Genomic DNA, 57,671 nt, shown 5'->3' on the forward strand with positions numbered 1-57,671 from the left:
TCCCGAACTCAGAAGTGAAACCTCTTAGCGCTGATGGTAGTGTGGGGTTACCCATGTGAGAGTAAGTCATCGCCAGCTCATTAATTCAAAATCCCCCTAGCTTAAACAGCAGGGGGATTTTTTTATGGGTAAAATTTATCTGGGCTTCCTCATCTTGTTTAAGGTCGCTTTTGATTTTTTGCTGTTCCTTCCTGCTTCTATTTAAATAAATGCCTCATCAGCCAGCGCATAGAACCCAATTTTTATCTAAAAATTAAAGCTAACAATTTAAATCCATATATATCCCCAGATTCAGCTAAAATCTTAAGATCAATATGATCAAATTACGATTCTAAGAGCACTTTATGAAACTGAATTCATTCTCTCCGATCCCTGAAGATGATGATGAGCTACATCTTCCTGAAATTGTATATTGGGCGTCACTGGGTGAGTTGGAGCAGGTACAGCAAGCCTTACAGCAAGGTGCAGATGCCAATGGTAGTGATGAGGAAGGCTATAGTGCCTTGCAGGCGGCGGCAGAAAATGATCATCTGGACGTGGTGAAACTGCTGATGAGCAAAGGGGCGGATATGGAGCATCGTAGTCCACATACAGCGCTGGAACTTGCTGAAATGGCAGGTAATGAGGAAGTGGTGGCCTATTTAAAGCAGCTCAAAGGGCTTGCTTAATTTCCCGATTCTGATAAAAGAAACCTCATCCGAAGATGAGGTTTCTTTTATGGAGGCGATTAAAAATCTTTAGGTTTCAGCTTCCAGTTCTTGCACAATCGCCTGGTTAAATGCAGGAATATCATCTGGATTACGTGAGCTGATCAATACCCATCCACCGGTATTGCAGCGATGGACTTCTTCATCGACCCATTTCGCGCCGGCATTTTCCAGATCCAGCTTGATGGTTTTATAAGACGTCAGGTTTTTATCGCGAATCCGTTCGGCATTAATTAAAACCCACGGACCATGACAGATTGCGGCAATCAGTTTACCTTGATCGGTAAAGTGCTGGATGATTTTATGCGCTTCGGGGTTGATCCGCAGCGTATCGGCATTGACCGTTCCACCGGGAATGACCAGTGCATCGTAATCTTCCGGATTGACCTTATCTAGCGTTGTTTCCGGTTCGGTACTTAGACCGGGTTCTTTATCAGTCTTGACCGTTTGAACTTCTTTTTGTTCTTCTGCTGCATGTATGGCTTCAATGCCTTTAGATTTCAAATATTCAAAGGGTTTGATCAGCTCATCTTGCTCCACACCCTGATTGGACGTAATGAATAATACTTTCTTTGGCATTTTCCCATCCTCGTTTCGTGAATTCTTTTGCTACGTTAACAACTGAGGCTCAAGGCACTGTATTGGTTTTGACGGGAATATGTAATTGCTTGGCAATGATGTAAAAAAGCCCCATCAGGAGCTTTTAAAAAATCGCAGGATAAAAAGGTTTATAGTGCGCCTTTTAAATCATTTTGATGCTGTTTAACCTGTTTGGCATAACGTTTGCCTTGGCGTTTCATCTTCCAGCTGGAATGATAACCGGTAGGACCAACATTATAATAAGCTAGGGCTTTAGGCCAGCTGCCGGCTTTCGTGTTATAGCGATTTAAAATGTAAGAACCACATTGAATATTGGAAGATTCATCAAACAAATTACTGCCACAGCTTTGCTGCCAATAACGCGGAATGACTTGGGTTAAGCCCACCGCACCAGCCGGTGATACCACATGACTGCGGTAGCTGGATTCCTGGCGAATCAGCGCGGCCAGTAACAGTGGATCAATTTCATAACGTTCTGCATGTTGCACAATCATCGGCGCAACACGGTTAGCGGTGTCAGGTGCAACCGAATAGGCTTTTTGGATCCCGACTGAAAGTTTAGCGGAACGTTTGGCAACGGAGCCGCCCCCTAAAGGTGAGCAGGCAATCAGGCTAAGGGCACTGAGGCCAATAAAAGAGGTTTTCAATAATAATGGGATGGTCAGTTTCATTTTAAAATCAGAAAAAAGCAGTGATGCTGCACCAGATTAGCCAGTGCTCGCGAATATGTTTTAAGGATGTTAGTGAGCTGGGCGATATCCGTCAAGCCAACGGCGGCCTGGAACCGCCGCTGTTTTGTTAAGTTTTCGCTCCAATACTACGTGTTTGAAATATCTTTAGAGTGCATTGGAAGATCATGTTTCTATTTATTGTGCTGTTCATGTTGATGTCACTATGCAACTTTTAGGGTATAAAGCGGCTTTCATTGCATAATCTCTTATATACTTAGATGGTTGAAAATAAAAATATTTATTGGGTAGTTGCATGTTAGAAGTGATTGCACAGTTGTGTGGCGGGATCGGTTTGTTCCTGATTGGAATGACCTTAATGACAGACAGTCTGAAAGAGATGGCTGGGGAGTCATTGCGTTTATGGCTGTCTAAATTTACAGGTTCACCGATTAAAGCCATTTTTTCTGGCATCGGCCTGACTTTGGCTGTGCAATCCTCAACGGCAACCACATTGGCCACCATTGGCTTTGTGAGTGCTGGTATTCTGACTTTTAGTCAGGCCATTGGTGTGATTATTGGCGCCAATGTTGGCACCACCAGCACCGGTTGGATGGTGGCTTTTTTGGGGGTTAAATTTTCCATTGCCCATATTGCCTTGCCACTCATTGGGTTGGGGGCGATCTTTAAATTATTCAGCCGTGGGCGACTGTCTTTATTCGGTTTAACTATTGCCGGTTTTGGCCTGATTTTCTTTGGGATTGACTTGCTGCAGGTGGCAATGTCCGGTTTTGCCGAGCGGGTTGATTTATCGGTTTTTTCCAATAACTCTTTCACCACACAGTTGATTTTAGTGCTGGTCGGGCTGGTGATGACCGTGCTGCTGCAATCTTCCAGTGCAGCCATTACTGCGACCTTGGCCGCTTTAGCCAGTGGTGCGATTGATTTGTCCCAAGCCTTAGGTCTGGTGATTGGACAAAATATTGGTACGGTGGCGACCGCGATTCTGGCAGCCATGGGCTCGACTGCCAATGCCAAACGCACCGCAGCCGTGCATGTGGTGTTTAACGTGATTTCGGCCGTGTTGGCTTTTATCTTGTTGAAACCGGCTTTTTTGTGGCTGGCGGAACATTCACAGGTCGGCACTTGGGATGATGTGATTATTGTCGCTGCGTTTCATACCGCCTTTAGTGTGCTGGGAACCTTATTTTTATTGCCCTTTTTAAAACAGTTTGAACAGTTGATTGTCGGTTTAATTCCAGACCGCACCCCTTCAATTTTATGTTATCTGGATCAGGCCAGTTTTTCGGTGCCGGCTTTAGCGATTAATGCCGCTTCTAAAGTGATTTATTGGTCGATTGGGCATATCCTGATTTTGCTGAAACGCGCGATTCAGGAAGGTCGTTTGCCCTCCAATAGCGAATTACAGCAACTGGATGAAATCTTAAAACGGGTGCAGCAGTATCTGGAAGATTTATCGGTTAGTGAAAATGAGCTGGATCAGCAGCGTTTAATGGCGATGCTGCGCCTGATGGTGTATTTACGTGTGCTGCGCAGCGATCTGGAAGCGGTGGAACATGCCGAGCATATCCGCACCCAGCCGACTATTTATCAGATGGGGCTGGATTATATTCATGTGCTGGACAATCACTTTCAGTATGTCGATGAGTTTAACCGTCTGACCGAAGTGGCATCTTTAAATCGTGAGCTGTTAAACCTGAAACAATGGGTGGAAGAGCAGCGTGCCGAAGCGCGTGAAAAAGTGATTGAATATGCCACGGTGCAACATCTGAGTGCTGCGCGCAGTCTGGAATTGCTCGCCGCACAGCGCTGGCTGGACCGTTTGATTGCGCATACCCAGCGTTTGGCCAATGTCTTGCAGGAAACCGAGAGCATGCTGGATGATGTGGAAAAGCGGAAATATCATGCTGCCACTCAATAGCCTAAGCTATATAGTGATTAACTTCTGCAGCAGAAGCTTTTATACTGCGAGGAGGTTTATCACTGGGCAACTAAAATGACACCGGCCTGTAAAATTTTAAAATCCAATAAAATTGACTATAGCATTCATGAATATGAGCATGATCCGAACGCCAAAAGTTTTGGGCTGGAAGCAGCGGAAAAGCTGGGTTTAGCGCTGGCCGAAGTATTTAAAACCTTATTGGTAACTGATGATAAACAGTATTATGTGGCGATTTTACCGGTGCATGTGCAGTTAAATTTAAAGAAAGTTGCTACCGCGGTGGGCTGTAAAAAACTGCATATGGCAGAGCCTAAAGATGCCGAACGTTTAACCGGTTATCTGGTTGGCGGAATTAGCCCGATTGGGCAGAAGAAACGTTTAAAAACTGTGATTGACCAGAGCGCGCAAAGTCTGGCAAAAATCTATGTCAGCGGTGGCAAACGTGGACTGGACATTGGTTTAAAGCCGGATGATCTGGCCCGGGTGTTAAATGCCCAGTTTGCCGATGTGGTGGATGAGTCTTAATCTGCACTGATTTTATTTTAGCAGCGGATTCAGTTATAAAAACCGGACCACGCCATGAATCAGGGCAGGTCCAAAAATCACCATAAATATGCCAGCCAGTACCATACTTAAGCAGGCGGCCACACCTTCTTCACGATGGCGCATAAAGGCTTTAGAAGTACCAAAACCATGCGCGGCATTACCTAAGGCTGCACCTTGAGCAAAATGTGAATTCAGTTTGAGTGCGAGTAAGACGGCATCTGCCATAAAACCGCCGGCAAAGCCGGTCATCATGGTGAACAGGATTACCAGTTCAACCGAGCCGCCCACCTGTGTACTTAACTCCATCGCAAAGGGTGTAGAGATAGAGCGCGCCATCAGGCTATATGTGGTTTCCTGATTTAGCTGAAACAGCTGCGCCAGATAAAAAGCACTGATAATGCCGACACACATACCGATCACAATACCCATGCTGATGGCCAGCAGATGGCGTTGAATCAGCGCACGATATTCATAAATCGGAATGGCAAAAGCCACCGTGGCTGGCCCGAGCATCCAGACAATCCAGTGGCTGTACTGCATATAGCTGTTATAGGAAATCCCGAAATAGAGCAGCACGCAGATTAATCCAGCCGGAACCAGAATAGAGGGTAAAAACAGCAGCACCGGATAACGACGATACAGCTGTTTGGCCACGATATAACCCAGCAGGGTGAAGATAAAGCACAGGCTTGCGATCAGGTTCATCTTAATCTCCTGACACATATGTGGTATTGTTGGTATTTTTCCTGAGCCGCTGTTCCAGTTTAAAACCCCAGCACACGCTATAGGCTGTGGCGACCATTACCGCACAGGTGCCGAGCGTAATCGAGAGCAGCAGTTGCCAGCCTTGGCTCAGCAGTAAATCCAGATCATTGATAATGCCGACCACACAGGGAATAAACAGCAGCATCAGCTCGGCCAGCATAAAATCGGCGCCTTGCTTGATCCATTGCAGTTGAAATATGCCACTTAACAGCGCCAGCAGTAACAGGATCAGGCCAATCACACCCGCTGAAACCGGCAGCTGTAATATCTGTTGGATCAGCGCACCGAGCCACCAGATCAGGATTAGCAGCGCAATTTGTATGCTGAGGACGGCAACACGGGAAAGTGACCACATCGCTGAATTGCCCTAAAGGTTAAACACGACTGTATTTTAGATTTGACCTACCAAGATGATTATGAATAATGAAAAAATAATTATGCCTATTGGGAATGATGGTGGATTTAAAAAGCCTGAAAATACTGGTCAAGCTGGTGCAATTGCAAAGTTTTACCCGGACTGCAGATGCTTTGTGCCTGACCCAGCCCACAATTAGCAAGGCCATTCGGGGGCTGGAAGATGAGTTGGGCACTGCGCTGTTTCATAAAGGTGAAGCTGGGCGTAAACGTGAAGTGCAATTGACTTACCTGGGCGAGCAGATTTATCAGCATGCGCTACAAATGCTGCAACTGGAGCAGGCGATTTATGATTCGGTGGCGGAAGTTCATGCGCTAGAACGTGGTAAATTGACGCTGGGTTTGCCGCCCTTGGGTTCGGTGCTATTAAGCCGGTTAATTGCCAAGTTTCATCAGCAGTATCCGGCTATTGAACTGAGCTTTTTAGAGGTAGGCGCCAGCGGGATTGAAGCTGCTATTCTGGATAAACAGATTGATGTCGGGATTGTACTCGGCCATTTAAAACCGGTATTGGGCGGAATTCCAATTATGGATTCGCCACTGTGTTTGTTATCTGCCCGGAATTCTGCATGGCAGGGACGTGAAACGGTATCGTTGCTGGAACTGAAAGATGAGTCTTTTTTACTGTTTGCCGACAGCTTTACTTTAAACCAGATGATTTTGCAGGCCGCACAACAGCTGGGTTTTGAACCGAAGATTGTCTGTAAAAGCAGCCAGTGGGATTTTATTGCCAAAATGGTGGATTCCGGCGTGGGGATTGCGCTGTTGCCTCAGGTTTATTGTGAGCAGTTGCCTGCCGAGCGTTATCAGATCAGCCGTTTGTGCCAGCCTGAGCTGAACTGGACCTTGCGAATGGCCTGGAATACGACAGTCGCCATGAGTCCGGCCACCCGGGCCTGGTTAAGAATTATTGAAACGCATCCTGATGAGATTCATTTCTAAAGTAAGAATTAAAGGATTATCGTGTGAAATCAGATTCATCTATAGCGCTAAACCTCTGAACAGATGAATCTTCCTCCAATTACAGGCAATTCGCCGGTTTGGGAATACCGGCCAGACGGCTTAAATGCCGCGCCACCAGTCCGGTGTTAAAACGCTCTTGCAAGAGGGCATTATTAATCTCAGGGCTGACCGTTTTCATCAGAAACTTGATTAACGGGCGAGTCGCCGGAGAATGACCAAACTGCTGATAAAACTGGCGCACAGCCTGCAAAATTTCAAAATGCCAATCTTCCAGTTCCAGCTCCAGGCTTTTGGCCAGCTCTTGCGCTACAGTTTCATTCCAGATGGTGTAATCGACCAAATGACCATCTTGGTCCAGTTCAAGATTCATAACACACTCAAAGCTTGTTTATTTTAAAGAGATACAACGGCTATAAGCCAGACACAGCTCGGCAAAGGTAGCATAGTTTAAACTGTGCAGATGGGCAGGCAATGGCTGGACCAGCAGCTCTAGATCATGCTCCAGTGCAAACAGGGTGCCGCATTGCTGACAAAATGGGTGATCAATGGCCAATACTGCATCACCCATCAGCACCACTGCATCGCCTTCACTATACAGACGTGAAACTTTGTCCAGCATGGCCGGGGTAGTATGGAAGCCGGATTGCAGCAGATATAAAGTATTTTGTGACATAACAGATTCCTTCCGGCTTACCAGTACAGCACGTGGTCAAAACGCTGGATAAAGTCCGCATTCAGTTCAATAAACTCGATTTCCTGCTGCGACTGGCTGACATAAGCTGAATGTTGATGCTGGTGTTCTACCAGAATCGGGCTTAAATCATAAAACTCAAAACTTTCGACCATATTCGAGGCCAGCTTGAAGGCGTGTTTGAGCTGGTCAAAAGCCAAATCGCTTTTGAGCAGACTTAGGGCAGCATCCTGTAATAACACTTTGACTTCACAGCCAAAAGTGGCCAGTACCATAGTTGCAGACAGGCTTTCATGTACCTGCTGGCTGCTTAAATTGGCCTGGCTTAAAATGACGAGTACAGTTTTCACACAATTTACCTTTTAAATGCAACAAATTCTCAAATAGAACCACTTAGAATTGAAGAAGGCGATCTGCAGATTGCACTGCATCGGCAAGTTCGCCCAGACCAACCAATTCAAAGCCCGCGGCTAAATTGTGTTGATGAAGTTGATGACGTTTGGCATTGTCCTGATCGGTAATCCCGCGTAACAGTGCCGCACTGACACAAACCGGCAAACGAATCGACAGTTTTTGCCATTCCGATTTTAACTGTCGCTGATCATCGGGTAGCCATTGTAAATCGTTAGCGACCATAACAGCGTCCTGATAGAAGAACACCCGGAAATCTTCATTCTTGCTCTGCAAGGCTTGAGCCAGACCCAACGCATGCCAGGCATGAATTGAGGTTGGCGCGGAGGTAATTAGTAATAAGGTACTCATCAAAATTCACTAATGAAATGTTCCCGCAACACAGGGGGCATTCAGACTTCATAAGAAAAAGGTAGTATACAATGATTTTAGTGACTGGTGGTTTAGGCTTTATAGGCTCGCATATTGCATTAAGTCTGATGGCTCAAGGGCAAGAAGTCATTATTGTCGACAATTTATCCAATGCCAATTTACAAACCTTAGAACGACTTGAATATATTTCGGGCATGTATGTGCCTTTTGCCAAAATTGATATTCGTAACACCCCGGCCTTAAATAAAGTCTTTGAACAGTATTCGGTCGATGCAGTGGTGCATACAGCCAGCTTTAAATCGCTGGAAGAATCGGTCCTGAAACCGCTTGAATATTATAATGATAATGTCAGCTGTATCATGAGTTTGCTGCGTGCCATGCAGCGTACCGGGGTACGTGTGCTGGCGCATTTATCCAGCTTAACCGTGTATGGTCAATCCAGCCTGCAACTGAAAGAAGATCTGCCATTTCAGTATGCCTATCCGAATCCGTATATCAAATCTCAGCAGATGGCTGAGGAAATTATTCAGGATACCTTTAAAACTGACAATGAATGGAAAATTGCCTTATTGCGTTTGGGTAATATTGCCGGTGCCTTTGAACATGGGGTACTGGGTGAAATGGTACCGCCACTGCCAAAAAATATTGTACCCCTGGCGATGCAGGTCGGGGCGCGGCAACGCGAATTTATCGAGCTGCGTAAACAGGCCCAAACTGAAGACAAGACTGTTGAACGTAGTTTCCTGCATGTACTGGATTGTTGTGAAGCGGTGTCTTTAACCCTGCAATGGCTATTCCAGCAACAGCATGTTTGTGAAGCCTTTAATATTGCCGGCGAGGCGATTTCCATCCAGCAGCTGTTAAATGAAATTTCGAGCGTCACCGGTACCGAAATTAAAACGGTCGATGCTGATGTATATCCCTATGCTGAACTGGATCAGGTCGCGGCCGATATTAGTAAAGCCAAAGAGGTACTAGGCTGGCAACCGAAACGCTCGATTCAGCAGATGCTAGAAGATGAATGGCGCTTTTATCAGCATACCTTGCGCGGGCAATGATATATCTAAATATGATAATAATTATCATTTATAATTTTATCCGCCTGACCTAAGATGACTATATTCGCCATAGCCGCTGCCTCAGGGCAGCGTTATAACAGCATTGAGAACAGCAAGAATAGATAGAGGTTGAGTATGCAAACACGTATCGAACACGACACCATGGGAGAAGTTGAAGTCCCGAGTGAGGCCATGTGGGGTGCACAGACTCAGCGCAGCTTACAGAATTTTAAAATCGGGCAGGAACGTTTACCTCGTCCCATGATTCGCGCCATGGGCTTAGTGAAAAAAGCCGCGGCCATGACCAATGCAGAACTGAACCAGATTCCTCAAGAGCTGTCGCACTATATTGTTGATGCAGCTGAAGAAGTGATTGAAGGCAAATGGGATAGCCAGTTTCCGCTGGTGGTATGGCAGACTGGTTCGGGCACGCAAAGCAATATGAACTGTAATGAAGTGATTGCCAATATTGCCAACCAGAAACTTGGAAATCCGCTGGGCGCGCAAAAGCCGGTTCATCCGAATGACCATGTGAACCGCGCCCAATCAACCAACGATTCTTTTCCAACCGCGATTCATGTCGCTGCCAGTTTACAGATTAGTGAACTGCTGATTCCGGCAGTGACCCGTTTAAGAGATACCTTGCAGGCCAAAAGCGACGCCTTTGCCGATATTGTGAAAATTGGCCGTACCCATTTACAGGATGCAACACCTTTAACGTTAGGGCAGGAATTTAGTGGCTATGTCTCGCAGCTCGATCATGGTTTGAAACGTTTGCATCAGGCCCTGGACGGTTTATATGAACTGCCGTTGGGTGGCACCGCCGTAGGAACCGGTTTAAATGCCCATCCGGACTATGCTGAAAAAGCCGCACAGCAACTGGCCAGCCTGACCGGTTTGGCTTTCGTTACTGCGCCGAACAAGTTTGAAGCTTTGGCTGGACGTGATGCTGCGGTATTTGCTTCCGGTGCCTTAAAAACTCTGGCTGTGAGCTTAAATAAAATTGCCAATGATATACGCTGGCTGGCCAGTGGGCCGCGCTGTGGTTTTGGTGAAATCCGCATTCCGGAAAATGAACCGGGTTCAAGCATTATGCCGGGCAAGGTCAATCCGACCCAGAGTGAAGCCATGACCATGGTGGTGGCGCAAGTGCTGGGTAATGATACGACAATTAATGTGGCTGGGGCTTCAGGGAATTTCGAGCTAAACGTATTTATGCCAGTGATTGCCTATAACCTGTTACAGTCGATTCAGTTATTGGGAGATGCCTGCAACAGCTTTAACGATCACTGCGCTGTCGGAATTGAACCGAACCGTGACAAGATTGATCATTTCCTGCATAACTCGCTGATGTTGGTGACAGCACTGAATCCGGTAATTGGTTATGAAAATGCTGCCAAAGTCGCGAAAACGGCCTATAAAGAAGGGAAAACCTTAAAACAGGTGGCGGTGGAGCTGAATCTGGTCACTGCTGAACAGTTTGATGACGTGGTACGACCAGAAAATATGGTTTCACCGAATGCGAAATAAGTGTTGCATCTACCGGGATGGAATATGAGCAGCCATCCCGGTGGGCTAAAAAATCTTGCTTCATCACAACTATTTTTCCATCAGAACCTGTGCATGAAAGTGCAAAGTACCTATAAAAGAAAACCCAACATATGGATTGCTATATGCTGGGTTAGTTTGCGCTACTTAGTTATTACAGGCCATCTTCTCGTTTTTAATGACCTTGACTGCATCATAAGCCCTGAATGTGACAATAAAAAGAATTGCTAAAATTCTGGAAAAGAAATGTGAAGTATCTAGCAAAAATTGGATCTAAATACCACATAGATATTTAAAATTTATGAAATTATTATGATTTAATTTAGGAAAATGAATATAATTCAGGCCGCTGGGAAGCGTATCTCATTTCTTTATTGACTCTTTTGAAACTCTTTTTGCTTATGAATTTTAAATTATTGGGGGCTGCGGCTCTATTGGCGGGTTTAACCAAAACTGTAGTGGCAATGCCGTTTGATCCTTTAATCGGGACATGGAAAGTGATTGATGATCGAACCGGGTATTATGTGTCGGAAATTGTGATTCGTAAAAACTCCAAAACACAGCAGTATAGTGCAGTAGTGAGCAAGCATTATCCGGCGGCGGGAGCGGTGAATCCGGACGTTTGTGGCAAATGTGAAGGGGCTTTAAAGAACCAGCCGATTTTTGGTATGGAAGTGCTGAAAGGCATGACCGGCAACCATAAGCAGTTTAAGCAAGGTCAATGGCTGAATACCCAGGATGGCCGTACCTATACCATTGAAGCGCAATTGAATGATGCTAAAGACCAGATGAAAGTATTTGGTAAAGCGCAACAGAGCAATACAACCAGTGCCATGACCTGGAAAAAGCTCTAATGACCTCTGGTTGTTGAGCGGGTTCTAAAAACCATTTAACTTCGTGTTAGATGGTTTTTCTTTTTTAAGAATCTAAGAATTCAAAATATTTCAATTCCCCCATTTTTCTTCCTCTCAATTGAGTTGCTGCATTTTCTCGATCTGCCAGAAAAACCAGAATAATTTTTTAAATAGACATAAAGTTATGTTATAACATAACACTTTTTAAAAGGGGGCTCGCATGAAATACAGCACACTCATGACTTTAATTTTATTGGCGATGCAACAGGCACAGGCTGAAGAGCCGATTACAATTCTGGAACCACTTATTTTTCAGGGGGATGATACTGACAAGAATCTGAATATTGCACTTAAAGAACGCATTGAAACAGCCAATACCTTGGGCGATGCTGTTAAACATATGTCTGGCGTGCAAAGTAGCGCATTCGGTCCCAATTCGGGGGCACCAGTGATACGCAGTTTGAGCGGTCATCGGGTCGGGATTCTGGAGAATGGTCAGGCGATCAATGGAATGAATGCTATCAGCGGTGATATTAATATTCCATTTGATCCACTATTTACTAAAAGCGTGACCGTACATAAAGGGACCAATACTGTACGTTATGGCGGACAGGCGATTGGTGGTTATGTGGATATAGATTCGGGCATCATTTCAAAAATGCTGGAAGAGAAAAGTGCCAATGTCGATGTGGTATATAAAAAGGGCTTTAACGATTTTAGCGGGCATGGTATTCGCATTAATGTCAATAATCAGGAAAATCTGAGCACCAATATCCAGTTTTCTACCCAACAGATTTCATCTTATAAAATTCCCGGAAAGAGCAAAGCAGCCGTCTGTGATACAGCGATTATCTCGGAGCGAGGTGGGATTGATTCTGCTTTGGCAAGCGCCTGCCAGCGCGATGCCAGAATTGAACAGGTCTTTAATAAGGCACATCATCAATATTTAAATAAGCATGTTTTAGAAGATATCGCGCAGAATCCTCAGCATTTTTATGATTATTATGATGGCTTGGAGTCGGCCAAATATACTGATCAAGCGGTTTTAACCCGCTATGTGAATGGCGCCTACCGGGAATTTATCAATGATCCCAACCCGGATTATGTGCCCAATACGCCAAAATATGTGGAAAGCCGAACCAATCAGGATGTTACGCCCAATTATCAGAAAAAACTGGGCAATAGCTATGCCAGAAATGAAAATATGGCAATCGGGAGTACCTACTTTTTAGACAATGGCTATATCGGAATTAGTGCCGATTATAAAACCAGTGATTATGGTGTGCCGGGTTTCTCAATGGAAAATAAATCTTTCCAGAGCGCTTATGATGATAGCTTGCCGGTCACGGTGCAGATTAAACAGAACCGTTTTGCGGTTGATGCGTTACTCAGGGACCCACTGCCTGTACTTGATCATCTCCAAATTCAGGCATCAAAATTATCCAATCGCTCGGGTGAATATATTGGTGCAAGCAAAGCCAATGAATATCAGTTTGATAGCCATGCTGCCGAACTGGTACTAAAGCAGATGCCTTATAAAAATTTGAGCGGTGAAATTGGCACTGCTTTGAATGTACGTGATGTTAAGGGTTCAGGAACACAGCGCTATCTCCCTAATGTCAAAACCACGACCCAGGCAGTATTTATCCAGGAAAAATTGGACTGGGAGCGGTTTTCAGTGGATGCCGGTTATCGCCATGAAAATGTTCAGCATGAGATTCAGGATCAGAGTTTTAAACTGGCGCGTAATGCGGCCAATAGCACCCTACAAAATAAATCCTTTGACCTAAATAGTTTTTATGTCGGTTCGAATTTTAAAGCGACTGATTATCTGGACTTTAGGCTGCAATATTCTAAGTCAGAACGGGCTCCTGAAATTAATGAACTGTATGCCAGCAATCCGCATTATTCGGTTATGACGCAGGAGGAAGGCAATCAGGCATTGAACAAAGAAAAAATGCAGGGGCTGGAATTAATCACGCATGTGAACTGGGATGCTGCGAATATCGCTGTAGCTTTATATCAAATGGATTTTGAAGATTATTTTTATTTGTCGCATTCCGGTTCATCCATGAGAAACCGTTTACCGCTGAAGTACTGGAAGCAAACCGATACTAAAGTGAATGGTTTTGAGGTGGATATGAACTACACTTTTGATTTAGACCATTTTGGTGAGGTACAGGTCGGTGGTTTTGCCGATCTGGTTAAAAATAAGGCCACTAATCCGGAAAGTTTGCGTTTAAGTAATGATGGCGTGTATTTGCCGAATATGCCGACCAATCGTTATGGTGCCCACATTGAATGGACACGCGCCGATTGGTCAGCGCGTCTGGCAAGTATTTATTATGATCAACCGAGATATTTAGGAAAAAATGTGTCAGAGGAAGTGCCATTACCGGCATATAACCTGATGGATCTGGATATTCGTAAAAAAGTGACTTTAAAAAATGCCAGTTTTGATGTGTTTATGAATGGATCAAACCTGCTGGATGAAGAGGCACGTCCACATAATTCGTCCCTGAAATATATTGCGCCGTTACCGGGCCGCGCTTTTCAGCTGGGTGTGACCATGCATCTTTAAGGGTGGGATGATCTGAATATTTTCCTTGAATACATTGGTAGGTGGACTGCTTGATGTATTGAGATGGAGACATTAGATATTCAGGTTAGGCCTCTTGAAGATGCTTAATCTGAATATTGAGGAGAAGCGAGCTATTGAATTATATGCGAGAAGCAATTGAATATAATAATTCTTGACGCAGGTCGGCATTGGTCTCTAAATCAAATAAGGTTTTATAAAATTGTTGATCTGTTTCATTTTTTTGATGATCCACAATTTTTTTAAGCTGGTATCGGTATTCAATATGCCCTGCATGAAATATATTTACGTTAAATCCCCATAATATTTGTGTGTAGTTCGGGGCAGATGAATCTAATTTATTTAATTCATGTTGATAAAGAGATGCAGCAGCTGAGTAGCAATCTTTAATTAAAGAAGAAGGCTTATTTAGTGTTTCCATTAACATACATTGAAAGTTTTTTATGTTAGGTTGTTTGTTTTGAGCCAAAATTTCTTCTGTTAATGTATAGGCTTTCTCAATATCTCCAATTCTAAGGTACGAATTCATTAAAAGCCGATAACGTTCTTTTTCAAGATTGATTTGCTTCAACTTGGGAATAATAGATTTAAGTTTCTTTAAGGTTTCTGTTTCATCATCAATATTTTGAAATTCTAAAATTATAGAGTTGTATTCTTCGATAATGAGTTTACTTTCAGAACTGAGTTCTGGACTAGCTTTTGAACCAGAAGTGTTCTCAATATAATTATTAGAAGGACTGTTACAGGCAGTTGTTAAACTGAGTGTTGTAAAAGATATGAATAGTGGAAGGATAATATTTTTCATAAAGAGATTATCTTCGGTAAAAGTGAATTTATGTTTTTTATAAGAAGAGATTAGGTTCACAAAACCAGCTTTGTCATTAGGTTTGCAGTATAGCTCAACTCCGGTTTAACAACTATGCGTTGAATATTGGGTTTTGGTGGTTTTTCTTAAATTGCACTTTACAATGACAGCGAGGCAGTCGATTCGAGGTTGAGGATGCCTCCGAGTTTTGAATACTATTAAACTTATCTTAAAATTATAATAATTTTCTATTAGGGTCTGTTGACATTTCATAATGGTAGCCAAATAAAGATACAAGCTAAGGCAACAGAATTTTCATAGCTTTGCTTTAGCTTGTCATAGCGTGTGGCAATTCCTCTAAATTGCTTTAATCTAGCAAAGGCATTCTCAATTAAGTGCCTGATTTTATAAAAATACCAATCCACATGATCATTATTTGAAAGCGTATTGGATTTCTTGGGAATATTAGCTTGAGTCCCCGTTTTTTCTATCTGTTCTCTCAAGGATTCAGAGTCATACCCCTTATCGGCACAGAGAATTTCTGTCTCATTCAGGTCTATGCTATTAATTAATTTCGGTGCCACTTTTACATCATGGGTCGTACCATTCTCTATCAAAAACTGAACAGGGTTCCCATGAGAATCAACTGCCAAATGAATTTTAGAACTGTTTCCACCGATACTTTTTGAAATAGCCTGATCCTTGATTCCTGTAGCATGCTGATGGGCCCTCACATGGCTAGCATCAATAAACACCCACTCTAGATCAGCATCAGATGAAATTAACTTAAATATTTTTAATAACTTATTGTCTTTCGACCACCGGGAAAATTTCTTGAATATGGAGTTTGGCTTTCCGAAGGCAGCAGGTAAATCCCGCCACGGGCAGCCTGTACGGATTCTATAAAGAATAGCTTCAATAAAATTTCGAAGATTTTGTTTGAGATAAATACGAAAATTACGGAAAATGTTTTCTAACTTAGACCAGTGTTGATCAGTCAACATTGTACGAGGCATAGCGAGGAGTAGATTTGGTTTGGCGATTAAATTCTACTTTTTCGCTATTTTTTTTGCACAGTAAATGTCAACAGACCCTAACAATTCATTTAAAACGGCTTGGGTTGGCTAATTTTTGGCATAAAATATGTAATATTATGCAAATATATAAATTATAAATTTATATATAATTTTCAGCAGAATCTATCGCTGTAGTTTCTTTTTTTACTGCCTCCTCCTCTAGGGAGGCATTTTTTTGAGGAGAAAAATTATGCTCCATCTTCTATTCACTTTATTTGGCCTGCATGAGGTGACTGAAATCGACTACCTGCTCGATGAAGAAAGGAATGAAACGTGTAGCAATGGTTTAGATCAAGAGTATTAACAGCGCTCATCCCTATTGCTTCTTTCTCTTGGTCAAGACCTAAAAAGCTCACCCACTGGTGGGCTTTTTTATGGCTTTATACATTGCTCCGGAAATTACAATCTGTACAAAAAATGATCAAAATTGAATGTGAAAGCTACAAATTTGAATGATAGTTTAAATCCAGATCTTCCAATAGGTGAGGTGAGCAATGAAACTATTAGCTTTGATTGGTGTAGGACTTGCAGCAAGTTATTGTTATATCAATATGAAGAACAAAAACTTAAGTCTGTCTAATCTGGATTTCGATGAAAATATCCATAAAGTCGTTATTCAGAACTTTTGGGTTTAGTGGGTAATTTTTTATTTAGATTATCGAAATAGGATAATTTAATTGAATATTAATTTTTATGAGTGTCATATTATGACAACTTTTAAAATTTCTATTTATATAAAATTTGTATCAGGGCTAGCTTCTGATTTTCTCCCATCTCCGTCCTCCAGAACAGGAGGCAGATTATTAAGAGCAGAATATTATGATCCAGTTCCTTCTTTGTCTGTTTAGCTTTCATGGCGCAACTGAAGTCGAATACACAGGTGATGATGAAGAAATTCGGCGCTGTCAGGATTGTCTAAAAGAGCGTGAATAGGCGCTATACCCGCATCCATAGAGCATAGAAAAATTGCCGGCTTGGCTTAGAACGGATCTTTTTTGACTTTTTTAATTTCAAGGGCAATCAAGATTGATGCAAAAACAAGCAGTCCGCCAATGATCAATAATAATGAATCATTTGCCTTGAATCCAACCCAGAAACTCAGGCCACTGCTGACTACACAGCTTAACAGTAGAACAATTAAAATTCCGTATTTCACGATACATCTCACATTAATTTTTTTAATCCCGTGATGATATACCTGTACTATGAACCGCTTGTGAAAGGAAAAATATAGGTGTAACTGGACGGTCACGGTATGTGCAGTTTTGTGACCGCTGGGAGATGAGAAGGTTTTTTTAATACTTACTTGCTACTTAAGTCAACACACGCCAAGCGTTCACGATGCAGAGGATGATTAAGGAAAGGCAAAGGTAGAACACAAACTCGCTGCTCGTCGCGCTGGCCTGATCAAGCCTGTAGTAATAGAGAATAAAAACTAAAAATAGGATCGCAATAAGAAAAAGCATCGTTATTTTTTAAGTCTGAGATATCTCAGCATAATAGATGAGAGTGCATTGAAGGCAAACAGTGTGTCATTTTAATATGGAGTGTTCGTGCTTATTGAACTACTAACTACTAACTAGATGTTGATTAATATAAGATTCAAACTCAAGAACCCAATAAAGAAAAGAACCATCCATTAACCTTGAATCAATGTTCTTAAAAAGAATTACAAGCCGTCGAACCGTTTAAAGTCATTCTTATAGATTGAAGAATTTTAGAGCTAAAGCCATCCTCATGTAGACGTATGGCTTAAATAACATTGAATAAGATGTCATAATTGCTAAAATGCGATTCGTTTTTTATTACAGTTTTACAGGCTAAGAAATAAAGCTTTGTAAAACAGCAATCTAACTAGGAAAATTTTCAATGCTTGATATCTATTTAACGGATGTTCAGAAAAAGGTGCAATTTACCGATTATCCGGGTGAGCATCCTGTTAAATTTATTTTAAATTTTAAGAAAATTTTCCCAAGTGTGATGGAGCTGCTGCTGCCGGTGCTGCCTGAAAATGAAAACCTGGAAGACATGACCTGGGAATCAACCACGGCAGATCTGGAATTATTTAAATTGCTGCTCAGTGGTTGGGGCCTGATTGAGCTGCGTTTAAATGCTATTGCGAAATATAAAGATCGCGCTTTTGCAGACCGTTTGGTGAAGCAAGCACAGCAAAAACGTCAGGACTATAAAAAATCACAAAGCCAATTGGCGACGGTAGAGCTGGACTATCTGTTTATGCATGAAGTTCATGCGCAAATTGATGCAGAACTGGTCGAGCTGGGTGAAAAATTCTATTTACCGACCCTACGTGAATTGTGGCAGGGTAAAGTGGCGGCCAATGTCTTGAATGCACAATTCTAAACGGCATCTGCATTCTAGAAGTATATAAAAAATCCCCCTGTAATAAACTACATGGGGATTTTCTTTAGGAGGTAGATATTTAAAACCTGCTTTCCATCATCCGGTTTTAAAACCAGTCGCTGTGCATCGACAGGCAAGTATCATCAAATTCACTCAGTAATTTGGCCTGATGTTCAATTTCCGGTAATTCCCAGCGAATAAAATAGCGCGCCGCTTGCAACTTGCCTGCTAAAAATTGCTGATCTTCTGCCAACTCAGACTGGCCAAACTGCTGTTGCGCCTTGTTGGCCATATCCAGCCATAACCAGGAAATAATCACTTTAGCCATCATATCTAAATACAGTGCAGAATTGGCCAAAGCCTCATTGGTTTGACCTTGCATAAGCGCCTGTCCCAGTTTTTGTGTGGTGCTTTGTACCGTAGCCAGATGTTTGCAGAATTTGCTAGACAGATCCAGAATGGCCGGATGCTGAATCTGTTCCAGCGTGGTGTTGATGCGTTGCATTAGCAGATTTAAGCCTTTGCCATTGTGCTGCCATAATTTACGCCCGAGTAAATCCAGTGACTGAATACCAAAAGTGCCTTCATGAATCGGATTTAAGCGATTATCCCGATAATACTGTTCTACCGGATAATCACGGGTATAGCCGGCACCGCCAAGTACCTGAATTGCTAGATCATTGGCTTTCGGACCATAGGCAGACGGGAAGGATTTGACCACAGGCGTGATCAGGTCGAGCAGAATGGCGCTATCTTCCGAGCCACCCGCCTGATGTTCATCAATCAGTCGCGCGGCAAACAGGCACAATGCCAAAGCTCCTTCTACATAGGCCTTTTGCGCTAACAACATCCGTTTCACATCGCTATGTTCAATAATATTGACCGGTTTGCTGTCGCTATTTTTTTCACTGGCCAGTCGGCCTTGCGGACGGTTTCTGGCATATTCCAGCGATTCCAAATAACCGCGATAACCGATCATCGCGGCGCCCAGCCCAACACCGACACGCGCCTCGTTCATCATTTTGAACATATATTTCAGGCCCTGACCAGCTTCACCAATCAAATAGCCTAAGCATTGGTTATTTTCACCAAAATTCAGCACAGTCGATGTTGTCCCGCGATAGCCCATTTTATGTAACAGGCCAGCCAGTTTGACATCATTGCGTTCACCCAGCGTGCCATCTTCATTGGTCAGGAATTTCGGCACAATAAACAGGGAAATGCCTTTGACACCTTGTGGCGCATCCTGAATCCGCGCCAGCACCAGATGCACAATATTTTCAGTAATGTCCTGATCACCCCCAGAAATAAACATTTTCTGGCCTTTAATTTTGTAGCTGCCATCAGCTTGTGGAATGGCTTTGGTGGTCAGATCACCCAGAGAGGAACCGACATTCGGCTCGGTCATGGCCATGGTGCCGGAAAAGCGGCCATTGAACATCGACGGGACAAAGGTCTGTTTCTGCTGCTCGGTACCGAAGGCCTGAATCAGATTCGCTGCGGCGGCGGTTAAAAACGAATAAGCCACGGTGGCAGGATTGGCCGACATAAAATAGGCATTGGCAGCCATATTAATCAGTGTGGGAAGCTGCATACCGCCCTGATCATAATCATGCTGGGCACATAACAGACCGGCCTGGGCAAACTGTTGCCAGGCCTGTTTCACTTCGGCAATGGTATGTACCTGAGTACCATCAAAATGCGGTTCTTGCGCATCGCCTTTGGCATTGTGCGGGGCAAAATAGTCTGCTGCAATGCCGCGCGCCGTATCTAAAATACTGTCGAAGGTGGCTTTGTCATGTTCCTGATAACGTTCCAGCTGGGTCAGCTGTTCGGCTGAAAATACCTGATAGAGTAAAAAATCCAGATCTTTTTGATTGATGAGTGCGGTCATGGGATGCCGTTACCTGTTTTTATTGATTGCTCTTAGCTTAACAAGACTTGTATTGGCAGATAAATTGTCAATAATGACACTCAAGGAGCTAAAAACGACATTTGGGAAGAAAGCATGAAGCGGGTTTTTATTCTGGCCTATGATGGTGCACTGGCTTCGGCCATAACCGGTGTGGCGGACTTATTCAGTCTGGCCGGCATCAGCTGGAACCGGATTCAGAAACAGGATATTCAGCGCCTGTTTCAAGTACAGATTGCCTCGCCACAGGGAGAAACGGTGCAATGCAGTAATGGTTTACGCATTGAGGCGCATCTGGCCCATAGTGAAATCCAGCAAGCCGATTTGCTGGTGATTCCGACTTTGGCTGGTTCCATCGAGCAGATTCTGGAAAAAAATCAGTTGCTCATGAATGTTCTGCAACAGGCCGATCAAGCCCAACGCCTGATTGCCGGAAACTGTACCGGGAATTTTTTTCTGGCAGAAGCCGGAATTTTAAAGGGCCGCAGCGCCACCACGCATTGGGGTTTTAAAGATCAGTTCCAGCAGCGCTATCCGGAGGTCCATTTGCAGGCGGATCGCCTGATTACCCAGTCCGATCATGTCTATTGTGCCGGTGGCGGGTTGGCCTGGTTCGATTTGGGGCTACATTTAATTGAACGTTTTTATGGCTTTGAAATTGCCATTCAGACGGCCAAATCCTTTGTGCTGGATTTTCGCCGTGACAACCAGTTGTCCTATTCCTTGATGCGTATGAGCAAGCCACATCAGGATGGTTTGGTAAAAGAAATCCAGCATTGGCTGGAGCAGCATTTTAGTGAAAACTTGAATATGGAAGATGTGGCGGCGCGCTTTAATATCAGCCCGCGCACGCTCATTCGCCGTTTTAAAGCAGTGTTAGATGTGGCGCCGAGTCAGTATGTGCAGGCTATTCGTATTGAAGCTGCGCAAAAACGGCTGGAAGAAACCGAGCAGCCGATTGACCGGATTATGCAAATGGTGGGCTATGAAGATCCGAGTTCATTCCGGCGTTTATTTCGCAAAAAAACCGGCCTGACCCCAATGGAATACCGCCAGCGCTTTGGCCGGCGGTTTTAAGCGTATTGCTTTCGTTAGCGTGATAACTGTGGCTGCACCTGCTGGGCATGACGACCATGCAGCAGATAATACAGGCCTAAACACAGCAGCGCGGCGATGGCACTATAGAAATACATCTGCGCATAACTAACCGATTTCAGCGCGATTCCGATCAAATACGGCCCGAAGCCCAGCCCGGCATCCAGACAGATAAAATAGGTCGAAGTCGCCAGTCCCATACGTTCCAGTGAGGTACTTTTGACCGCAATAGTCTGACAGACCGATTGAATATTGCCATAGCCCAGACCAAGCAAGCCAGCACAAAGCAGCAGCATACTGGAGTTATGCGCCTGACTCAGCAGAAACAGGGCAATCGCCATTACAATAAAGGCAGGATACATAATGATATTTTCACCTTTACGATCCATAAGCCGCCCGGTAAATGGACGCGAAAAAAAAATGGCGATGGCATACATCAAAAAGAATAAGGACGCGGCTTCGACCAGATCAATTTCTTTGGCGTAAAAGTTAATAAACGACAGCACGCCGGAATAACAGATGGAAGCAAACAGCATAATCAGGGAAATCGGCAGTGCATTCTTTTCCAGATATTGGGTCCAGAAGCCAAAACCTTTGCCTGCTGTCGCGGTGGCTGCAGGTTTAGGCTGTGCCAGGTTCGGCATCCGGATAAAACAGGCCACCACCAGACAGCCCAGCGCTAAGGCACTGGATAAGCTAAAAATTGTCTGATAACTGGTGTGCAGCATCATCCAGATCGCGACAAAAGGACCAATCGCCGTACCCAGGGTGCTGCTCATGCTGTAATAGCCAATACCTTCACCACGGCGGGTGGGCGGCAGAGTTTGTGCGATGACTGTGCCGAGTACGGTAGAGGCGACTCCCATCATAAAGCCATGAATAAAACGGATGCCGAGCAGGGCAGTCACCCCCATCTCTATAAAATAGCCTAAGGAAAGCAGCAAGAAACCGACCAGCCCAAAAAGCAGGGTGCTACGATAACCGAAACGCTGTAGGCATTTGCCAATCAGCAGACGGCCAAATAAGGTGCCGACAATAAACAGTCCTGAAATTAAACCGGCTTCGGCAATGCTGGCATTTAATTCCGCCACGGCATAACCGACAATCACAATCACCAATAGGTAAAAAATCAGTACCAGTTGAAAAGTGATCAGACTGACCAGGATAAAGTTTCTGGTCCATAGCGGTGCTTGTGCTGAACTCATTTGTCTTCACCTTGTAGGGTCAGTTGTAACTGTTCACTCAGCTGATTAAGGATCTCGCGGGTATGGGCGATGTCCGCAACTGCAAAAGACTGCAGCAGCTGCTGTTCAAACTGATCAATCTGGCTTGAACAATGCTTGAAAAGTTCCTGCCCGTGAGAGCTAAAAGTCAGGCATTTCTGCCGTTTATCCCTACTTTCAAGCTGATGGATTAAACCCAAGTCCAGCAACACCCGAATACGTTTGGTGATGCTCGGTTTGGACACCTTTAAATAGGCGGCAATATCTACCTGGGTACATTGCTGTTTTAAATGAATGACATATAACACCTGCCACAAGGAATAATTAAGCTGATGCGGCAATAACAGAGTATTAACTTCATCGCTGAACAGACGTGCGCAGCGTAATAAGGCGGTACGAAATTTTAAGGGAGAGCTTGGCATAAAAAAATAGTTAACCAGGGTAACTAAAACAAAGTCAATGTACGCCTGTTCGGAATTTTTTTCAAGTAGGGAAGCCAGCGAAGGATTCAAAAAACAGATGATAAAAGATGAGGGGGCAACGTGTATTGCTATAGATTTGTTAAGCAGCGTTAAGGTCAATCAACTGAACTACAAAAATTCCTCTCATCCAGTCCTGTCTATCCAGCTGATAAACCGCAAGAATAAAAAATCAGCGCTTCTATCTTCCAAAAAAACTCATCAGTTGCAGAAATTACTCGCTTAAAGATTCTTGATCAAAAGCCTACACAAGGCCTATACAACTTCGTCCTATGCTGAAGCGCGATGAGAAAAATTCAAAACGCTATATTTAAAACTCTACACCCTGAGCGCAGCTCGACCTTTTGAAAGGTGGCATGATGACCCTCGGTTTTACCGCGCTGGAACTGGCCCGGATTCAGTTTGCCTTTACAGTTTCGTTTCATATCATTTTTCCGGCCATTTCCATTGGTCTGGCCAGTTTTCTGGCGATTCTGGAATGGCGCTGGTTACGCAGTCGTAATCCGATTTATCAGGACCTGTTTAAATTCTGGGTCAAGATTTTTGCGGTCGCCTTTGCCATGGGGGTGGTTTCTGGCATTGTCATGAGCTATCAGTTTGGCACCAACTGGAGTGAATTTTCCCGTATCGCCGGCAGTGTCACCGGACCATTATTGGCCTATGAAGTGCTCACCGCTTTCTTTTTGGAAGCGGGTTTTCTCGGCATCATGCTGTTTGGTTGGGGACGGGTGGGACCTAAAGCACATTTTTTCTCGACTTTAATGGTCGCAATTGGCACCTGTATTTCCATGTTCTGGATTTTATCAGCCAATAGCTGGATGCAAACTCCGCAAGGTTTCAGCATCGAAAATGGCATTCTGGTGCCACAGGACTGGTGGGCCATTGTCTTTAATCCGTCATTCCTGTATCGGCTGGCGCATATGGCAATTGCTGCCTTTTTGGTCTCTGCTTTGCTGGTGGCTGCCACGGCCGCTTGGCATTTACTTAAAGGCCGTCGGGATGCATTGGTAAAAACCTCGTTTTCAATGGCCTTGTGGCTGATGCTGATCTTAACTCCCTTACAGGTGCTGGTGGGCGATTTACATGGCTTGAATACCCTGCAACATCAACCAGCCAAACTGGCAGCGATGGAAGGGCATTGGAATACCAATCATGAGAAAGGCATGCCGCTGTATCTGTTTGGTATTCCAGATATGCAGGCCGAAGAAACCAAATATGTGCTGGCGATTCCCAACTTGGGCAGCGTAATTCTGACCCATTCGCTGGATGGCACCGTGACCGGTTTAAAAGAATTTGCCCCGGAAGATCGGCCCAATTCGACCATTGTGTTCTGGAGTTTCCGGATTATGGTCGGCTTAGGCGTGCTGATGCTGATTCTGGCGCTATGGGGATTGTGGCTACGTAAACGACAGCGTTTATATGAACATCGTCGTTTTCAGCGTTTTGCTCTGTGGATGGGGCCCTCCGGTTTTATTGCCTTATTGGCCGGTTGGTTTACCACAGAAGTCGGCCGCCAGCCATGGGTGGTCTATGGGGTGTTACGTACCGAAGATGCCTTATCGCCAGTGTCTGCAGAGCAGGTTGGCCTGAGCTTGATGATTTTTGTACTGGTGTATTTTGTGGTGTTCGGGATGGGCATTTATTACATGCTCAGACTGATGCACAAAGGGCCGGAACTGATTCATTCAGCGCCATCATCAGCCTCTGATGCTGAGCTTACTCAAGCCTCCAGACGGCCATTAAGCAGTGTCACCGAGCAGATCGACCCGCCCACCGAGCGTCCCAAACAGGAGCAGGAGCCATGATGGATTTATCTTTGCTGTGGATCGGGATTATTGCCTTCGCGGTGCTGATGTATGTGGTGTTAGATGGCTTTGATTTGGGCATCGGGATTTTATTTCCATTTTTTCCCGAGCAGGCAGAGCGGGATGTGATGATGAATACCGTCGCGCCAATTTGGGATGGCAATGAAACCTGGATGGTGCTGGGAGGCGCCAGCCTGTTTGCTGCTTTTCCCTTGGCCTATGCCACGGTACTTTCGGCCCTGTATTTACCGGTCATTTTAATGGTGATTGCCTTAATTTTTCGCGGTGTTGCCTTTGAGTTTCGTTTTAAGGCCAACAGCAGCAAACACTGGTGGGACAAAGCTTTTATTGGTGGCTCTGTTTTTAGCAGCTTTTTACAAGGCGTAATTTTGGGCGCTTATATTCAGGGTATTCGTACCGAGCAGGGGGTATATGCGGGCCATGGCTTGGACTGGTTAACGCCGTTTAGCCTGTTTACTGGTGCTGGCGTGGTAATGTTGTACGCCACTTTAGGTTGTGGCTGGCTCATTTTTAAAACCGATCAGGCGCTACAGCAGCGTATGTACCGTTTAATGCCGAAGATGCTGATCGGCCTATTGATTGTTTTAGCAGCCGTCAGTATTTATACCCCGATAACCCAGCCGCACATTGCCGAGCGCTGGTTTAGTGTGCCGCAGCTGCTGTATTTCTCTCCGGTGCCGATACTGGTGCTGATCTTTACTTATCTGGCTTTAAAAGCCTGCCGGCAACAGCAACAGTTTCGCCCATTTTTGTATACGCTGGCCTTGGTATTTCTGGCCTATAGCGGTTTTTTAATCAGCTTATGGCCTTATATTATTCCGCCCTCGGTCAGCTTCTGGCAGGCTGCTGCACCGGAAAGCAGTCAGCGTTTTACTCTCATCGGCGCGCTGATTTTAATTCCGATTATTCTAGGTTATAGCGCGATGTCCTATTGGATTTTTCGCCATAAAGTCCGGGTGGGGGATGATGGCTATCATTAAAGAAAATCGACATGAAGCACATCATTATAGGTCAGTTATTCCCTTAGTCATCAAGGAGCCGCAATGAAACGTACACAGCTGCTGTGGTTTATTGGTCTCTGGCTGGCCGGCTTTGTGGCTTTGGCGCTGATTGCCGGGGCTTTTCGTTTGCTGGTGCAATGGGCTTATTAAGCTGAATCATCTTCGGACTTTAAAAATCCACCTGAGCATTTTATTTACGGTTCTGTTTGCGATAGACACTTGGTCGCACCGGGCGGCTGCTTTTCCAGAGGCCTTTTTTCCGCGCTCTGGCCTGAGTCTGTAAGGCGCGCATACGTACTAGCTGCTTGCGATCACGAATATAATCTTCATAGACCCAGGCGGCGCCACGTTTGACCAGTTCTTCATTGACATTTTTACGGTAGCGATAAATCACCCCAACATGGCGGCCATAGCGGTCAATATCGGTAATTTTGACCCGTACCACCTTCTGATGCAGCATGGTTTTCACCAGACGCCGGGTTTCCGGACCATAACTTTGACTCGATTCTGGCGCATCAATATAGGCAAAGCGGATGCGGGTTTCTGAACGTCTTAAATTAAAACGGTATAGGGTGAGGGTATCGCCATCGCTGACTGCAGTGACCCGCGCCCAATAGGTTTTGCCTTTTTTAAAAGGTCGAAACAGTTGCTGCACAAAGCGGGAAATTTTACCCAACAGCATAAACGCAACAAGACAGCATCCGACGGCCAATGCCAGCAGCCAGAAAGGGGAGAGTTCAGTCAACATAGACGCTTTCAATTCAGCTGAACAGACCAAGCCAGCTGTAAACCGTGAAAAATAAAAGCGCTAGTGTAAAAGAAATGGCGCAATTCGCCGGTCGATTAAATCGCCAATCAGCCGGTTTTTAACAAATCAGCTACGCTGCGATGGCTGATTTGGCAAGGGATTGAGCGATATTGGGGATTTGATGACAATCAAAAACCTTAAATTTGAGTGTTCTAAATAGCCTAAGCATAATTAAGATTAATCTACTGAAATAGCCTAAGCAAAAATTTTAGAAATCTCCGCTCTTAAAAATGCATGACGTGCATTCTCCTGCATCTCCTTATACCAGAACATCCCCAAATCAATTCGCGGCAGGTCGACAGGCGATTCAAAAATATGCAGCTTCGGGTCAATATGTAAATGTCGCAAAATACTTTCCGGAATAGTCAGTATCGCGGTGTCATGCTGCGCCAGAATTTGCAGGGCAGTGGAATAATGCTGACAGCGTAATAATAGGGTTCGAGACAGCTGATTGCGCTTTAAATAAATATCTTCCAGCAGCAGGCCACTACGGCGTGAAGAAACACCAATATGCGGCGCAGACAAATATAATTCTTTATCTATGGATGAACGCTGGCTACAGACCACGAAACGGTCTTGGACCAGCGCCTGAAACTGGATTTTATCGCCCAGCTTGTGTTCCAGATCAATCACAAAATCAATTTGCTGGGTGGCCAGATCATTGATCATGGTTTTACGGTCCAGCTTGCTGCTTAAAAACTGAATCTGCAAGTTCAGCTGCTGAAAATGCTGCACCAGTTTAGGAAAAATAATCGGTTCAATTTCATCATGTATGGCAATTTTCAGGGTATGTACCATCGCCGGTTCAAACTGCTGTTTTTGCCGGGCAATATGCTGAATAGACAGCAGCGCAGTTTTAATAGTCGGATAAATCTGCTCGGCAAACGGCGTTGGTAACATCTGATGGCCGGTGCGAATAAACAGATCATCCTGTAACTGTAACCTAAGCCGTTGTAAGGCATGACTGGTGGCCGACTGGCTGATACATAAGAGCTGCGCCGCTTTGGAAATATTTTTTTGTTCAAAAATCGCAATAAACAGCGGGTATAAATTAATATCAATACGATGAAAAGTACCCAGATCCATTGGGCTATTATTATGAATATTGTGCATAGTGCTTAATTCAATAAAATCATTTCATGCATAATAATTTTTAGGTTAAGGTGTTGTAAAGCCAATATAACAACAGATTGAGGAAGCTACAGTCATGTTTGAATTGTCAGCACGCGCACAGGATTATCTCGAAAGAACCCAACAGTTTATTCAAACAGAAATTGAACCAATTGAGGCCGACTTTTGGCAGCAGGTGCATGAACTGAATCAGGGCGGTGACTGGACGCAATGGCAGTGGCCGGCACAATTAGAAAGTTTAAAAGCCAAGGCCAAAGCCGCTGGACTGTGGAATATGTTTTTACCTTGTCCTGAATTAGGACAGGGCCTGTCAGTACAGGAATATGCACATATTGCCGAACTGTCTGGCCGTAGCCTGATTGCCCCGACCGTATTTAACTGTAACGCGCCAGATAGCGGCAACATGGAAGTGTTATGGCGTTATGGTTCAGAACAGCAAAAACAGCAATGGCTGATGCCACTGCTCGAAGGTAAAATCCGCTCGGTGTTTTGTATGACTGAACCGGCAGTCGCCTCTTCTGATGCGACCAATATGCAGGCTACGGCGGTGGTAGAAGGCGATGAGATTGTCCTGAACGGGCGTAAATGGTGGTCATCGGGTCTGGGTGATCCGAATGCCAAAATCATTATTTTTATGGCGCATACCCCGGACGAAAGCAAAGACCGTCATCATCAACATTCGATGGTGCTGGTCCCGGTCGATACTGCAGGGGTGAAAATTGAACGTATGTTACCGGTGTTTGGCGATTACGATGCACCGCATGGGCATGGTGAAGTCAGCTTTGACAATGTCCGTGTGCCAGTAGCCAATTTTATTGGTGGTGCCGGCCAAGGTTTTGAAATTGCCCAGGGCCGTTTAGGACCCGGCCGGATTCATCACTGTATGCGTTGTATCGGTGCGGCAGAAAAATCACTGGAACTGATGATTGACCGCGGCATGAACCGGACTGCCTTTGGCAAGGAAATCCTGAAACTCGGTGGCAATTTGGAGCGTGTGGCCGAAGCGCGTGTGGCAATTGATCAGGCACGCCTGTTAACACTTTATGCTGCCTATAAAATGGATACTTTAGGCAATATGGCCGCCTTAACAGAAATTTCTGCCATTAAAGTGGTGGCGCCAAGCGTGCTGGAAAAAGTGGTGGATATGGCCATGCAAATCCACGGCGGTGCCGGGCTGTCCCGCGATACGCCATTGACCGGTTTCTTTGCCCAGGCGCGTGCCTTACGTTTGGCCGATGGTCCCGATGAAGTGCATAAAGGCATGATTGCCAAACTGGAACTGGCCAAACGTGGCTACAGTACCCGTCGTAAAAAATAAGTGGCAAAACACCAGAAACAGTGTGGGTCTTTACAGCTGAAAATGCTCTAATAGGGCAAGACCTAAAAAAGTGAAAAATTAGGAAAATAACATGTCAGTGATTGATGTTGGCGGTCAGGTTCGTGAAGGCGAGGAACTGGATATTCAGGCAGTAAGCCAATGGTTAAAGGCGCAAGGGGTTGATGTTCAGGAACCCGTTGAAGTGACCCAATATTCAGGCGGTGCCTCTAACTGGACCTATCGTCTGAACTATCGCAATGCCGATTTAATTTTACGTCGCCCACCTAAAGGCACCAAAGCCAAATCTGCGCATGACATGGCGCGTGAATATCATGTACAAAAAAATCTGGCACCGTATTATCCGGTATTACCGCAGATGGTGGCGCTGTGTCAGGATGAATCGGTGATTGGCTGTGATTTTTATATCATGCAGCGCGTGGAAGGTATTATCCCGCGGGCCAAACTGCCGCCAGAACTGAACTTTGATGAAACCCAGGTTCAGGAACTGTGCATTAATGTGATTGATAAATTAATCGAGCTGCATCAGGTGCCGTATCAGGGCACTGAACTGGAAAAACTCGGTAAAGGTGAGGGTTATTGCCGTCGTCAGGTAGAAGGCTGGGACAGTCGCTATGAAAAAGCCAAAACCCTGAATGTGCCATCATTTAAATATGTGCGTAAATGGCTGCACGAGAATATTCCGGCAGATTCCACCACCTGTATTATTCACAATGACTGGCGTTTTGATAATGTGATTTTAAATCCGCAGCGTCCAACCGAAGTGATTGGCGTGCTGGACTGGGAAATGGCAACTCTGGGCGATCCGCTGATGGATCTTGGTTCGGCTTTGGCCTACTGGGTAGAAGACACCGATAACCAGATTTTTAAAGCCACCCGCCGTCAGCCGACCCATTTAAAAGGCATGTTCACCCGTAAACAGGTGGTGGATTACTATCTGGAAAAAACCGGCCTGCAACCGGAAAACTGGACCTTCTATGAAGTGTTCGGGATTTTCCGTCTGGCGGTGATCGCCCAGCAGATTTACTACCGTTATTATCATAAACAGACCAATAATCCGGCCTTTAAAGATTTCTGGATTGTGATTCATGCCTTGCACATCCGCGCCTTAAAACTGATTGGGCTGCAAAAAATTGAAGCCAATGAGCTGGCACAAAAATATATGGTCAAATTTAAGGAGCTGCTGCCGAAATGACGACTATTTATTTAATCCGTCATGGTCAGGCTTCGTTTGGTGCAGAAAGCTATGACCAGCTTTCGCCGAATGGGGAGTTGCAGGCCAAACTGCTGGGTCAGTATTTTGACAATATCTTAAAAGAAGAACCCTATGTGGTGGCTGGTTCCATGCAGCGTCATCAGCAGACTGCACAGATCGCTCTGGCCGAATGTTTCCCTGAAGCTCATCTGGTCACCAATCCGGACTGGAACGAGTTTAACCATCAGCAGGTGTTTGCCCAATACGAACCGCGTTTTAATGAACCGCATTTATTAAAGGCCGATGTAGCCAAAGAGCTTAATCCGCGGGCGTATCTGGCAAAAATTTTTGAAGGTGCCATTGAACGCTGGACTGGCGGTGAATATCACCATGAATATGAAGAATCCTGGCCGCATTTCAAGGCCCGGGTCGAAACCGCCTTGCAAAACCTGTGTGATGAACTGGCCCAAACCAAACCGCGTTACGCGATTGTGTTTACTTCGGGCGGAGTCATTTCGGTTGTTGCTGGAAAAATTCTGGAACTGAATCCTAACCGGACTTTTGCACTGAACTGGGCCATCGCCAATACCAGCATGACCACTTTGCGTCTGGTCGGCAATGAGCCGCAACTGTTAAGTCTGAATGAACATCATTTTATAAAAGCACAACATCAAGAATTATTAACCTGGATTTAATCAAGGAATAGACAGATGACCAAAACAATTTTAATTACCGGCGCAAGTTCCGGCATTGGTGCCGGTATGGCCCGCGAATTTGCGCAAAAAGGCTATAACATGGCCATTTGTGCGCGTCGTATGGAACGTCTGGAAACCTTAAAACAGGAACTGGAAAGCAAGTACGGCGTGAGCGTGGCCGCAAAAACCTTAGATGTCACCAATTATGATCAGGTATTTGAGGTGTTCCGTGCCTTTAAAGAAGAGCTCGGCACAATTGACCGGATTATTGTCAATGCCGGGGTTGGTGAAGGCCGCCGGATCGGCAAAGGCAATTTTGCGATTAACCGCGCCACGGTTGAAACCAACTTTATTTCAGCGCTGGCACAATGTGAAGCTGCGGTAGAAATTTTCCGTGCCCAAAATTCTGGTCATCTGGTGATGATTTCTTCCATGAGTGCAATGCGTGGTATGCCAAAACATCTGACGGCGTATGGTGCCAGTAAAGCTGGCGTGGCACATCTGGCCGAAGGCATCCGTGCCGAGCTGATTGATACGCCAATTAAAGTTACCACCATTTTCCCGGGCTATATCCGTACCGAAATTAACGAAGGCGCGAAAAAATTACCATTTGAAGTGGATGAGCAAACTGGTTCACGCTTACTGGCTGCAGAAATTGAAAAAGCACCGGTAAAAGCCTATGTGCCGAAATGGCCATGGTTGCCACTGGGCTTGGCCATGAAAGTCTTACCATTAAAACTGGTCAATAAACTCGGTTAATCCACATGTATATCAAGTGAAAAGTTCCATTTGGCGCTTTTCACTTTTTATTTTAAATGTTTGTTTTAAATATTTGAAAATTTAAAAATATTTCATAGAAAGATAAAAATAGAGGGCTTATTTTGGTTAAAATAGGCCCGATTTTTTTGAAGATGATCGACAATGCGATGTTTCTGAAGCTTGCAACCTTGGGTTTAATTCCAGCCCTGATTATTCAAGGCCGCCGGGTCAAGAAAAATACTTTAAGATTGGCAGAGCCAGAAGGGGAACGTGAAGGCACGAGCGGTCAGGGACAGGCCTTATCTATTTTAATTCTGGGTGATTCAGCTGCTGCCGGTGTTGGCGTCAGCCATCAGGAAGATGCCTTGCTCGGCGCGATTCTGGCCGGACTCACTTCCGAATTTCAGGTCAGCTGGAAACTGCATGCCAAAACAGGCAATACCACGGGACAGGTCATTCAAAGCGTTCAGCAGCTGAACACTGAAAAGTTTGATGTAGTGGTCACCTCGGTCGGGGTGAATGATGTCACCAAATTGATACCAGCCGATATCTGGATTCAAAAACAGGCGCAGTTGTATCAACTGATTGCAGCTAAATTTCAGCCACAACTCATCCTTGCAGCAGGTGTACCACCGATGCAGCTTTTCCCGGCTTTACCGAACCCGCTGGCATGGCTGTTTGGCCAATATGCCAAGCAGATGAACCGTGAACTGCATAAATTTATTCAAAAACAGCCAAACATGGACTGGATTGAATATGACATTGCGCAATATCAGCAGATGCAACTGGAAATGGCCGAAGATGGCTTTCATCCGAGTAAAGAAATTTATCAAATATGGGGCAAAGAAGTAACACTCAAAATTAAACAACGGCTTAAGATGAATAAAGTGAATTGAGTTTGCTGCCTTATGATTGATGATCTTGAAATTGAAACCCATCCCTTTGAGCCTTTTTTACCCTCCAATGCCAAACTGCTGATGATGGGCAGTTTTCCACCGCCCAAAAATCGCTGGAAAATGGAATTTTATTATCCGAATTATCAGAATGATATGTGGCGGATTTTTGGTATCTGCTTTTTTCAGGATAAAAACTATTTTTTAGACCTGCCGAATAAAAACTTTCAGCTCGAACTGATTCAAAACTTTTTAAAAGATACCGGTATTGCGCTGTTTGATACCGCCTACCGGATCAGCCGTTTAAAGGGCAATGCTTCAGATAAATTTCTGCATATTCACACCCCGACCGATTTAAATCGGCTGCTCCAGCAAATGCCGCTGTGCCAGTACATTATGACCACGGGTGATAAAGCCACTGATACATTGATGGAATCAATGCCGGAAGGCACGCCGAAACCGGTAATTGGCCAATCTTCACAGGCGATCTTTGCTGGTCGAGAGCTGCATTTATACCGTATGCCGTCTTCATCTCGCGCCTATCCCTTAGCGGTGGAGAAAAAGGCTGAACTTTATTGCGGTCTGTTTAAGGATGTCGGCCTGCTTTAAAAAAGAGAGGATGTCTTTGGCATCATTGATGGATATTCTACCCATCTAAACGCATGAATATGCACCTCCCGAACCTGGGTGAAATCCGACCAGATCAGCTTGCTGCCGCGTGTCCATTTTAACGGCGCAATTCTAGGGCGCACCTGATGCATTTCCTCGGCAGTGGCCGGGCGTAACTCACCAATCTTGGCATATAAACGCACACCCGGATAAGTGCGAAATTGACCTGACATCATTGATTTTAGCCAGAACCCGCGGCTACTGTTTACGGCCTGAATACAGGCCTGCGCATTATGTTTGAGATGCTGTTGCAGCGTGGCAGAGTAGGTATCAAAAAAGAAACCGGTGGGAGAGCTGTCGTTTAAAAATAAGGTTCCAATCGGGGTGATATTCGGGATACCTTCCGGACTCACACTGGCGATGGAGCAGTGCATACTGGCGCGCTGCGCCTGCGCAACCACTTGTCGTATTTGCCCCCAGGTTTGAGCATCCATATTCTTGTTCATTTTTATACTCATTTTATAGTTAAAACCAGCATAATAAAGACCAGAACTATTGTTATGCGTGAAAGCGCAACTGCATATTCATCATAAATTGGATTTAAAAATAGAACGAGAGGAAATCTGACGAGCACAGCTCAGAAAAGAGCGAAAAACTTCGCTCTTTTTTCATGTTTCAGCAGTAAAAGCAGAATAAAAGGACTTAAGCTCCGTATTCCACATAATCCCATAAATTCAGGCGGGCTTTAATTTCCTTGCGGATTTGCGGCAACATCGGTAATAAAGTGCCATCAATCCATAAGCTGAGGGCTTGGGTTGAGAGCGGTTGCTGTGCATCATCCACCAGTTGTGCACCTTTGACCATCACCAAGGTTTCCTGTTCAGCCGCAGTTTCTACACCCTTAAACAACACCTGCAATTCAAAACCGGTGTCCTGAATCAGCCATTCCAGTTCCAGCTGAATATTCTCATTCGATTGCAACACTACCTGACCTTCAAGCTGCTCCGAGTCGGACAGGCAATCATGTTCGACCCGCACTTTGGCCAGAAACCACTCTTGCTGGCCCAATTCATTCAGGGTTTTAGTCGGGCTGAGAATATCACTTAATTTAAATTGACGGCTTAAATCAAAAAATTGCATGGGGAGAGATCTAAAAAAAGAAGAAAAATAAAGCGTGAATTTTAAAGTAATGTAGCAGGAGAGTAAAACCTTCTGGCGATAAATACGAAGTGAGAGATCACACAATCTCTCCGGGTATCGGGTTTGCTGCAAACCCATAGAGCAACTCGTATTCAATTATCTTGGTCAATGTATATTTACTGTAATGTGGATGTCATTACATCATCCACTCGATTGGGACATGGGTCATTAAATTCATCACAAAACGCTGGAAACTGGTGGTTTCCGGATCAACCTTGTGCTGAATCACTGAACCATCTTTTTGATAATCCAGCCAGATAATCTGTCCTTTCTCATCTAACCTTAGTTCATAGGCAATTTGCGGCAGGTACTGATTCAATGAATCTGAAATTTCATCCTGGAGTTCATCAGATTCCAGCACCAGCCCGACTTCGGTATTTAAAAAAGCCGAGCGCGGATCAAAATTAAAAGAGCCAATAAATACCTTGCCATCAATATCAAAGAATTTGGCATGCAGGCTGGAAGCACTGCGGCCTTTGGCCGGAATCACGTTACCGGTAATAATTTCATACCAGGTACGTTCTTCGCGCTGAATATAACGCTTGAACTCATACAGTCGAATGCCACTGGCCAATAGCTGCGGCCGGTATTGCTGATAGAAGGCATGTACAATCGGTACATCATTGGCCATATACGAGTTGGTCAAAACCCGGATATCAATGCCGTTTTCTGCCAGACGGCTCATATAATCCGTACCGCGTTGAGTCGGAATAAAATAGGCAGATACTAGTTCCAGATGCTGATCGGGCGTGCCCATAATTTGGATCATCTGATGGTAAATCATCTCTTCATCTTTGGCTTTGCCCTGGATTTTTTCTGGCGGGTCGGCCACAAAATGCGCTTTGGCCCAATGATAGGAACGCTGTTTTAAATACTGCGCCACCTGCTGTTCGGCAAAACTGATCCGGCGTTGCACTTCCTGTTCATCCAGTTGCTGGCTGGCATATTTTTCCCGCAGCAAGGTCAAGCTATTACGATGGTATTTATTGCTGTTCTGGTCCATCAGCTGGACCAGATTAAAACTCAGTTCATGGTTCCAGAAAGCACGGAAATTATCGTTGGCTTTTTTGACCGCATTACCGGCAAAGAGAATATCTACATCGGTAAACTGAAAGTCATCACTGGCATCAAAATATTCCCGGCTGATATTGCGGCCACCGGTCACGGCAATCGCGCCATCGGCAATAATCAGTTTGTTGTGCATGCGGTGATTCACAGCCTGCATCCGGAAGGCATAATCCAGTGCCCGAAAATGACGGAATTTATAAGGATTAAACAGGCGAATTTTAAAGTTCGGATGATGGCTGAGTGCCAGCAAGGTATCGTCCAGTTGGGTGCCATTCTGGTCATCAATCAGTAACCGGACCTGTACCCCGCGGTCGGCGGCTTTGAGTAATTCGGCCAGCACTAAATGACCAATTTCGTCATCGGTCCAGATGTAATATTGCAGGTCTAAATGATGTTTGGCGTTATGAATTAAATGTAAACGTGAAGCAATACTGATAAATCCGTCATACAGCGGTAAATAGGCGGTTTGTCCGCGTTGTAGTTGTGCCTGTGCCTCTGGTCGCGGCATCCAGTGTTCAAAATCTGGTTCAATTGGCGCATCCTGCGCAGCATAGTTCTGTTCAAGCGAATTACAACCGGTACATGCCAGAATCAGACAGCACAACCAGATCATGTTGTAATATTTTAATGGCATCATTTTTATGAAGTAGATTTTTACTGATTCATATAGATTATCATGATGTTATAGGTTGAATCTGTTGATAAAAAGCGGTTACTGTAAGACATCTGTTAAAGACGTATCAAAAGGATGATCAATTTCATGAAATCAAGAGCTGCGGTCGCATTTGGTCCGGGTCAACCCCTTGAAATTGTAGAAATAGACGTGGCTCCGCCAAAAGCTGGAGAAGTCTTGGTTAAAATTAGTCATACCGGTGTATGTCATACGGATGCCTTTACCTTGTCAGGTGATGATCCTGAAGGGGTGTTTCCAGCCGTGTTGGGTCATGAAGGCGCGGGTGTGGTGGTGGAAGTCGGTGAAGGTGTGACCAGCCTTAAACCGGGTGATCATGTGATTCCACTGTATACCGCGGAATGTGGTGAATGTCTGTTCTGTCAATCGGGTAAAACCAACCTGTGCGTGGCGGTGCGTGCTACCCAGGGTAAAGGTTTGATGCCAGATGGCACCACCCGTTTTTCATATAATGGTCAGCCCATTTATCATTACATGGGCTGCTCAACTTTCAGTGAATATACTGTGGTGGCCGAAGTGTCACTGGCCAAAATTAACCCCGAAGCCAACCATGAACAGGTGTGCTTGTTGGGCTGTGGCGTAACCACCGGTATTGGTGCGGTGCATAATACTGCCAAAGTACAGGAAGGTGACAGTGTAGCCGTGTTTGGTTTAGGCGGGATTGGTCTGGCCGTGGTGCAAGGTGCGCGTCAGGCCAAAGCCGGCCGTATTATTGCAATTGATACCAACCCGGAAAAATTTGAACTGGCCAAACAGTTTGGTGCGACTGACTGCATTAACCCGAATGATTATGAGCGTCCAATTCAGGAAGTGATTGTTGAAATGACCGGTTGGGGTGTTGATCATTCTTTTGAATGTATCGGCAATGTCAACGTGATGCGTTCCGCGCTGGAATGTGCCCATCGTGGCTGGGGCCAATCGGTGATTATTGGTGTGGCTGGTGCCGGTAAAGAAATTTCGACCCGCCCATTCCAATTGGTGACGGGCCGTAAATGGATGGGCACTGCATTTGGTGGCGTTAAAGGCCGTTCACAATTACCAGGCATGGTCGAGCAGGCCATGAAAGGTGATATTCAGCTGGAGCCTTTTGTTACCCATACCATGCCGTTAGAACAGATTAATGAAGCATTTGACTTAATGCATGAAGGTAAATCAATTCGTAGTGTAATTCATTTCGAGTCGTAATGACCTTATCTAAAAAACACCGGGCTTAGACCCGGTGTTTTTTTGTATCTGCACTCACAGAAACCATCACAACTGATATCTTTTTTCTATCAAAACTGCCCAGTCTCGCTACAAAGTAGAACTAGGCTGCATGCTTAAAGTCAGGAATATGCACAGAAAATTGTATATTCTTAAGCCATTTTAATTACAAAAAGAATATACAAAAACTGGGTATTTTTATTTACCGTGGGTTAAAAATAATTTTTATAGCTCTTATAATACATATTTGCATATAAGTGTGATCTTATTGGCACTATAACTCGGAAAATGCGATATGAGTCATATTAATCTGCTTAAGGTATTAAAAGACAAGTCCAAACAGGTCACGCCTAAACTTGAGAAATCTCCTTTTCAGAAAGACTTTATTCGCGCCATTGAAATGATGCCACAACTGATTTGGGTTAGTTCAGCCGGACATCATCTATATAATTCTAATTTTAAACAGTATCTTGCTTCAGATGAGCAAAGCCTGACTGCTCAAAGCTGGCTGAATGCCATTCACCCGGAAGATGCCGAGCATCTGTGTTTTTTATGGGAAAGTGCGCAAAAAAGTGGTCAGAGTTTTGAAAAAGAATGCCGGATTCGGGATCGCCAGCAGCGCTATCACTGGTTTTTGTTAATTGCCCGAAATTCGCAGCAGCTCGAGGGTTGTGACCAGTGGATGATCAGCTGTACCAATATTCATGACAGTGCGGTGAAATATCGGGAAACCAAAGATACCTTACGTGCCCACACCCATATGCTGGATGTCAGTGTTGACTGTATCCAGATTGTCAAACCGGATGGCTCACTGTCGCATATGAACCGTTCAGGTTGCCAGGCCTTGCTAGGCAAAGAGCGGGAAAAGAACTTCGGCATGAAATGGCTTGACCTATTACCACCCGAAGCTCGTGAAAAAGGTCAGCAGGCCATTCGTGAGGCGATTAAAGGCAAAAATTCCCGTTTCCCGGGTATGAGCATTAATCAGGATGAAGTGAAATACTGGGACAATATGCTGACCCCAGTGCTGAACGAACACGGCGAAACCACCAGTATTTTATGTGTGTCGCGTGATGTGACCTTGCAAAAAATTGCCGAAGATAAATTAAGACTCAGCAGTGAAGTCGATGATCTGACCAAGCTGATTAACCGCCGAACTTTCCGGAAAAAAACCAAACAGGCAATTCAGGTCGCCAAAGAAACCCGCACATTGGTCGGGGTCATGCTGATTGACCTGGATCATTTTAAAAATATTAACGATACCCTGGGCCATCAGGCCGGCGATCATTTATTAAAAGTATTGTCCAAACGCTTTCAAAAATATATTTCAGAACAGGTCAGTATTGCGCGCCTGGGTGGTGATGAGTTTGCCGTGGTGGTGCATTCGGTTGAAAATGAACAGCAGCTGATTGAACTGGCCAAGAAGTTTGCCAAACTGCTGGATGCACCCATTACCTATAGCGGCCGGGTCATTAACTGCGGCATGAGCATTGGCTGTTCGATGTATCCCAAAGATGCCAGAGAAATTCCCGAACTGATGAAATGTGCCGATACCGCGCTGAATGACCTGAAAGCCGGTGGCCGAGGTGGCATCCGCATGTTTGATCATTCTATGCTGGCGGCGGTCCAGAGCAAGGCAGAGCAGTTGCAGACTGCACGCATGATTATTCGTGAACAGCGGATTGTACCGTTTTATCAGCCGAAAGTGTGTATTGAAACCGGTGAGCTGATTGGCTTTGAGGCTTTATTACGCTGGCAGGATGCACAGCAGCGTTACCGTTATCCGAAAGAGCTGCTAGAAGCCTTTAGCGATTATGAGCTGACTACAAAAATCAGTGAATTGATGCAGCAGGCGATTTTTAGTGATTTACAAAGCTGGATCAAACAGGGTCTACAGACGGTGCCGGTGTCAATTAATGCTTCGCCGGTGGAATTGATGCGCGATAACTACGCAGAAGTGCTGTTAAAACGGATGCAGCATTATCAGATTCCGGCGCAATTAATTGAAATTGAAATTACTGAGCAATCGCTGGCCGAGCGTGGCTCTGAATGTGTGATTCGTACCATCCATAAACTGAAACAGGCCGGTATTCGCATTTCGCTGGATGATTTTGGCACCGGACATTCCTCCTTAACCCATTTACGTGATTATCCGGTAGATAGCCTGAAAATTGACTGTGATTTCGTCAACCGCATCAATAGTGATAAATCAATTCAGGCCATTGTCGAAGCGATTATCAAGTTAGGGCCGGTTTTGTCCTTGGATATTATTGCCGAAGGCATTGAAACCAAGGAGCAGTTTGAAACCCTGAAACAGTTTGGCTGCCATTTTGGTCAGGGCTATTTATTTAGCAATGCTGTCAATCAGCTTGAAGCCAAGCAGATGTTAAAAGCCGCTTCATAATCTTCAAATTTCTACGATATAAAAATATAAAAACGGGCACATGGCCCGTTTTTATTTGCGAGGGAACAGAGGTTTAAGCAGTGAGAGCAGTATCACTATGCTGTAATACCTGTGCCATGGCATGTGCCACTGCATCGACATTGTTCTGGTTGAGTCCTGCCACACACATCCGGCCACTACGCACCAGATAAATACCAAACTCCTGCTTGAGCTGATCGACTTGGGCTGCACTCAAGCCAGTATAGCTGAACATGCCGCGCTGCCGGGTCAGATAGTCAAAAGATTGCCCCGGTAAGGCAAGTTCGAGCTGCTGTTTTAAACGCTCACGCATCTGTTGAATGCGCTCACGCATTTCGGTCAGTTCGTCCTGCCAGCTTTGGTACAGCGTCGGCGTGTGTAACACATGCTGAATCAGCATCGCGCCGGTAGTCGGCGGGCTGGAATAAATCCGGCGTACGGTGGCTTTCAGCTGGCCTAACACGCTTTGGGCGGTGGTGGCATCATCACAGACCGCACTTAAGCTGCCAACCCGTTCGCCATATAAAGAGAAAATTTTGGAAAATGAATGGCTGACCAGAAAATTCAGGCCGGCCCTGTCCATCGCCCGGATAGCATAAGCATCTGCGTGAAAATCTTCGGCGAAGCCCTGATAGGCCATATCCAAGAGCGGAATTAGCTGCTTCTGCGCCAGTAGCTCAATCAGCTGATCCCACTGCGCTGGCAACAAGTCGGCACCGGTCGGGTTATGACAGCAGGGATGTAGCAGAACAATACTTTGTGCCGGCAGTTGTTGCAGGCAATCCAGCATGGCAGCAAAGTTCACCTGACCGCTATGCGGATCAAAATACGGATATTCATGACAGCGAATGCCGGCGCCCTGGAAAATCGCAATATGGTTATCCCAAGTCGGGCGGCTGACCCATAATTCAGAGGCCGGGAAATAGCGTTTTAAGAAATCTGCCGCCACTTTTAGCGCGCCCGAACCACCCAGCGTTTGTAAGGTCACTACACGACCGGCCTGACAAGCCGGACTATCTTCGCCAAAAATTAGCGCTTGGACGGCGCTGTTATAAGCCGGCATACCTTGCATTGGCAGGTACAGTTTGACCTTCTGCTGCTCGGCATTTAGGTCCTGATAAGCCTGCTGGATGGCACGCAACTGCGGAACCTGCTGGGCCTCGTTATAATACAGCCCGATGCTAAGATTAACTTTATGCGGACGCGGATCATGCTGGAATTCTTCCATCAGGGACAGAATCGGATCGCCGGCATAGGTATCGACATGTTGAAACATACAATCTTCCTGAATTAATAGCTTTTGGCTTTGATGAGCGCAGGATCGCGCGCCAGTTTTTTCTGTTTAAGGTAATAGGCCAGCGATAACAGGCCAATCCATACCGGCAGCAGACCGACTGCAATACGCATCGATGGGGTCTGGCTCATAATCACCAAGATACCGAGCATAAAGGCAATACACAGGTAATTGGTAAACGGATAGGCAATACTTGGGAACAGGGTTTGCTGTTGCTGCGCCAGCATCTGACGTTTAAATTTCAGATGGGTATAGGAAATCACCACCCAGTTAATCACAATGGCTGCCACCACCAGCATCATCAACAGGCTGAACGCCGTTTCCGGGAACAGGTAATTCAGCAGCACACAGAGCAGGGTGAAAAAGGCCGAAACCATCACCGCATTTACCGGAATACCGCGTGAATTGATTTTGCTTAAAAACTTCGGCGCATTGCCTTGTTCCGCCAGACCTAAAAGCATACGGCTGGTACAGTAGTTGGTACTATTATAGACCGACACCGCCGCAGTCAAGATCACGAAATTCAGCACGGTAGCAACGCCTTGACTGCCCAAAGAATCAAACATCATCACGAACGGGCTGCCGCCTTGTGCCATCTGGTTCCATGGATATAAGGCCAGAATAATCAGCAGGGTTAAAATGTAGAATAATAAAACCCGGTATACGATCTGATTGACCGCTTTCGGTAAGGTCTTTTTCGGGTTGTCAGTTTCTGCTGCGGCAATACCGACCAGCTCAATACCGCCAAAGGCAAACATGATCATGGCCATTGCCATCACCAGGCCCATCACACCATTGGGGAAAAAGCCGCCAAGTTCCCATAAATTGCTTAAATGCGCCTGCGGACCGCCGTTACCGGACGCCAGCAGATAGCTACCAAACGCAATCATGGCCACAATCGCCAGCACTTTAATAATCGCCAGCCAGAATTCCATTTCGCCAAACAGTTTGACATGCAGCAGGTTAATCACATTAATAAAAATAAAGAAGCCCAGTGCCGAGACCCAGGTCGGAATCTCCGGCCACCAGTAATGGATATACAGGCCAATGGCACTCAGTTCGGCCATACACACCAGCACATTCAGTACCCAGTAATTCCAGCCCGACATAAAGCCGGCAAACTTGCCCCAGTATTTATAGGCAAAATGACTAAAAGAACCGCTGACCGGTTCTTCGACAATCATTTCACCCAGTTGACGCATCATTAAAAATGCAATCAGGCCAGCAATGGCATAACCCAGAATGACCGAGGGGCCGGCCAGTTTAATGGTCTGGGAGATGCCGAGGAATAATCCGGTGCCAATTGAGCCACCGAGGGCAATGAGCTGGATATGCCGGTTGCTCAAGCCCTTATGTAGTTTGCCATCATGTTGTTGCATCTTTTATCATCCATGTAAAATCGACATCACTGTGTTGTTATTGTTTTGGCGCAGGTGATGTGATTGCTGAAATTTAAACATGCGTCGCCCCTGACACATGCCAAATCGCATGTGCAAGAGCGGCGTTGTCGGGATTTAGAACACCTGAAAATCAGGCAGAGACGTCAAGCACGCCACGTTTAATCTGGTCGCGCTCAATCGATTCGAACAGGGCTTTGAAGTTTCCTTCGCCAAAGCCATCATCTGCTTTACGTTGAATAAATTCGAAGAACACCGGGCCAATCATATTTTCCGAGAAAATCTGTAGCAGCAGGCGTTTTTCACCATCTTTGGTATTGCCATCCAGCAAAATGCCACGCTGTTGCAGCTCTGCAGTCGGTTCGCCATGTTCCGGTAAACGTTCTGCCAGCATTTCATAATAGGTTGCCGGTGGTGGGGTCATAAACTTGGCACCCATGGCTTTGAGCTTGTCCCAGGTCGCCAGTAAGTCATCGGTTGAGAAGGCAATATGCTGAATGCCTTCGCCGTTAAATTCTGACAGGAACTCGGCAATTTGTCCGTTGCCTTTGTCCGAGTCTTCATTCAGTGGAATACGGATTTTGCCATCTGGTGCAGTCAGCGCTTTTGAGGTCAAACCAGTGTATTCACCTTTAATATCGAAGTAGCGGATTTCCTGGAAATTAAAGATTTTTTCATAGAAATTGGCCCAGTACTGCATCCGGCCTTTGTAGACATTATGGGTTAAATGGTCAATTTCTTTTAAACCAGTACCCACCGGGCGCGGATCAACACCTTCAAAGAACTCGAAATCCTGCTGATAGATATCGCAGTCGACCAGAAAGATTGGTGAGCCACCAATGCCTTTAATCGCTGGAATATTCAGTTCCATAGGACCAATCACGTTTTTGATTGGTTCGGCACCGAGTTCGAGCGCTTTCTGATAGGCACGGGTTGCATTTTTGGTCTTAAAGCCCATGGCGCAGGCCGATGGACCATGTTCATTAAAGAAATACGATGCATAGGATTCTGGCTGATAGTTCAGAATGATATTGATGTCGCCCTGACGCCATAAGTAGACATTTTTGGATTTGTGCTTAGCCACTTGGGTAAAACCGAGCGTTTGAAAAACTGAATCCAGAGCGCCATTTTCCGAGACAAACTCAATAAATTCAAATCCGCATAGCTCTAAAGGGTTAGCTAAGTTGTGCATGTTCCATCCTCATGTATGGTGAGCAATCCAATTGCTTCACTTGTTGTTTTTGCAGGAATTTCCTGAAATCAGGGAGTTCCAGATGAAAATATCTTAGCAAGAGTTAATCTTTGTTCAATACGTAATATGATTACGCATTTCGTAACTTACAACTCAAATCAGGCTTAATGATAAATTAAAGTAATGATATTTATAAAATATTGTTTTGTGTTTTATTGGTGAATAGGAAGAAATATAATTGTAACTTTTTGTAAATGATGATGGGTGGGCTATGATTTTTAATGAATTAGTTAATGATTTTAAAAGGTTTTTAATGGTGGTGTTTTGACTGTAAATATCCAATAGAAGGTAATTTTAATGCGGATAATTTTTTATCCAAAAGTAATTTGAGTCTTTCGACGTGATTTAACCCGGAAGATAGGAGATCAATTGGAGGAAAGCTGTGTTTTGCTAAATGTGAAAGGAAATCCGGAAGAATGCTAAAAAACATCCAGAAAACTATTGTCAAAGCTGGAAATAGCGCGTATTTTATTTTTCAGACACATACTTTTTTGAAGAAATAAAGATGTTAAAGCAACCTGTAATCTCAAACGCATACTATTACTTCTGGCAGTTTAGATAATTGCCTGAACGCGTTCGGGCAAAATAAGGTTGCCCACCAGTTGATACCTGATCGGCAACCCTGATCAGGTTTTTTTATATCTTGAATTTAATCAATCTTTTGGAGATTCTCATGCGTACATTTAACTATTCATACTTTAGCAACTTTTATTGGTTTTACTTTAGTCAAGCTATGACCAACCTGACCTGTATTAGACCCATATCGCTCAAATAAAAGTTCGGACTGTCAAACCACAGTCCAAAGGAAGAATCAATGAACGCTTTAAATACTGCATTACAACAATCTTCAGCCAAAGAAATAATTTTAAGCTTACCTTATCAGCTCAAGTCACAATTGCCGCTTTCTGGCGCGCTGGCACAGCAAATTGCCGAGCAGCGTCAAACCATTCAGAATATTCTTAACGGTATCGATTCACGTTTGCTGGTGATTACCGGCCCATGCTCCATCCATGATCCTGCGGCAGCACTGGAATACGCACAAAAATTACAACAACTGCAAAGCCAGGTGGCAGACCAGATTTTCCTGGTAATGCGCGCCTATATCGAAAAACCGCGCACCACGGTTGGCTGGAAAGGCTTCTTATACGATCCAGAATTAAACGGTTCATCCAATATGCAATTGGGACTGGAAAAGTCACGTGAACTGTACTTGCAAATTATTGAAATGGGGCTGCCTATTGCCTCGGAAATTCTAAGCCCGATGGCAACGGCCTACTTTGACGATTTACTGGCCTGGGGTGCGATTGGCGCGCGTACCAGTGAATCTCAGATTCACCGTGAAATTTCTAGCCACATGCCGTACAGCATTGGCTTCAAAAATGGTACCGATGGTTCGGTACAAATTGCTTTAGACGCAATTCAATCGGCTTCACATCCGCATCAGTTCTTAGGCATGAGCCAGCAAGGTTTACCGTGTATTTTAGAATCACAGGGCAACCCGAAAGCACATCTGATTTTACGTGGCGCCAATATTGGCCCGAACTACCAGCTGGCTGAAATTGAAAAAATCAAAGCCAAAGTCAAAGGCGAGATGCCAGTGCTGGTGATTGATTGCAGTCATGGCAACAGCAGTAAAAATCCGTTATTACAACCAGAGGTGTTAAAAACCATTGTGGCAGAGCGTGCACAGACTCAGGTTCGCGGTGTCATGCTGGAAAGTCATCTGGTGGATGGACAACAGAAAATCTCGGATCAGATGACCTATGGCCAGTCCGTGACCGATGGCTGTTTAGGCTGGAACAAGACTGAACAGTTATTGTTTCAGGTCGCACAAGAACTGGTCTTACGACCGTTAAAACGTAGTGCTTAAACTGCAATTGTATTGAATGAATAGCCCCTGAACCTCAGGGGCTTATTTTTTATCAGCACCTTAAAATTAAAATAGAAAAGTTTGATGAAATTGGCAGATTATCTTGAATTTTTTGAATAAGTTGAAATTTTTATTGATTGTGAAATCAGGATGATTGATGCAATATCGACAACATGCTCAGCGCTGCCAATCGGTTGAATACCGGCGCGTTGGGGCCAAAAATGATGACAGAACAGATAGTGAATAATTGATGATGTACAGTGCAGAATTACTCGAAGATGCGCGTAAGTTTATGTTTCATATGCTCAGCAAAGTGGTTGAGTTTGGGGGATCAGATTTATTTATTACCGCGGATTTTCCACCGAGCATTAAACATCAGGGCATGATGAAAGCGCTGGGACAACAGGCGCTGACCGCAGAAAAAACCAAGCTGTTTGCCTACAGCCTCATGAATGAAAAACAGCGTAGCGAGTTTGAAACTGATCTGGAATGCAACTTTGCCATTAGTGTGCCGGAGGTATCGCGTTTTCGGGTCAATGTGTTTCAACAGCAGCTGCATGTCGGGATGGTGATTCGAACCATTAGCGCGGAAATTCCAAACTTTAGCCAGCTGAAACTGCCGGAATCGCTGAAGCATATTATTATGGAAAAGCGCGGTCTGGTGCTGGTGGTGGGGGGAACCGGTTCAGGTAAATCGACCTCTTTGGCGGCGATGATTGATCATCGTAATGAAAATTCAGCCGGGCATATTATTACCGTGGAAGACCCGGTGGAATATGTGCACAAGCATAAAAAGTCGATGATTACCCATCGTGAAGTCGGGGTCGACAGCCATTCCTGGCACAATGCGCTGAAAAATACCTTACGTCAGGCACCGGATGTGATTTTAATTGGCGAGATCCGCGACACCGAAACCATGGAACATGCGATTGCCTTTGCTGAAACCGGGCATTTATGTTTGGGCACCTTGCATGCCAATAACGCCAACCAGACGCTGGACCGGATTATCAACTTTTTCCCGGAAGAGCGCCGTAACCAGTTGCTGATGGATCTGTCGTCCAATATGAAGGCCATTATTTCCCAGCGTCTGGTGCGTACCGAAGATGGTAAAGGCCGCCGTGCGGCAGTCGAGATTATGCTGAATACGCCGCTGATTTCTGAACTGATTTTAAAAGGCCAGTTCCATGAGTTAAAGTCGATTATGGGCAAATCGCGTGAACTGGGCATGCAGACGTTTGATCAGGCCCTATTTGATTTGTATAACGAAGGCGCGATTTCCTATGAAGAAGCAATTCGTAATGCCGATTCGATGAATGAATTGCGCTTACAGATTAAATTGAAAAGTAACCGGCCAAGCGAAGCTTCGGCAGCTATGAGCTTTAGCATGCTGGAAGAGCCAAAACCGGAAGATGAAGATACGGAATCTGCTCCTCAACAGAGTGCTTAAGCTGCAATTTATCTAGCATCACTTAAAAAATAAAACGCCCAATTGGGGCGTTTTTTTAATTTAGGCCGTGGCTGGGTGATTAACCACAAACTTATAAAAGAGCAGACTCGACAACACCACCCCGGCACAGACCAGATAGGTGATACTATAGCCTTGCCAGCTAATCAGTAAGCCGACCAGTAGCGAACCGAGGGCAATGCCAATATCGTAGCAGGTGAAGAAAGTTGAGGTGGCATGGCCAATCCGCGATTTAGGCGCGCGCTGAATCGCCAAGGTTTGTAAACATGGTTGCAAGGTGCCGAATCCCATCCCAATAAAGATCGCAGAGACCATAAAACTGACCACACCCTGCATCTGGCTGAGCAATGCCAGACCTGCGGCAAACATTAAGATTGAAGGATAAATCACATAGCGTGGACCATAACGGTCATAAATTTTCCCGGTAATCGGGCGCAGGCTCATCATGGAAATAGCAAACACAATAAAGAACATGCTGGCATAACTGAGCAGGTCTTTTTCTTCGGCATAGGTGGAAATAAAAGACATGATGCTGGCATAAGAAAAGGCCACCAGCATCGCCATCACTGAAACCGTTAAGGCTTTTTTTTCCATAAAGTCATGCAGCGACAGCTTACGGCGAACAGTTTCAGCAGTCGCATTTTTTTCTGGCTCACGTAGCGGAATCATAAAACAGAAGGCAAAGCCCAGGCTGATAATCACCGCCAGCACAGTCGCGATAATGCTATAGGACCAGGTCTGGATTAAGGAAATACCCAGCAAAGGTCCGAGGACAATCCCTAAATTCACCGACATGACAAAATAGCCCATGCCTTCGCCTTTACGTTGCTCCGGAATAAAGTCATTGGCAATTGGCACAGTAACGGTGGTTAAAATACTGAACCAGATACCATGAATAAAACGGATGATCAGCAGCAGGGTCAGGTTGTCAGCAAAAATATAGGCAAAAGACAGCAGGCAGAACATGCTTTCGGACAGGAACAAGGTCTTTTTACGGCCCAGCTTTTCAATAATCAACCCGCTAAATGGCCGCACCAGAATAGAGGACACCATAAACAAGGTCATGGCCAGACCGGCCTGCGCCAGTGAACCGTTCAGCTCATTCAGGATGTAAATTGGCAGAATGGTGGTCTGGGCAAAATAGAAAATAAACAGAAACAGGTTATTGGAAAAACACAGAAGAAAAGGTTTGTTCCATAAAGGCTGTGACGCGGTGTTTGACATATTAAACCTTTGTGCTGGGATCAATAGGGCGTTTGTTGTTGTGCTGATCTGCCGCTATTGATATATGGGAGAGATAAGGCCTATCTTAAATTATTTTATGGTAAAAATATAGTATTGCTATAATTTATGTAAATTTTAATGTTATTTAATAAATTTAATTAATAAAATTATCTTATTGTGATAATTATATTCATTTAATGGGGTTTTGAGCTAAAAAAATCAGCCCGTAGGCTGATCTTCTTGCAAGATTATTTTTTATAAGCCGGCTTCATATTCGCTGCTTGAAAGCAGTTTTTCGACATCGGCCAGGTTGTCTGGCTTGATTTTATAAATCCAGCCTTTGCCATACGGCTCATCATTCACAAAATCCGGGTCATCTTCCAGCGCCGGGTTAATTTCAACCACTGTGCCGGATACTGGCGCGTGAATGTCAGACGCAGTTTTTACGGATTCCACCACGCCGGCCTGTTCACCCGCGGTTACTTGCTGGCCCACTTCAGGTGCTTCGACATAGACCAGATCGCCCAGTGCATCTTGAGCATGATCAGAAATACCTGTAACAACAAGATCACCTTCAATGCGTACCCATTCGTGTGTACGTGCATATTTCAGTTCTGAAGGGTGATTCATGATGACTCCTTAACTATTTAAATCATTTTTGGCATGTTTATACATGCTTTTGCAGAAAAACAAAAGTTTTATAAATACGGATCTTTACGCCAGTTGCTTGGACTGCGGCCACTCCAGCGCTTAAAGGCGCGGCTAAAATTGGCGACATCGCTATAGCCCAGTTCATCGGCAATCTGTTCCAGGGTGTAATCGGTACGTGACAGCAGCGAGGTGGCATGCCGGTAACGGACTTCATCAACCAGGGTAGAAAAAGAGGTACCTTCGGCTGCCAGCTGGCGTTTCAGGGTGCGATCTGACATATGCAGCTGGTCGGCGACATGCTCGATACTTAAATAATGCTGTTCGGAATTGGTCAGAATATCGCGCACGCGCATCGACAGGCGGCGCCGTTCACCCAAGGCAGAAAGTTCGGCTTCGCACTGGTTAATGGCAATCTGGCTGGCAATAGGATCGGCATGAATCATTTTCAGCCCCAAATACTGCTTGTCAAAACTCAAGATCAGATAGGGCTGGTCAAAACGGAAACTGTGATTCGGGAATTTGGCTGCATATTTTTCAAAGCCCAGCGGTTCCGGGAAATCAAAATCGACTTCACCAGAAAGATGCTCCATGCCGGTAATGGCTTTGGCCATGGTGATCATGCCAATAATCAGTGCAATCGCAATTTCGGTTCTGAGCGGTTCCAGATCAATTTCACCTTGCAGCTGCAGGGTGGCTTTTTCACCAAAGGTAGAGAAAAACAGCTGTAAAAAGGGCATCCGCAGCTGAATAAAGCGGTTGGCCAGCATTAAAGCATCACTAATATCATTGGCAGTCATAATCGCATAGCCGATAAAGCCATGAATCGAGATGCGCATTTGCGTGCCTAAATGATAGCCCAGCGTCGATTCACCGGTGAGATACAGCGCATGTTTGACCATGTCATTGGCCATGCTGGTCGGAATCCGAAAGTCAGGATCGGCCAGTTGTTCAGTGGTCAGATGGAAGGGAGCAAAAAAGGTTTCAGCGTTATATCCCCAACGGGAAACAACATTCAGAATAAGTAAGCCATAAACACCAGGAACACCCTGATCCTGACGCGGTAAAAGTGTTTTCATGCACGGTCCATTGCACTAATGAGTATTATTTTTTAAATTTGCTTGCCTATATTGGCATGAAAAAAACCGGAAAACTAGAAAAATTGTTTGACAAAATGACTGCTTAGGCCACCTGTGCATCCCGCCGGAACACCACAATTTTGGTGGTCGAAATCAGTAAAACTTCACCATGCTGGTTTAAGGCCTGTGTCACATAACTGACCAGACCACGGTCCAGCTTGGTTTTTGATGGACTGATGGCGGTAATTTCAACATCAACATGAATCAGGTCACCCGGACGGGTCGGACGCGGCCAGCGCAGACTGGATTCTGAACCAATCAGGCCATGTGCCACCGGAAAACATTCGGTCCATAAACGCATGGTTACCGCGGCAGTATGCCAGCCACTGGCGGCAATGCCTTGAAATACCGGATGCTGCGCGGCTTGCTGCACATCGGTATGGAAAATTTGTGGGTCATACAGGTGGGCAAACTGCTGAATTTCTTCTAAAGTCATTTCGTAGTCACGACTGACAAAGTGATCACCCACCTTCAAATCTTCCAGATACAACATATCAGGTTCCTTGTTTTTGCTTTAATTGTTGTTGCTCAATCAGAAAGCCACCAGTTTGGCGTTGCCACAGCTGAGCGTAAATTCCGTTCAGTGCCACCAGTTCATCATGCGTGCCTTGTTCGGCAATCTGACCCTGATCCAGCACAATCAGGCGATCCATCTGCGCAATGGTCGATAAACGGTGAGCAATCGCAATAACGGTTTTACCTTGCATCAGTTCATCCAGACTGGACTGAATTGCGGCTTCAACTTCAGAATCCAGCGCACTGGTGGCTTCATCCAGAATTAAAATGGGCGCATCTTTTAAGAATACCCGGGCAATCGCAATCCGCTGACGTTGTCCGCCCGACAGTTTCACGCCGCGTTCACCCACATAGGCTTCATAACCGCGTTTGCCACGTAAATCGGTCAGCTGCGGAATAAATTCTTCAGCCTTGGCTTTGGCCACTGCAGCATACATCTCTTCATCGCTGGCATCAGGGCGGCCATATTTAATATTTTCAGCCACGGTACGATGCAGCAGCGACGTGTCCTGTGTTACCAGCGCGATATTCTTACGCAGGCTGTCCTGGGTGACATCGACAATATCCTGACCATCAATCAGAATCCGGCCCTGATTAATCTGATAAAAATGCAGTAACAGCTGGATGAGGGTCGATTTCCCGGCACCGGAACGTCCGACAATCCCGATTTTTTCACCCGGACGGATGGTCAGGTTAAACTGCTCAATTACGTTTTTGTCGTTATAGGCAAAGCTGACATTTTCAAATTTGATTTCGCCCTGTGCGACATTTAAGGTTTTGGCATCCGGTTTATCTTCAATTGTGATCGGGCGGCCGAGGGTTTTCATCCCGTCTTGAATGGTACCGACATTTTCAAACAGCGCCGAGGTTTGCCACATCATAAATTCAGCGATGCTGTTCAGCTTGAGAATCATGGCGGTGGTGGCGGCAATAATGCCGAGTTCTGCCTGACCATTCATCCATAACCACAGCGCCGTACCCAGTACACCGACATACAGCACAACCGTTAGCAGGTTAATGCTGATTTCATACTGCGCGCCCAAGCGCATCTGTTTATAGACCGTGACCATAAATTCCTGCATGGATTCTTTGGCATACTGGCTTTCACGGCCGGCATGGGCAAACAGTTTCACAGTCTGGATGTTGGTATAGGCATCGGTCACGCGGCCGGTCATGACGGCGCGGGCATCAGCCTGGCTATTGGAGATTCTGCTTAAACGTGGAATAAAATAACTGGCTGCGGCAATAAACAGGCCCAGCCATACCAGCAACGGGATAATCAGCATAGGTGAAATGGCGCCTAACACCACGCTGATGGTAATAAAGTAAATCACCACATAGGCCAGCATATCGCCCAGAATAATCCAGAATTCTCGTACCGCCAGCGCTGTTTGCATGACTTTGGCCGATAGCCGCCCGGCAAAATCATTATGGAAAAAATCCAGACTTTGACGCAGCAGTAAGTTGTGAAAACGCCAGCGCAGGCGCATCGGGAAATTACTATATAAAATCTGATGTTTGATAATGGATTGCAAACTAGCAAAGAAAATATTGGCCAGCAGGATAAAAGTCAGAATAGTCAGATTAGTTTGATGTTCGGCCAGAAAGGTATCTGGCTGACTTTGACTGAGCCAGTTCACCAGCTCGCCAATTTTGGCATAGAGCAGGGCTTCAAAACTTGCCGCACCTGCGGTACACAGCACCAATAGCAATAAGTACGGACGAACACCGCGCGCGGCCTGCCAGACAAAAGGAAAAAAACGGGTAGGTAGTGGTTTATTTAAACCTTTGGTGGGGTATGGATTAACCAGGCTCTCGAACCACTTAAACATACACAATGTCCTTTTGAGCAAGCAGATTGATGATCATCATTGGTATCGGCCATGCGGCTTGTACAGACGAAGAGCATGTTCTATTCAATGCGCTACTGATCACGATTACCGCTTGCGAGATAAACAACAGATTTATTGCCAAGAATACCCAGTTTAAAAGAAAAGTAAAACTTTTCAGGGCGGTGCTGCTTTAAAATCAGGCAGATAAATAAGGCTTTGCAGTTGAAAGAAACCTCATATTTTTTGCGAGCTTCGATCAGAAAATATCTGCCTGAAACTTACAGAATTTCAATCTCGACTACATCAATATCGGTTGGTTTATAACGGTGTGTATCCACTTCACCGACCACCCGGACTTTTTTACCCGGATTCAGCAATTGCGCCGGTGTCGCCAGATCATGATCAATTTCGACATGGATGATGCCGGTCTGATCCTGAAGCTGGTACATATCATCTTTAATATGTTTATGAATAGTGCCATATACCGTAACCGGTGTTTCATCCGCGGCTTTCAGTGCCTGCGCAGTGGTCATAATATTTTTTGCTGCTTGCGCAATAATTTTCTGGTCATCATCCGCAAAGGCAGGAGCTGAAAGTGCAAGCAGAACACTGGCGAAGATTAACGGCATTTTAATTTTCATGCAGGATGTACCTCTTTCTTTTATAAGCTTAATTTCAGTATACGTAAAAACAGCGTGCTGCAATGCTGTGTCATTGTAAACATCAGCGGGCAGTGTTTAGGTAAGAAAGAACAGGGAAATGAGTCTGATACATTCGAAAGGGAAGATGAAAAAGAAAACCCACCAAGCGGTGGGTTCTCATGTGTTTAGTTTCAGTCTAAAAACTTAAGATGCTTTAAACGACTCTTTAAAATCGGTTCCAGATGGCGCCTGATACACCTGTAAACCAAACTCCGGAATAATTGCCAGTAAATGATCCATAATATCTGACTGGATATTTTCATACTCTTTCCAGACCGTGGTATTGGTAAAAGCATAAATCTCCAGTGGTAAGCCTTCGCTGGTCGGTTGTAGCTGACGTACCATCAGGGACTGGTTTTTGCTAATGCCCGGATGCTGCTGAAGATAAAACTCAACATAGGCACGGAATGTCCCCAGATTGGTCAGACGACGATGATTGTACTGAGCATGGTTGTTTAGCTGCTGGTTAAACTTCTCCAGTTCTTCCGCTTTGGTATTTAAATACTGATCCAGCAAAATAAACTCTTTCAGCTTGGCCTGTTCCTCAGCGCTCATGAAATGCACGCTGCTCTGATCAATATGAATCGAACGTTTAATCCGGCGTGCACCAGCTTCCTGCATACCGCGCCAGTTTTTAAAGGTGTCAGTAATTAATTTGTTGGTCGGAATGGTGGTAATGGTCTTGTCAAAGTTCTGTACTGTGACGGTATGTAATGACATATCAATGACATCACCATCGGCATTTAAAGATGGCATTTCAATCCAGTCTCCTAAACGCACCATGTCATAAGAGGCAATCTGTACCGAAGCCACCAGCGATAAAATCGTATTCTGGAACACCAGCATCAGCACCGCAGCCATGGCACCAAAACCGGCCAGCAAGGTGAATACATCTTTTTTCAGGAAAGTGCCCAGAATCATCAGACCGCAGACAATAAAGATAATCAGCTTGACCAGCTGCAAATAGCCCTTGATTGGTTTATTGCGTGACTTGGGATTGCGCTGGTAAATCAGGTTAAAGATATTCAGCAATTCGCCAATGGCCAGGGCAATGGTCAGGAAGATAAAGGCCTGCGCACCCATCTGTACAAAGGTGATGGCTTTATCAGACAAATGTGGAACGGTGGTAATCCCGTTCATGATTACAATCGCCGGTACAATATTGGCAATACGGCGGATGACGCTGTGTTCGGCAATAATTTCGTTGTGGGCAAAAGGAAGTTTGGAAATAAGCTTGCGAATGCCACGTACCACCACCTGCTTGGCAATAAAATTGGCAATAATTGCCAATAAAATCACAATACTGAGAGATGATAGCATTTCTAGCCATGGGTATTGATCTATCCAGTCTTGCAGATTCTGGATGACGTCAAACTGTTCCAAGTGATCCTCGCTTAATTCATTTTAAAAATGTGATAGAGTTTAAAGGTTTATGTTTAAATTTATAACCTCTAATAAAATTTTTATACATATCCTGTGCATCTGCTTACGTTCAATCGGGTCTGAATCACATGAAACAGCCTATAAAAAAACCGGCCCAAGCCGGTTTTCTTTGTAGTGCTTACCACATCAGGTCATCTGGAATGACATAAGCAGCATACGGATCTTCTTCATCGGTGGTATCCGCGTTGCTTTGTGAATTATTCACCAGAATAAAGCCTTCCATTTTCTGGTTAATACGCTCTGCCAACGCTTTTGGCAAGAAGGCATAACCGTCATTTTCCTTGGCAATCACCAGACTTCCGGCCACCAGTGCATTATAAATCTGCTGGTTGATGTAGACTTTTTTAATGGTGCCATCAATAAACTGATACACGCTGTCGCCATCGGTGTCGCGGATTTTATGCTGGTTGATCATTTGCATGATGGCGGCTTTTAGCTCTTTTTCCTGCAAGGCGGCTTTTTTCTCTTGTTCCAGCGCCTGATCACGGGCCATTTTCTGCTGTTTGTCCTGCTCGATTTTGGCTTTGACTTCAGCATCTTTACTCACACCTGTGCGCTGCTCATGTACTGCCTGTTTAGACAGTTTTTTAGCCTTTTTATTATCGACTAACCCTGCTTTGAGTAACTGTGCCTGTAATGCATTTTTGACCATGAGAAAATGTCCGAACTATTTCTGAAAATGTCGATAACGAAAATAAATCACCCAGTACACCAGACTTAAGCTAAAGCTTAAAGCCACCGGCACCAGGAAAGAGTTTAATTGTAATAAAGGATAAACCGCTGTCGCAACCAGACCGCCAATAAAGAAGCCAATTAAAATCAGCAGGTGCAGAATCACCCGGCGTTTGCCAACATGCAGGCCACGCACGCGATAGCCCAAGGCCAGACCCAAATCGGTCAATACCCCGGATAAATGCGTGGTCCGGATGATGGTGCCTTTGTAATAGCTGATCATGGCATTTTGAACGCCCATGGCTACACAGGCCCAGAGCAGTGCATAACGCGGGAAATACGGCAGTAAAATCCAGCACAGCAGAATAAAAATAGCCACTAAACTCAGCGGCAGCCCATAACGGCGTCCAAGGAGAAAGTGGCTATTTCCCAAGATAAGTCCACTATAAAATGAACCAATCACATAACAGACAACGACCAGAAACAGATAAATTACCTGTGACCATTGCCAGTCCAAAAGTGCCATTGCCAGCATGCTGACATTACCGGTCATGTGGGAAACGGACTGGTGCAACACAGTCACCAGTCCTAGAACATTAATGATTCCTGCATTCACAGAAAGAAAAAATGCACCCAGCTGAACCCAGAGCGGTAATTTTTGAAATGGCATAATTCATTGATTAATCAACAGACGTAGTGCATATATTAACGCAAACTACGATCAACTGCGGCAGTAAATAATACATCGGTAGATGAGTTCAGTGCAGTTTCAGTTGAATCTTGCAACACGCTAATCACCATACCAATGGCCACCACTTGCATGGCGATGTCCGATGAAATTCCGAACAGGCCACATGCCACCGGAATCAGCAGCAATGAACCACCGGCCACACCTGATGAACCACAAGCCGAAACTGTTGCGACCACGGATAAAATCAGCATGGTGCTAAAGTCAACCTGAATGCCTAAAGTATTTACCGCCGCCAGTGACAGCACAGTAATGGTTACAGAAGCACCAGCCATGTTAATCGCAGCACCCAATGGAATGGCGACACTGGCAGTTGATTCCTGTACCCCTAAACGCTTGGCCAAATCCAGGTTTACCGGAATGTTAGCGGCAGAGCTGCGGGTAAAGAAGGCGGTAATACCACTTTCACGTAAACATTTGAATACCAGTGGATATGGATTTGAACGAGTGACAAAGCCCACCATCATCGGGTTAATCACCAGCGCCACAAAAATCATGGTGCCAATCAGCACAGTTAATAATTGCGCATAGCTAACCAGTGTACTCATACCCGATTCGGCAAAAGTCACCGCCACCAGACCGAAAATACCAAACGGCGCAAAGTTAATCACCAGACGGATTACTTTATTCACAGCATCTGCAGCATCGGTCAGGAAGGCTTTGGTATTGTCAGTTGCATGACGGAAGGCCACACCTAAAGCCACAGCCCAGGCCAGAATACCAATAAAGTTGGCTTCACTAATTGCTGTTACCGGGTTAGCCACAAAACTTAATAGCAGATTCTTTAAAATCTCAGCCAGACTGCCCGGTGGTTGCATGTCGGTATTGGCCGGAATATCCAGGAACAGCGTGCTTGGGAACAGGCTGCTGGCAATTACTGCGGCCAGGGCAGCCAGGAACATACCTGCGGCATACATCAGCATAATCGGGCGGATATGCGCACTATGGCCAACCTTGAAATTGGCAATAGAGGATAACACCAGGACAAACACCAGAATTGGTGCCACGGATTTAAGCGCTTTAATGAATAAATCGCCGAGCAGGCTTAAGTAGGGCGCAAATTGTGGAAAAGCCACCGCAACTATCACACCTAAAATGATAGCGATCAGAATTCGAGTGACTAAGCTCAAGCGCAGAAATGCTGAGAACATAGGAAGGCCTTGTCTGAATTACGGACAATATAGGGGAAAATTAGCGATGTATTTTATACCGAAAATTTAAATAGCTTACAAAAAAAATTCATATAAAAATCAAATGGCTGTTTTTAAATAGAATATTCGAAAAATTAAGCCATTCAAAAGTCATGATTTTTTCATATTTTTATGCTTATGCCTGCTTTTTAGGGCGAATAATTGCCTGAAAAGCAGACAGGATCGGCATTTTAGGTGATGTCCGGACTCAGCTCGCGAATGGCCTGATAATGGGTCAGGAAAATTTTACCGCTTAAATGATTCAGTAATTTAGAGCGTTGCAGTTTGTCCATGACCGGGCCTTTAACTTCGGAAAAATGCAGCTGGATATTC

At 45.0% G+C, this 57,671-nt stretch carries 55 protein-coding genes (1 of these 55 running past the window's edge); 23 read left to right on the plus strand and 32 right to left on the minus strand.

What is annotated here, in order from left to right; translation table 11 throughout:
- Positions 1-344: 344 nt before the first annotated feature.
- On the plus strand, positions 345-668 hold the full coding sequence (locus FTT89_RS09345) for an ankyrin repeat domain-containing protein (RefSeq protein ID WP_005178280.1): 324 nt from the start codon (positions 345-347) through the stop codon (positions 666-668).
- A gap of 69 nt (positions 669-737) precedes the next feature.
- Here FTT89_RS09345 and FTT89_RS09350 read toward each other — a convergent pair whose 3' ends face one another.
- A complete protein-coding gene (locus tag FTT89_RS09350) occupies positions 738-1,286 on the minus strand; it encodes a type 1 glutamine amidotransferase domain-containing protein (RefSeq protein ID WP_180007083.1) in 549 nt (182 codons plus the stop codon).
- Positions 1,287-1,435: 149 nt separating this feature from the next.
- Positions 1,436-1,978: a lytic transglycosylase domain-containing protein gene (locus tag FTT89_RS09355; RefSeq protein WP_005178276.1), complete on the minus strand. Its 543-nt coding sequence runs from the start codon at positions 1,976-1,978 to the stop codon at positions 1,436-1,438.
- Between the two features lie 313 nt (positions 1,979-2,291).
- On the opposite strand from FTT89_RS09355, the gene FTT89_RS09360 reads away from it, so the two are divergent.
- Together FTT89_RS09360 and ybaK are read left to right on the plus strand one after the other, a co-directional pair.
- A complete protein-coding gene (locus tag FTT89_RS09360) occupies positions 2,292-3,917 on the plus strand; it encodes a Na/Pi cotransporter family protein (protein WP_160241262.1) in 1,626 nt (541 codons plus the stop codon).
- Between the two features lie 75 nt (positions 3,918-3,992).
- Entirely contained in the window at positions 3,993-4,463 is a 471-nt protein-coding gene (ybaK, locus tag FTT89_RS09365) for a Cys-tRNA(Pro) deacylase (RefSeq protein ID WP_005178272.1), read from the plus strand.
- A gap of 33 nt (positions 4,464-4,496) precedes the next feature.
- On the opposite strand, the gene FTT89_RS09370 is transcribed toward ybaK, so the two are convergent.
- Positions 4,497-5,189, minus strand: coding sequence for an LrgB family protein (locus FTT89_RS09370; RefSeq protein ID WP_168414702.1), 693 nt, complete (start codon positions 5,187-5,189; stop codon positions 4,497-4,499).
- Position 5,190: 1 nt separating this feature from the next.
- Entirely contained in the window at positions 5,191-5,604 is a 414-nt protein-coding gene (locus FTT89_RS09375; protein WP_180007085.1) for a CidA/LrgA family protein, read from the minus strand.
- A gap of 101 nt (positions 5,605-5,705) precedes the next feature.
- On the opposite strand from FTT89_RS09375, the gene FTT89_RS09380 reads away from it, so the two are divergent.
- Positions 5,706-6,605, plus strand: a complete 900-nt coding sequence (locus FTT89_RS09380) for a LysR family transcriptional regulator (protein ID WP_034597704.1) — start codon at positions 5,706-5,708, stop codon at positions 6,603-6,605.
- 79 nt (positions 6,606-6,684) lie between these two features.
- Here the strand turns inward: FTT89_RS09380 and FTT89_RS09385 are convergent, their stop codons facing one another.
- The 4 genes from FTT89_RS09385 to tusD are packed head-to-tail and all read right to left on the minus strand — an operon-like array spanning position 6,685 to position 8,079.
- Entirely contained in the window at positions 6,685-6,996 is a 312-nt protein-coding gene (locus FTT89_RS09385) for a TusE/DsrC/DsvC family sulfur relay protein (RefSeq protein WP_005178263.1), read from the minus strand.
- Between the two features lie 18 nt (positions 6,997-7,014).
- The gene (locus FTT89_RS09390; RefSeq protein ID WP_016658053.1) at positions 7,015-7,299 is read right to left on the minus strand and encodes a DsrH/TusB family sulfur metabolism protein; all 285 of its coding nucleotides are present in this window, start codon (positions 7,297-7,299) and stop codon (positions 7,015-7,017) included.
- A 17-nt stretch (positions 7,300-7,316) separates the two neighbouring features.
- Positions 7,317-7,667 (minus strand): hypothetical protein, encoded by a 351-nt coding sequence (locus tag FTT89_RS09395; RefSeq protein ID WP_005178260.1) that lies wholly within the window; start codon positions 7,665-7,667, stop codon positions 7,317-7,319.
- A 43-nt stretch (positions 7,668-7,710) separates the two neighbouring features.
- Complete coding sequence (gene tusD / locus FTT89_RS09400) at positions 7,711-8,079, minus strand: sulfurtransferase complex subunit TusD (RefSeq protein WP_005178259.1); 369 nt, start codon at positions 8,077-8,079, stop codon at positions 7,711-7,713.
- A 71-nt stretch (positions 8,080-8,150) separates the two neighbouring features.
- Between tusD and FTT89_RS09405 the strand changes: the two genes are divergently transcribed.
- The 4 genes from FTT89_RS09405 (at position 8,151) to FTT89_RS09420 (ending at position 14,141) form a co-directional block, all read left to right on the plus strand.
- A complete protein-coding gene (locus FTT89_RS09405; protein WP_075167041.1) occupies positions 8,151-9,158 on the plus strand; it encodes an SDR family NAD(P)-dependent oxidoreductase in 1,008 nt (335 codons plus the stop codon).
- 135 nt (positions 9,159-9,293) lie between these two features.
- A complete protein-coding gene (gene fumC / locus FTT89_RS09410; protein WP_180036387.1) occupies positions 9,294-10,688 on the plus strand; it encodes a class II fumarate hydratase in 1,395 nt (464 codons plus the stop codon).
- Positions 10,689-11,107: 419 nt separating this feature from the next.
- Positions 11,108-11,560, plus strand: a complete 453-nt coding sequence (locus FTT89_RS09415) for a DUF2147 domain-containing protein (protein WP_104487297.1) — start codon at positions 11,108-11,110, stop codon at positions 11,558-11,560.
- Positions 11,561-11,780: 220 nt separating this feature from the next.
- Positions 11,781-14,141, plus strand: a complete 2,361-nt coding sequence (locus FTT89_RS09420; protein WP_180061889.1) for a TonB-dependent receptor — start codon at positions 11,781-11,783, stop codon at positions 14,139-14,141.
- A 139-nt stretch (positions 14,142-14,280) separates the two neighbouring features.
- Here the strand turns inward: FTT89_RS09420 and FTT89_RS09425 are convergent, their stop codons facing one another.
- Both FTT89_RS09425 and FTT89_RS09430 read right to left on the minus strand, forming a co-directional pair.
- The gene (locus FTT89_RS09425; RefSeq protein WP_168381814.1) at positions 14,281-14,964 is read right to left on the minus strand and encodes a hypothetical protein; all 684 of its coding nucleotides are present in this window, start codon (positions 14,962-14,964) and stop codon (positions 14,281-14,283) included.
- 269 nt (positions 14,965-15,233) lie between these two features.
- Positions 15,234-15,980, minus strand: a complete 747-nt coding sequence (locus FTT89_RS09430; RefSeq protein ID WP_180108544.1) for an IS5 family transposase — start codon at positions 15,978-15,980, stop codon at positions 15,234-15,236.
- A 1,929-nt stretch (positions 15,981-17,909) separates the two neighbouring features.
- Between FTT89_RS09430 and FTT89_RS09435 the strand changes: the two genes are divergently transcribed.
- Positions 17,910-18,401, plus strand: coding sequence for a hypothetical protein (locus FTT89_RS09435; RefSeq protein WP_104471392.1), 492 nt, complete (start codon positions 17,910-17,912; stop codon positions 18,399-18,401).
- 106 nt (positions 18,402-18,507) lie between these two features.
- Here the strand turns inward: FTT89_RS09435 and FTT89_RS09440 are convergent, their stop codons facing one another.
- Complete coding sequence (locus tag FTT89_RS09440) at positions 18,508-20,295, minus strand: acyl-CoA dehydrogenase (RefSeq protein WP_168400113.1); 1,788 nt, start codon at positions 20,293-20,295, stop codon at positions 18,508-18,510.
- Positions 20,296-20,409: 114 nt separating this feature from the next.
- Between FTT89_RS09440 and FTT89_RS09445 the strand changes: the two genes are divergently transcribed.
- A complete protein-coding gene (locus tag FTT89_RS09445; protein WP_180006465.1) occupies positions 20,410-21,390 on the plus strand; it encodes a GlxA family transcriptional regulator in 981 nt (326 codons plus the stop codon).
- A 14-nt stretch (positions 21,391-21,404) separates the two neighbouring features.
- On the opposite strand, the gene FTT89_RS09450 is transcribed toward FTT89_RS09445, so the two are convergent.
- Entirely contained in the window at positions 21,405-22,613 is a 1,209-nt protein-coding gene (locus FTT89_RS09450) for an MFS transporter (protein ID WP_180006466.1), read from the minus strand.
- Positions 22,610-23,053: a MarR family winged helix-turn-helix transcriptional regulator gene (locus tag FTT89_RS09455; RefSeq protein WP_180006467.1), complete on the minus strand. Its 444-nt coding sequence runs from the start codon at positions 23,051-23,053 to the stop codon at positions 22,610-22,612. The genes FTT89_RS09450 and FTT89_RS09455 overlap by 4 nt, the downstream gene beginning before the upstream one ends.
- A gap of 416 nt (positions 23,054-23,469) precedes the next feature.
- Here FTT89_RS09455 and FTT89_RS09460 point away from each other — a divergent pair, with 416 nt between their 5' ends.
- From FTT89_RS09460 to FTT89_RS09470, 3 genes are all read left to right on the plus strand, one after another.
- A complete protein-coding gene (locus tag FTT89_RS09460) occupies positions 23,470-24,915 on the plus strand; it encodes a cytochrome ubiquinol oxidase subunit I (RefSeq protein ID WP_127801473.1) in 1,446 nt (481 codons plus the stop codon).
- On the plus strand, positions 24,912-25,916 hold the full coding sequence (cydB, locus tag FTT89_RS09465; RefSeq protein ID WP_180006468.1) for a cytochrome d ubiquinol oxidase subunit II: 1,005 nt from the start codon (positions 24,912-24,914) through the stop codon (positions 25,914-25,916). The genes FTT89_RS09460 and cydB overlap by 4 nt, the downstream gene beginning before the upstream one ends.
- A 63-nt stretch (positions 25,917-25,979) precedes the next feature.
- Complete coding sequence (locus FTT89_RS09470; RefSeq protein ID WP_005178219.1) at positions 25,980-26,087, plus strand: hypothetical protein; 108 nt, start codon at positions 25,980-25,982, stop codon at positions 26,085-26,087.
- A 40-nt stretch (positions 26,088-26,127) separates the two neighbouring features.
- Here the strand turns inward: FTT89_RS09470 and FTT89_RS09475 are convergent, their stop codons facing one another.
- Both FTT89_RS09475 and FTT89_RS09480 read right to left on the minus strand, forming a co-directional pair.
- Positions 26,128-26,685 (minus strand): thermonuclease family protein, encoded by a 558-nt coding sequence (locus FTT89_RS09475; protein WP_180134146.1) that lies wholly within the window; start codon positions 26,683-26,685, stop codon positions 26,128-26,130.
- Positions 26,686-26,940: 255 nt separating this feature from the next.
- On the minus strand, positions 26,941-27,858 hold the full coding sequence (locus tag FTT89_RS09480; protein ID WP_180134145.1) for a LysR family transcriptional regulator: 918 nt from the start codon (positions 27,856-27,858) through the stop codon (positions 26,941-26,943).
- A gap of 94 nt (positions 27,859-27,952) precedes the next feature.
- On the opposite strand from FTT89_RS09480, the gene FTT89_RS09485 reads away from it, so the two are divergent.
- The 6 genes from FTT89_RS09485 (at position 27,953) to FTT89_RS09510 (ending at position 33,363) form a co-directional block, all read left to right on the plus strand.
- Positions 27,953-29,194, plus strand: coding sequence for an acyl-CoA dehydrogenase family protein (locus FTT89_RS09485; RefSeq protein WP_180134144.1), 1,242 nt, complete (start codon positions 27,953-27,955; stop codon positions 29,192-29,194).
- Between the two features lie 91 nt (positions 29,195-29,285).
- The gene (locus FTT89_RS09490; RefSeq protein ID WP_180172850.1) at positions 29,286-30,407 is read left to right on the plus strand and encodes a phosphotransferase family protein; all 1,122 of its coding nucleotides are present in this window, start codon (positions 29,286-29,288) and stop codon (positions 30,405-30,407) included.
- The gene (locus FTT89_RS09495) at positions 30,404-31,102 is read left to right on the plus strand and encodes a histidine phosphatase family protein (RefSeq protein ID WP_180134142.1); all 699 of its coding nucleotides are present in this window, start codon (positions 30,404-30,406) and stop codon (positions 31,100-31,102) included. Before FTT89_RS09490 ends, FTT89_RS09495 begins: the two co-directional genes overlap by 4 nt.
- Before the next feature lie 15 nt (positions 31,103-31,117).
- Positions 31,118-31,861: an SDR family oxidoreductase gene (locus tag FTT89_RS09500; protein WP_180134141.1), complete on the plus strand. Its 744-nt coding sequence runs from the start codon at positions 31,118-31,120 to the stop codon at positions 31,859-31,861.
- Between the two features lie 167 nt (positions 31,862-32,028).
- Positions 32,029-32,757, plus strand: a complete 729-nt coding sequence (locus FTT89_RS09505; RefSeq protein ID WP_180134140.1) for an SGNH/GDSL hydrolase family protein — start codon at positions 32,029-32,031, stop codon at positions 32,755-32,757.
- A 15-nt stretch (positions 32,758-32,772) separates the two neighbouring features.
- A complete protein-coding gene (locus tag FTT89_RS09510; RefSeq protein WP_171065083.1) occupies positions 32,773-33,363 on the plus strand; it encodes a uracil-DNA glycosylase family protein in 591 nt (196 codons plus the stop codon).
- Here FTT89_RS09510 and FTT89_RS09515 read toward each other — a convergent pair.
- From FTT89_RS09515 to FTT89_RS09525, 3 genes are all read right to left on the minus strand, one after another.
- A complete protein-coding gene (locus FTT89_RS09515) occupies positions 33,360-33,869 on the minus strand; it encodes a pyridoxamine 5'-phosphate oxidase family protein (RefSeq protein WP_180006472.1) in 510 nt (169 codons plus the stop codon). The genes FTT89_RS09510 and FTT89_RS09515 overlap by 4 nt on opposite strands.
- A 196-nt stretch (positions 33,870-34,065) precedes the next feature.
- On the minus strand, positions 34,066-34,503 hold the full coding sequence (locus tag FTT89_RS09520) for a hypothetical protein (RefSeq protein ID WP_168407189.1): 438 nt from the start codon (positions 34,501-34,503) through the stop codon (positions 34,066-34,068).
- Between the two features lie 196 nt (positions 34,504-34,699).
- On the minus strand, positions 34,700-36,268 hold the full coding sequence (locus tag FTT89_RS09525) for a phospholipase D family protein (protein ID WP_160241277.1): 1,569 nt from the start codon (positions 36,266-36,268) through the stop codon (positions 34,700-34,702).
- A gap of 123 nt (positions 36,269-36,391) precedes the next feature.
- On the opposite strand from FTT89_RS09525, the gene FTT89_RS09530 reads away from it, so the two are divergent.
- Complete coding sequence (locus tag FTT89_RS09530) at positions 36,392-37,507, plus strand: S-(hydroxymethyl)glutathione dehydrogenase/class III alcohol dehydrogenase (protein WP_016658079.1); 1,116 nt, start codon at positions 36,392-36,394, stop codon at positions 37,505-37,507.
- Positions 37,508-37,820: 313 nt separating this feature from the next.
- A complete protein-coding gene (locus FTT89_RS09535) occupies positions 37,821-39,929 on the plus strand; it encodes an EAL domain-containing protein (RefSeq protein ID WP_180006473.1) in 2,109 nt (702 codons plus the stop codon).
- A gap of 73 nt (positions 39,930-40,002) precedes the next feature.
- Here FTT89_RS09535 and FTT89_RS09540 read toward each other — a convergent pair whose 3' ends face one another.
- The 3 genes from FTT89_RS09540 to hppD form a co-directional block, all read right to left on the minus strand.
- Positions 40,003-41,223 (minus strand): amino acid aminotransferase, encoded by a 1,221-nt coding sequence (locus FTT89_RS09540; protein ID WP_168406284.1) that lies wholly within the window; start codon positions 41,221-41,223, stop codon positions 40,003-40,005.
- 14 nt (positions 41,224-41,237) lie between these two features.
- The gene (locus FTT89_RS09545) at positions 41,238-42,620 is read right to left on the minus strand and encodes an amino acid permease (protein WP_005178192.1); all 1,383 of its coding nucleotides are present in this window, start codon (positions 42,618-42,620) and stop codon (positions 41,238-41,240) included.
- 151 nt (positions 42,621-42,771) lie between these two features.
- A complete protein-coding gene (gene hppD / locus FTT89_RS09550; protein WP_168383124.1) occupies positions 42,772-43,830 on the minus strand; it encodes a 4-hydroxyphenylpyruvate dioxygenase in 1,059 nt (352 codons plus the stop codon).
- A gap of 874 nt (positions 43,831-44,704) precedes the next feature.
- On the opposite strand from hppD, the gene FTT89_RS09555 reads away from it, so the two are divergent.
- Together FTT89_RS09555 and FTT89_RS09560 are read left to right on the plus strand one after the other, a co-directional pair.
- Entirely contained in the window at positions 44,705-45,760 is a 1,056-nt protein-coding gene (locus tag FTT89_RS09555; protein WP_180006474.1) for a 3-deoxy-7-phosphoheptulonate synthase, read from the plus strand.
- Between the two features lie 253 nt (positions 45,761-46,013).
- Entirely contained in the window at positions 46,014-47,207 is a 1,194-nt protein-coding gene (locus tag FTT89_RS09560; RefSeq protein WP_045794791.1) for a PilT/PilU family type 4a pilus ATPase, read from the plus strand.
- A 60-nt stretch (positions 47,208-47,267) separates the two neighbouring features.
- Here the strand turns inward: FTT89_RS09560 and FTT89_RS09565 are convergent, their stop codons facing one another.
- From FTT89_RS09565 to FTT89_RS09620, 11 genes are all read right to left on the minus strand, one after another.
- The gene (locus FTT89_RS09565) at positions 47,268-48,449 is read right to left on the minus strand and encodes an MFS transporter (RefSeq protein ID WP_160241281.1); all 1,182 of its coding nucleotides are present in this window, start codon (positions 48,447-48,449) and stop codon (positions 47,268-47,270) included.
- A 255-nt stretch (positions 48,450-48,704) separates the two neighbouring features.
- The gene (gene gcvH / locus FTT89_RS09570; RefSeq protein ID WP_005178176.1) at positions 48,705-49,079 is read right to left on the minus strand and encodes a glycine cleavage system protein GcvH; all 375 of its coding nucleotides are present in this window, start codon (positions 49,077-49,079) and stop codon (positions 48,705-48,707) included.
- Between the two features lie 68 nt (positions 49,080-49,147).
- On the minus strand, positions 49,148-50,176 hold the full coding sequence (locus FTT89_RS09575) for an AraC family transcriptional regulator (RefSeq protein ID WP_180006475.1): 1,029 nt from the start codon (positions 50,174-50,176) through the stop codon (positions 49,148-49,150).
- A gap of 103 nt (positions 50,177-50,279) precedes the next feature.
- Positions 50,280-50,729, minus strand: coding sequence for a MaoC family dehydratase (locus FTT89_RS09580; protein WP_016658087.1), 450 nt, complete (start codon positions 50,727-50,729; stop codon positions 50,280-50,282).
- A gap of 1 nt (position 50,730) precedes the next feature.
- Entirely contained in the window at positions 50,731-52,584 is a 1,854-nt protein-coding gene (locus FTT89_RS09585; RefSeq protein WP_005178171.1) for an ABC transporter ATP-binding protein, read from the minus strand.
- A gap of 278 nt (positions 52,585-52,862) precedes the next feature.
- On the minus strand, positions 52,863-53,225 hold the full coding sequence (locus FTT89_RS09595; RefSeq protein WP_104473116.1) for a NirD/YgiW/YdeI family stress tolerance protein: 363 nt from the start codon (positions 53,223-53,225) through the stop codon (positions 52,863-52,865).
- Positions 53,226-53,429: 204 nt separating this feature from the next.
- The gene (locus FTT89_RS09600) at positions 53,430-54,668 is read right to left on the minus strand and encodes a mechanosensitive ion channel family protein (protein WP_016658089.1); all 1,239 of its coding nucleotides are present in this window, start codon (positions 54,666-54,668) and stop codon (positions 53,430-53,432) included.
- A 178-nt stretch (positions 54,669-54,846) separates the two neighbouring features.
- Complete coding sequence (locus FTT89_RS09605; protein WP_005178168.1) at positions 54,847-55,380, minus strand: DUF2058 domain-containing protein; 534 nt, start codon at positions 55,378-55,380, stop codon at positions 54,847-54,849.
- Positions 55,381-55,395: 15 nt separating this feature from the next.
- Positions 55,396-56,070, minus strand: coding sequence for a YoaK family protein (locus FTT89_RS09610; RefSeq protein ID WP_005178167.1), 675 nt, complete (start codon positions 56,068-56,070; stop codon positions 55,396-55,398).
- 35 nt (positions 56,071-56,105) lie between these two features.
- Positions 56,106-57,299 (minus strand): serine/threonine transporter SstT, encoded by a 1,194-nt coding sequence (gene sstT / locus FTT89_RS09615; RefSeq protein WP_104470169.1) that lies wholly within the window; start codon positions 57,297-57,299, stop codon positions 56,106-56,108.
- Positions 57,300-57,529: 230 nt separating this feature from the next.
- On the minus strand, positions 57,530-57,671 hold the end of the coding sequence (locus FTT89_RS09620) for a SulP family inorganic anion transporter (RefSeq protein WP_104484117.1). 1,583 nt of this gene lie beyond the right edge of the window; the window shows 142 of its 1,725 coding nt (coding positions 1,584-1,725); its start codon lies beyond the right edge, outside the window; it ends in the stop codon at positions 57,530-57,532.

Origin of the sequence: Acinetobacter sp. YH01025, from assembly GCF_013420185.1 — a bacterium.
Classification (GTDB): domain Bacteria; phylum Pseudomonadota; class Gammaproteobacteria; order Pseudomonadales; family Moraxellaceae; genus Acinetobacter; species Acinetobacter indicus.

Coding starts and splice junctions, on each gene's coding strand:
- cydB (WP_180006468.1), top strand. CDS start 24,912: ATGATGGATTTATCTTTGCTGTGGATCGGGATTATTGCCTTCGCGGTG.
- FTT89_RS09450 (WP_180006466.1), bottom strand. CDS start 22,613: ATGAGTTCAGCACAAGCACCGCTATGGACCAGAAACTTTATCCTGGTC.
- FTT89_RS09575 (WP_180006475.1), bottom strand. CDS start 50,176: ATGAAAACACTTTTACCGCGTCAGGATCAGGGTGTTCCTGGTGTTTAT.
- FTT89_RS09420 (WP_180061889.1), top strand. CDS start 11,781: ATGAAATACAGCACACTCATGACTTTAATTTTATTGGCGATGCAACAG.
- ybaK (WP_005178272.1), top strand. CDS start 3,993: ATGACACCGGCCTGTAAAATTTTAAAATCCAATAAAATTGACTATAGC.
- FTT89_RS09535 (WP_180006473.1), top strand. CDS start 37,821: ATGAGTCATATTAATCTGCTTAAGGTATTAAAAGACAAGTCCAAACAG.
- FTT89_RS09490 (WP_180172850.1), top strand. CDS start 29,286: ATGTCAGTGATTGATGTTGGCGGTCAGGTTCGTGAAGGCGAGGAACTG.
- FTT89_RS09385 (WP_005178263.1), bottom strand. CDS start 6,996: ATGAATCTTGAACTGGACCAAGATGGTCATTTGGTCGATTACACCATC.
- FTT89_RS09440 (WP_168400113.1), bottom strand. CDS start 20,295: ATGACCGCACTCATCAATCAAAAAGATCTGGATTTTTTACTCTATCAG.
- gcvH (WP_005178176.1), bottom strand. CDS start 49,079: ATGAATCACCCTTCAGAACTGAAATATGCACGTACACACGAATGGGTA.
- FTT89_RS09520 (WP_168407189.1), bottom strand. CDS start 34,503: ATGCAATTTTTTGATTTAAGCCGTCAATTTAAATTAAGTGATATTCTC.
- FTT89_RS09545 (WP_005178192.1), bottom strand. CDS start 42,620: ATGCAACAACATGATGGCAAACTACATAAGGGCTTGAGCAACCGGCAT.
- FTT89_RS09390 (WP_016658053.1), bottom strand. CDS start 7,299: ATGTCACAAAATACTTTATATCTGCTGCAATCCGGCTTCCATACTACC.
- FTT89_RS09445 (WP_180006465.1), top strand. CDS start 20,410: ATGAAGCGGGTTTTTATTCTGGCCTATGATGGTGCACTGGCTTCGGCC.
- FTT89_RS09415 (WP_104487297.1), top strand. CDS start 11,108: ATGAATTTTAAATTATTGGGGGCTGCGGCTCTATTGGCGGGTTTAACC.
- FTT89_RS09425 (WP_168381814.1), bottom strand. CDS start 14,964: ATGAAAAATATTATCCTTCCACTATTCATATCTTTTACAACACTCAGT.
- FTT89_RS09585 (WP_005178171.1), bottom strand. CDS start 52,584: ATGTTTAAGTGGTTCGAGAGCCTGGTTAATCCATACCCCACCAAAGGT.
- tusD (WP_005178259.1), bottom strand. CDS start 8,079: ATGAGTACCTTATTACTAATTACCTCCGCGCCAACCTCAATTCATGCC.
- FTT89_RS09375 (WP_180007085.1), bottom strand. CDS start 5,604: ATGTGGTCACTTTCCCGTGTTGCCGTCCTCAGCATACAAATTGCGCTG.
- FTT89_RS09480 (WP_180134145.1), bottom strand. CDS start 27,858: ATGCACAATATTCATAATAATAGCCCAATGGATCTGGGTACTTTTCAT.
- FTT89_RS09405 (WP_075167041.1), top strand. CDS start 8,151: ATGATTTTAGTGACTGGTGGTTTAGGCTTTATAGGCTCGCATATTGCA.
- FTT89_RS09350 (WP_180007083.1), bottom strand. CDS start 1,286: ATGCCAAAGAAAGTATTATTCATTACGTCCAATCAGGGTGTGGAGCAA.
- FTT89_RS09495 (WP_180134142.1), top strand. CDS start 30,404: ATGACGACTATTTATTTAATCCGTCATGGTCAGGCTTCGTTTGGTGCA.
- FTT89_RS09355 (WP_005178276.1), bottom strand. CDS start 1,978: ATGAAACTGACCATCCCATTATTATTGAAAACCTCTTTTATTGGCCTC.
- FTT89_RS09580 (WP_016658087.1), bottom strand. CDS start 50,729: ATGTTGTATCTGGAAGATTTGAAGGTGGGTGATCACTTTGTCAGTCGT.
- FTT89_RS09525 (WP_160241277.1), bottom strand. CDS start 36,268: ATGATGCCATTAAAATATTACAACATGATCTGGTTGTGCTGTCTGATT.
- FTT89_RS09540 (WP_168406284.1), bottom strand. CDS start 41,223: ATGTTTCAACATGTCGATACCTATGCCGGCGATCCGATTCTGTCCCTG.
- FTT89_RS09485 (WP_180134144.1), top strand. CDS start 27,953: ATGTTTGAATTGTCAGCACGCGCACAGGATTATCTCGAAAGAACCCAA.
- FTT89_RS09605 (WP_005178168.1), bottom strand. CDS start 55,380: ATGGTCAAAAATGCATTACAGGCACAGTTACTCAAAGCAGGGTTAGTC.
- FTT89_RS09430 (WP_180108544.1), bottom strand. CDS start 15,980: ATGCCTCGTACAATGTTGACTGATCAACACTGGTCTAAGTTAGAAAAC.
- fumC (WP_180036387.1), top strand. CDS start 9,294: ATGCAAACACGTATCGAACACGACACCATGGGAGAAGTTGAAGTCCCG.
- FTT89_RS09500 (WP_180134141.1), top strand. CDS start 31,118: ATGACCAAAACAATTTTAATTACCGGCGCAAGTTCCGGCATTGGTGCC.
- hppD (WP_168383124.1), bottom strand. CDS start 43,830: ATGCACAACTTAGCTAACCCTTTAGAGCTATGCGGATTTGAATTTATT.
- FTT89_RS09470 (WP_005178219.1), top strand. CDS start 25,980: ATGAAACGTACACAGCTGCTGTGGTTTATTGGTCTCTGGCTGGCCGGC.
- FTT89_RS09435 (WP_104471392.1), top strand. CDS start 17,910: ATGCTTGATATCTATTTAACGGATGTTCAGAAAAAGGTGCAATTTACC.
- FTT89_RS09560 (WP_045794791.1), top strand. CDS start 46,014: ATGTACAGTGCAGAATTACTCGAAGATGCGCGTAAGTTTATGTTTCAT.
- FTT89_RS09360 (WP_160241262.1), top strand. CDS start 2,292: ATGTTAGAAGTGATTGCACAGTTGTGTGGCGGGATCGGTTTGTTCCTG.
- FTT89_RS09595 (WP_104473116.1), bottom strand. CDS start 53,225: ATGAAAATTAAAATGCCGTTAATCTTCGCCAGTGTTCTGCTTGCACTT.
- FTT89_RS09460 (WP_127801473.1), top strand. CDS start 23,470: ATGACCCTCGGTTTTACCGCGCTGGAACTGGCCCGGATTCAGTTTGCC.
- FTT89_RS09610 (WP_005178167.1), bottom strand. CDS start 56,070: ATGCCATTTCAAAAATTACCGCTCTGGGTTCAGCTGGGTGCATTTTTT.
- FTT89_RS09565 (WP_160241281.1), bottom strand. CDS start 48,449: ATGTCAAACACCGCGTCACAGCCTTTATGGAACAAACCTTTTCTTCTG.
- FTT89_RS09455 (WP_180006467.1), bottom strand. CDS start 23,053: ATGCCAAGCTCTCCCTTAAAATTTCGTACCGCCTTATTACGCTGCGCA.
- FTT89_RS09555 (WP_180006474.1), top strand. CDS start 44,705: ATGAACGCTTTAAATACTGCATTACAACAATCTTCAGCCAAAGAAATA.
- FTT89_RS09345 (WP_005178280.1), top strand. CDS start 345: ATGAAACTGAATTCATTCTCTCCGATCCCTGAAGATGATGATGAGCTA.
- FTT89_RS09475 (WP_180134146.1), bottom strand. CDS start 26,685: ATGTTGACTGAACTCTCCCCTTTCTGGCTGCTGGCATTGGCCGTCGGA.
- sstT (WP_104470169.1), bottom strand. CDS start 57,299: ATGTTCTCAGCATTTCTGCGCTTGAGCTTAGTCACTCGAATTCTGATC.
- FTT89_RS09515 (WP_180006472.1), bottom strand. CDS start 33,869: ATGAACAAGAATATGGATGCTCAAACCTGGGGGCAAATACGACAAGTG.
- FTT89_RS09370 (WP_168414702.1), bottom strand. CDS start 5,189: ATGAACCTGATCGCAAGCCTGTGCTTTATCTTCACCCTGCTGGGTTAT.
- FTT89_RS09530 (WP_016658079.1), top strand. CDS start 36,392: ATGAAATCAAGAGCTGCGGTCGCATTTGGTCCGGGTCAACCCCTTGAA.
- FTT89_RS09505 (WP_180134140.1), top strand. CDS start 32,029: ATGTTTCTGAAGCTTGCAACCTTGGGTTTAATTCCAGCCCTGATTATT.